A 56617-nucleotide genomic window follows, 5' to 3' on the forward strand; every position below is an offset into this window, starting at 1 on the left:
GCTGCGATTGGCATCTGCTTCCTGTTCAAGGCGGATGCGCTCAAGTGCATTCTCGCGGAAGACGGCAACGGCCTGCGCCATCTGACCAACCTCGTCCTTGCGACCAACGCCGTCTATCTCTTCGCGCGTCTCGCCACCGGCGAGAGAGACCATGCGTGTGGAAAGCCTTTCGATGGGCGCCGTGATGCCCCTCGATACGAAGAAGAGGGCTGCGCCGATGAAAGCCAGAAAGGCCAGGCAGATACCAAGCAACGAATTGGTGATGGTCCTGGTCGCGTCCGCGGACAAAAGCTGCACGCCTTTTACGGTTTCGGCAGCCTTGGCATTATTCCACACCCTGAGGTCTTCGCGATAATCGATCACCCGGGGACCGATCTTTCCTATCTCGACGCGCGCCGCATCGAGATTGCCCGACTTGATACGATCGATCGAGACATTGGCCAGATCGATTATTTCCTTGCCTCTTTGAATGAACTTGCCGACTTCCACGCTGATGGAAGGATCGAGCCGCCTGGCGTCTTCCATTCGCTTGATAAACAACTCGGTGTCGTTTCGGTACAAGGTCTCGATTGGGCTCGTATCGCCACCCATCACCGTGATGCGCAGGATCTCGTTGACGGCAAAACCCACACCGACAACCGCGGTAGACGCTCTGAACACGCTCGTAGAAGCGGCAGCGTTATGGTCGAAAAAGCCGACGTAAGCCCTATCTGCCTGCTTGTAACTATAGGCCAGGACACCAGCGCCAGCCATGCCGACAGCGGCAATCGGGAGAAGGATCGCCAGGATCTTGTAACGAATTTTAATATTATCAAGGAAGGTCATATTGTCTCGCAGAACTGAAAAATAACAAGAAAAAGCTCGGATACCCTCCTCGAAATCCAGCATGCCAGTTCTTGCCACAAGGCTTCGCACCGTCATGGAGCAAGTGTGGTTGAGACGATAAATTAGGGACCTTGGCCTTTAAAATTGATTAAATAGCAACGGAATCCGCATCCTCAAGGCGAGAAAAATTAACCGGATCCAGCATTCTAAAGCTCTAATGTAACTTTAAATTGCAAATTAAGACGCCTCCGCCAGTGCCTCCGCCATCTGCAGATCGACCGACACCAGCTGCGAGACGCCCTGCTCCGCCATGGTGACGCCGAAGAGGCGATCCATTCGGGCCATGGTGATCGGGTTGTGGGTGATGATGACGAAACGGGTTTCGGTGGACGCCGCCATTTCATCCATCAGGTTGCAATAGCGCTCGACATTATGGTCATCAAGCGGCGCATCCACCTCGTCCAGCACGCAGATGGGTGCAGGATTTGTGAGGAAGACGGCGAAGATCAGCGCCATTGCGGTCAAGGCCTGCTCGCCGCCGGACAAGAGCGTCATGGTCTGCGGCTTCTTGCCCGGTGGGCGGGCCAGAATCTCCAGTCCCGCTTCGAGCGGATCGTCGGACTCGATCAGTTGCAGTTCCGCCGTGCCACCGCCAAAGAGATGGGTGAAGAGCCGCTGGAACTGGGTGTTGACCACATCGAATGCAGCGACCAGACGCTCACGACCCTCGCGGTTGAGATTTTGAATACCAGCACGCAGCTTCCTGACGGCATCGATAATGTCGTCCCGCTCCTTGATGAGGGCGGCAAGCTTGGCGGAGAGTTCCGCCTGCTCCTCATCAGCGCGCAGATTGACCGCGCCCAGACGTTCACGCTCGATCTTCAACCGGTCGAGATCGCGCTCAACATCGCGCACTTCCGGCAGCGGCGCTCCCGGTGCCAGTCCCGTGAGACGCAGCGCCATATGGGGTTCGACGTTCAAAGCCTCGCGAATGCGGTGCTCGCTTTCCTGGCGTTTCTCGCGGGCGGACACCAGTCGCTCTTCAGCGCGGCCACGCTTTTCGCGCGCTTCCGCCAGTTCGGAGAGCGCCGTCGCGGCAGCCCGGTCCGCATCCCGCTGGAGATTTTCGGCCTCGACCAGACGGTCTGCCGCGGCACGGCGCGCCTCCTCCATCTTCTGCAATTCGCTCAGCAGGTTGCGACGCTTCTCGTCGAATTCCTCAGGCGCGATATCGAGTTCCGCCAGCTCTTCGCGCGCTTCCTCCTCGCGCTCGCGTAGCGTGGCGATGTGGTCCGCAGCACTTGCGGCGCGAGCGGCCCAGGTGGCGCGCTCCTGTGCAATGGCGTTGATGCGGCGCTGGCGGGCATCCGCCTCCCGGCTCAAGCCTTCATGGCGTGCGCGCGCTTCTGCCAGAAGGCTGCGATCGGTTGCGACCTCAAGCTGGCTGTCGCGCAAGCGTTCATCGAGGCTGGAGAGATCTGCGCTGTCTTCGAGCTCGATACGGGCATTCTCTTCCTGAACCGCGATCTCCTCGATCTGGCCGCCGATCTGGTTGAGAGCCTCGGAGACGACATCGCGGCGGCGAAGGAGATCGCCGGAGGCACGCTCCGCCATGGAGAGCGCATCACGCGCCTCGGTCAACCGCCGGGCAGCAAGGCGGCTGCGCTCGCGCGCTTCATTCAGGCCAGCCTCCGCCATGCGGATCGCATCCGTCGAAACAGAAAGCCGCTCCTGCGCCTCTTCCAGCGCGAACCGGGCTTCATCGATTTCGCTTTCTATCTCCGCAAGGCGGTTCTTCTGTGCCAGCCGAAGGGCCGCACTTCCCGGTGCGTCGGCGCTTGCAACATGACCGTCCCAGCGAAACAGCGCGCCGTCTTTCGTGACCAGGCGCTGGCCAGGCTTCAAGAGCGGCATCAGTCGCTGACCCTCTTCGACGCTCGCAACGATGCCGATCTGGCGAAGACTACGCTTCAAGGCGTCGGGGCCGGCGACGTGCGATATTAACGAGGAGAGGCCCTGTGGCAGGGTTGGATCGTCTGCGCCTTCGCCATTTGCTGTCCAATAGGCGGGGGCGGTTCGATCCAGAGGGCTTTCCAGATCGTCACCAAGGGCTGCACCGAGAGCTGCTTCGAAACCACGATCCACTTTGAGTTCGTCCGCCACCGGCGTGAAGGAGCCTGAAGCAGCACCGGCGGCCAGCATTTTGGCGATGGTGCGTGCTTCGGTCTCCAGCGCGTTCAGACGATTGCGGGCCATATCGACGGGTCCGCGTGCCAAAGCCTCGGCTGAACGGGACTCAGCCACCGCCGTCTCTGCGTCCTCGGCTGCAATCAGCGCGTCTTCCGCCGCCATTTCCGCCGCTTCCACGCTTTCGCGTTTTTCAGCGGGATCAGGCAGTTCAGCCAGCTTGTCATCGATCGTTTCGATTTCGGAAGCAGCCTCGGAAGACTGGCGTTCCAGACGCATCTTGCGGTCGGCAAGGTCACGAATGGAGCGTTCCAGCTGAGCGCGAGACGCCGCAGCCTCGGCGCGCTCGGCCGTCAACGCAGCAAAGACCCGTTCGCTTTCGGAAAGCTTGGCCGCAGCCTCCTCGAAAGCCTCGCGCGTTTCTTCGGCGTAGCGCCCCGAATCGGCCAGGATGTCGAGAAGCTCGGTTTCTTCTTCATCAAGGCGAGAGAGAATGTCGGCATTGTCTGAAACGAGCCGCTCTTCGCGCTGAATATCCTCGCCAAGTTGCGAAAGGCGGCGTGCCAGTTCATCGCGGCGACGAAGCAGACGGTTGGCCTCGTCATCCAGCTGGGTGCGGGCGATCTGCAATCTTTGCAAAGCAGCAGCGACCTTCGCTTCATTCTCACGCAATTCGGGAAGCTTGAAGCTGGCGACGCCCTGCTCTTTTGCCGCTTCCATCTGTCGCTGCGCCTTTTCGGCAACCAGATTGGTGGCGATGTTCAATGCGTTGTCGGCTTCGCGCTCTGCCTCGCTGGCATCCACCCAGCGGATATGCAGAAGGGTTGCTTCTCTAGCGCGGATATCGGCAGAGAGCATCTTGAAGCGGTTGGCCTGACGGGCCTGGCGCTTCAGGCTCTCAATCTGGCTTTCCAGCTGTGCGGTCACATCCTCAAGCCGTTCGAGATTGGTTTCGGCGGCACGCAGGCGCAGTTCCGCCTCGTGGCGGCGCGAATGCAGGCCGGAAATGCCCGCCGCCTCTTCCAGCAATTGCCGGCGTGCCTGTGGCTTGGCATTGATCAACTCGCCGATGCGTCCCTGCCCCACCATAGAGGGTGAGCGTGCGCCGGTGGAGGCATCGGCAAACAGAAGCTGTACATCCTTGGCGCGGGCTTCCTTGCCGTTGATCCGATAGACCGAGCCGTTCTCGCGCTCGATGCGGCGCGTGACCTGGATTTCGTCGGCGTCGTTAAAGGCCGCGGGCGCGGTGCGATCAGAATTATCGAGATAAAGGCCGACTTCTGCGGTGTTGCGCGCAGGGCGATTGCCGGAGCCGGAGAAGATCACGTCATCCATGCCGGATGCACGCATGTTCTTGTAGGAGTTTTCGCCCATCACCCAGCGAAGCGCTTCGACCAGATTGGACTTGCCGCAGCCGTTCGGTCCTACAACACCGGTCAGGCCGGGCTCAATGATGAATTCCGAAGGTTCCACGAAGGACTTGAAACCGAGCAGGCGCAGCTTGTTGAACTTCATGCCGCTGCCTCGGCCTGTCGGTGGCAAGACATCAAAACGGGCGCGCGGAAATCTCCGGCGCCCGTCAGAATGCGGTGGCGTCGATTAGAGAAGTTTGTCGATAAGGGCCGACATGGTTTCAACCGACATGTCTCCAGAGTACTTCTTGCCGTTGATGATGAAGGTCGGCGTGGAGTTTACGCCGAATTCCGTCGCGCCGCGCTGCATCGTTGCGTTCACATCATCCAGAAGTTTCTGGTTCGTCAAGCAGGCCTCGAAGCTCTCCTGTGAAAAACCGGCCATTTTCGACATTTGCAGCAGTGCTGCGCGGGCATCCTGCGCGGTCGCCCAGCTCTGCTGCTGCTTGAACAGCATGGAGACGAAGGGGAAATACTGCTGTTCAGGCGCGCAACGGGCCAGCATGAAGGCGGCGGCGGCGCGCGGATCGAACGGGAACTCGCGGATGATGAAGTAAACCTTGCCGGTGTCGATGTACTTCTTCTTGATCTCGTCAAACACCGTGTTGTGGAAATGCGCGCAGTGCGGGCAGGTCATCGACATATATTCGACGATCTTCACAGGCGCATTCGGATCACCCAGAGCGCGATCCGGCAATGGACCGGGCTTCAGCACCGCGGCCATGTCGACATCACCGGAGGACTCCGGGACATCCTGGGCAAAGGCGCTGCCTGCAAGCATCGGCCATGCGGCCACGACGGAGGCCATGGCAACGGTGCCGAGAAGAGCGCGGCGGGTGAGGTTCAGTTCTGGGAAATGCATGGAAGCACCTGTTTGTGAAAGACGCAAATGTCTATGATTCCGATATAGCCACACATCGTTTCCAACAAGCGGCGCGTTCACCTGTTCTTGTCAAAGAATTGTGACCAGTCAAGGACTGTTCTTTGCAGTTTCCTGCTTCACAGTGTCCGACCCTTGGTCCGCTTTTGCATAACAGCCGTCCCAAGCCGCTCTACCGCTTTGCGCAGCGCTTCGCTTTCTATCCCCTGCATCATGTCGTCGAGCCGCTTTGCCGCCTCACCTCGCAATGGTTGCGGCTTTCGCCGGCGGGTGGACGCCGTCGACACCGGCTTTTGCACGATGCGGATTTGACGGACTGCAGGAAAACCGAAGAAGCCATTGATCCGGGCAATCAACTCACCCTGCGCATGTGTCAGAAAAAGCGCGCGTGCGCCTTCACAGGCAATCGTCAGAACACCCGCCTGATAACCGCCGCGATCCGGCCCCTCGTCGCGACGCGGCCAGGTGATCTTTTCCGGACGGGTGCAATCGGCAAAATCATCGCCGGCGATCTCGTCCCAGGAACCGAGAAGTGCCGTGCTGATTCCGGCTCTCTTTGCTAAAACGGGATCGATGATGCCGTTTGCAACTTCGGCAATCTGAAGGACACCTTTACGGGGCTGTCGCATGGTCACACAACTCTGAACTCGCGGCTTGATCGGGCGAAGCGTATGGACCAAGTATAGGACGTTTCCATGTCAATTGGAAACGCCATCAGCCAAATCGGAACAGACTGCACATATGCTTCATAAAATCGAAGGGCCGGCTTACGCTGAGCTATTGCTGGCGTGGTATGATCGCCATCACCGCGACCTGCCGTGGCGCACCTCCCCGTCCATGGCGGCAAAAGGCCTGCGGGCCAATCCCTATCATGTCTGGCTGTCCGAAGTGATGCTGCAGCAGACGACGGTGCAGGCGGTGAAGCCTTACTTCACCAAGTTTCTGGCGGCATGGCCGACGGTCAACGATCTGGCGGCGGCGCCCACCGAGGACGTCATGGCTGCATGGGCGGGACTTGGCTATTATGCTCGAGCACGAAACTTGAAGAAATGCGCTGAAGCAGTCGCTGAGCAGCATGGCGGTATTTTCCCCGATACGGAGGACGGATTGAGAGCGCTTCCGGGTATCGGCGATTATACCGCAGCGGCGGTGGCTGCCATCGCCTTCAACCGACAGGCCGCGGTTATGGATGGCAATGTGGAGCGGGTGATCTCGCGCCTGTTCCTGATCGATTCGCCCCTGCCCGGCTCGAAGCCTTTGATGAAAGCCCGCGTCGCGGAGATTACGCCAAACGACCGACCGGGCGATTTTGCCCAGGCGATGATGGATCTTGGCGCCACGATCTGTACGCCCAAGCGCCCCGCCTGTGCACTCTGTCCGTTCAACGACCATTGTCTGGCACTGGCGCAGGATGAACCTGAGCGGCTTCCGGTCAAAGCCAAGAAGAAGGACAAGCCGGTGCGGGTGGGCGCAGCCTTCGTTGCGGTCAACGACGAGGGTGAAATCTTGCTGCGGCGGCGCATCGATAGCGGCCTGCTCGGCGGCATGACGGAGGTGCCGACGACGGCCTGGACCGCGCGTCTGGATGGGGGAACGGAAAAAGCGCATGCGCCTTTTGACGCGGACTGGGAGCCGGCCGGCACCATTGTGCATGTCTTCACCCACTTTGAACTCAGACTATCGATCTACCGGGCAAAAGTCGGAAACGACGTCAAAGCCGATGACGGATGGTGGGAGCCGGTCACAAATCTTGATGCCCAAGCACTGCCGACGGTGATGAAAAAGGCCATCTCTCAGGCTATTCCATTGGCGTTCGCGGCAAAGGCCGAAAAAACGCAGCAGTCTTCGAGAAGCAGGAAAGTTCCATGAGCAAGATCAATCATATTGTTTTCGATATCGGCAAGGTTCTCATTCATTACGATCCGCATATCCCCTATAGCCGGCTGATCCCTGACGATGCCGAACGCGCCTGGTTCTTCGAGAATGTCTGCACCCATGACTGGAATCTGGAGCAGGATCGCGGTCGCAAATGGGCGGATGCCGAAGCCCTGCTGCTGGAAAACCATCCCGACCGGGAGGAGCATATCCGCGCCTTCCGCAAACATTGGCACGAGATGGTCTCCCACTCCTATGACGATTCCGTCGCCATCCTCAAAGGTCTGATCGATAGCGGCCATGACGTAACGATGCTGACAAACTTTGCCTCCGACACCTTCCGCGAGGCGCAGAAGATGTATCCGTTCCTGACGCTTTCCCGTGGCGTGACGGTCTCAGGCGATGTCGGTCTGATCAAGCCGGATGTTGCGATCTACAAGCTGCATGCCGAGACCTTCGGTCTCGATCCTGAGACCAGCATCTTCATCGACGATTCGGTTGCCAATGTGGACGGCGCGAAGGAAGCCGGCTGGCAGGCTGTGCATTTCACCGATGCGGAAAAGCTGAAGGCCGATCTCGAAGGCTACGGCATCAAGGTTTGAGAATTCCTGGCGCAGGCGGGAATGGCGGTCCCCATCCTGCGCCAGTCCAGCCGCGAACGGCCAGATCTGAAGAATCGTCAAACAGGGAAGCATCCGTCTTCTTGGCTTTGCGCATCTGTTTGATGCGCCAGCGGCTCGCCCTCGTCCCTTGGCGAGATTGATTAAGGCGGCTTACTTGCTCCAGGCTTGCCAGGCAATTGAAATATTTTGGGAAAATTCTTTATCCAAAAGAACTCACAACAAGGCCCGGCGTCCAGTGGACGCCGGGCCTTGCTTCTTCTTCATCCGGGACTGAAGGTACTAAACCAGATGAAGCCTGTGGCGAAAGCAACATAAGGCGGTGGATCGCAGATTAGCCGGCTTTAGCCAATTCCGTACGGATAACGCTTCTTAGATCATCGATCGGCTTCAGAGCATCGCCATCCTGATAGTGCCAGAAGGTCCAGCCATTGCACGCATCGAGACCCTGCACCTTGGCACCCAGGCGATGGATAGAACCTGCGTCGCCGCCGGACGACACGGTGCCGTCAGCACGAATGATCGCGGTATAACGGCGCTTGGCATCCGTCAGGACCTGACCGGGGCGCACGAGGCCGCTTTCGAGGAGAACATTGAAGGCGACCCGCGGCTCGGCCTTCTTACCGGTCATCACCGTCAGTTCCGCCTTGCCGAGCGGCTCGACCGCAGCGATTCGCGCGGATGCCGCATCGATGTAGTCCTGCTCGCGCTCGATGCCGACGAAATGGCGACCGAGACGCTTTGCCACCGCACCGGTCGTGCCGGAGCCGAAGAACGGATCGAGCACGACATCACCGGGCTTGGTCGAAGCCATGATGATACGCGCCAGCAGAGCTTCTGGCTTTTGGGTCGGATGAATCTTCTTGCCGTCATCGCCCTTCAATCGCTCGGAGCCGCTGCAGATCGGAAACAGCCAGTCGGAGCGCATCTGCACGTCGTCATTCGACGCTTTCAGCGCTTCGTAATTGAAGGTGTAGCTTTTCGCCTTGGCGTCGCGGCTCGCCCAGATCATCGTTTCATGGGCGTTCTGGAAACGGCGGCCCTTGAAGTTCGGCATCGGGTTGGTCTTGCGCCAGACGATGTCGTTCAGGATCCAGAAGTTCATGTCCTGAAGGATGGAGCCGACGCGGAAAATGTTGTGATAGGAGCCGATGACCCAGATCGTGCCATTCGGCTTCAAGACGCGGCGGCAGGCCAGCAACCAAGCGCGGGTGAAGGCATCATAGGCCTCGAAAGAGGCGAACTGGTCCCACTCGTCATCCACTGCATCCACCAGCGACTGGTCCGGACGATGCAGCGTGCCGCCAAGCTGAAGGTTATAGGGCGGATCGGCAAAGATGGCATCGACCGACTGGCTCGGCAGCGCTTCGAGAGCGGCGACGCAGTCACCCTTGATGATGCTGTCCTTCCAGGCATCGCTCTCGCCTGCAAGATCAAAACCGGCGCGCCGAAAATCGGCCAGTGGAAACACTGATGCCATGGGTACTCGCTCCATACGCTTACTCAACTGAACTGGCCTTATGGTTACCGAAGATGGTTATCAAAGGCTGAACGAGTGAAAGAAAGTTCCGGGTTAAGTGCATAAAAATGCGAGAAAATAGATTATCGAGGTCCAGGCGCGAGATCGGCAAGCGGAAGCGGCCGCAACTAGGGAATGATGAGGCCCCCACAATAGTGAAGCGCATAGGCTTCCTCACCACCCACCATGATCACCTCACGCCCGTGGAAATGGCGGGCGTCCCCCTCGCTCCTGTCGATGTAGGTCCCGTATTCACCCGCCCATTCGAAACCACCAAGGAACCGACCGGCTCGATACATCCTGGACAGAGCGGCCTTGATCGTGGATCCGGCTCGCTCTCCATCGATCAAATCCGGACGGATGATGAAGCTGTAATAGTTCATCGCCCAATAGGGTGTGCGCCTGAGCCAGAGAACCTCCTGCCCAATAAAGTTTGTGCCGCTGAAATAGCTGTCGCGGTACTCCCACTCAGCATCAGACCAGATGAGGTCTTGGGAGCCTCGCCTGCTCGGCTCTCCCTTCGCTCCACCTCCGACGTAACAGGCCGCTTTTGCACGCACGATGACATTATTGAGGTTGTACACGGCAGCCTCCCTTAAAAGAACATATAGTGAACAACACGCATTTTTGGTCAAGACGAAAACCCATCTTCACGTTGCAGAAACGGCTAATGGAACCGGATTTTATTTTTAACGTTTTGATTTAGGAATTTTCCACGCTGGCGGTATTATGGTGCCAGTGACGGGTGCAGGGGTTAAGTTACAAAATGCGCATAGCTTTGATGATCGCCGCGACGCTTTATGCCAGCGCCGCCTTCTCGCAGCAGCCTGCTCCGCAGGCTCCAAAGCCACAGGTGAATGTGCGCACGGACGCCGTCATGTTCAAAGGCGGCCCCTCGCTTGGCGATAGCGACAAGGTCCGATGGGACTTCTACAAGGCGGACAGCGCGGGCGGCCGCAGCGACGACAATGTCGGCGGTGCCTATGATGCCACCTTCGAGGAGAAAATTCCGCCGGGCAAATATGTCGCGGTCGCCGCACTCGGCAATATCACCCGTGAGATCGCTTTCGAGGTCAAGGACGGCGCCGTCACCGAGCTTGCGGTCGATTTCGAAGCAGCCCAACTCACCCTCGTGCCGAAGCGCAGCCCCGATAGCAAAGAGGCCGAGCCGCTTGCGCGCGTAACGGTAACGCAGGACGCGTTCAGCGACAGTGTCTATGGATCGAAAGAACTCTTCGTGCCGGCCGGCGAGTTGAAGCTCGAGGGCCGCATCGGTCCGGCGGTCGCAGAGGAAACGATCACTGTCAAAGCCGGCGACACCGTGAGCCACGATGTCATCATCCCAAGCGGCGTGGTCGTGACGAATGCCGTCTACAAAGAAGGTGGTCGCCAGGTCGAGACCGATAGCATTCGCTTCGAGGCGCTGGCCAACACGCAAACACTGGACGGCACGCGCACGACGATCACCGGCACTTACGGCCCCGGCAAGATCATGCAGATGCCGGCTGGAAACTTCATCATGAGAGCGAAGCTCGGCAAGGTCACCGTCGAGAAGCCCTTCAGCGTGACGGCGGGTCAGCGCACCGATCTCAGCATCGATCTTGATGCAGGCGTGCTGGTTGTCTCAGCGCCTCAGGCGGAGCGGATCGACATTGTCGAAACCACCAAGGACTTGCAGGGCACGCAGAAGGAAATTTCCGGTCGCTACGGCACGACGCACCAGGAGACGCTTCACCCCGGCACCTATGCGGTGAAAGTAACCTACGACAAGAAGGCCAATCGCGATCCGAAGGAAGTCAGCGCCACGGTGACGGCATCGGAGCGCACCGAGATCAACATCACCGATTGATTTTTGAAAGCCGCGCTCGAGCTTAGCCGACAATGGCGAAAGCGTCGCGCGTGGATCCCGTTGGTGTGCGCACGGCCGTCCGGCCAATCCACTGCACGTGGCCGTGGAGAATGCGGATGGCCTCTTCGGCCCGCTCGCCGCGAAGTGCGTCTATGATCGCACGATGATCAGTGTCGGTGCGGCGCTCCCAGCCCGCACGCCAGGCGGAGAACAGGAAGCGGGCGCTGGCTGCATGCAGTCCGTCGATCGCTTCCATCAATCGAGGCATGTTGCAGGGTGCGGTGATCAGCCGGTGAAAGCGTCGGTTTGCCTCTTCCCATCGGCGAACGTCTTGCGCATCGTCACCTTCATGCGTCGCGGCTTCCGCCTCATCGAGGATAGCTTGGGTCAGGTTGGGGATGGCGTTACGGAGCGCCAGCACTTCAAGCGCCGCACGCATTTCCGCGACCTCTCGCACATCTGCAAGGCCGAAATCGGCCACGCGAACGCCTCGGCGCGGAATGCTGACGGCAAGGCCTTGCGCTTCCAGCCGGCGAAAGGCTTCCCGCACCGGCACATGCGAGGCACCGAATTCCTCGGCAATATGATCCTGCCGCAGCCTTTCGCCAGGCGCAAATTCACCGCGCACAATACGCTCGGCGAGCGTGCGGCTGATCTTGGCGGCAATCGTATCATCCGGTTTGGCTTTTGGAAACTTGACCATGACCTGACATAGGGCGAGGTTGGAGAATTGTCGAGCGATGCGATAAGCCGCAAGCTCCCCTGCATTCCAACCGGTTGAGCTTGTACCTCAATTGGTCTAAAAGCCGCCAACCCCATCCCATTCCTTCATCGACATCAAGGGAGCGCACATGAGCGGCTTCGACCTTATCATTTTCGACTGCGACGGCGTTCTGGTCGATTCGGAAATCATCGCCGCACAGGTCGAATCCCGCCTGTTGACGGAGGCCGGCTACCCGATATCCGTTGAGGAAATGGGTGAGCGCTTCTCCGGCATGACCTGGAAGAACATCCTGCTTGAGGTTGAGCGCGAGGCGAGCATTCCGATTTCGGCCACGCTCCTCGACAAATCCGAAAAGCTTCTGGATGCCCGCCTGGCGCGCGACGTCAAAGTCATCGAAGGCGTTAAGTTTGCGCTGTCGCGGCTGACGACACAGCGCTGCATCTGCTCGAATTCGTCCAGCGCCAGGCTCGACATGATGCTGACCAAGGTCGGCCTCAAGCCCTATTTCGAAAGCCATGTCTATTCCGCGAAAGATCTCGGCGCAGACCGCGTCAAACCGAAGCCGGACATCTTCCTTCACGGCGCCAAGCAATTCGCCGTCTCGCCCGACAGGGTGGTGGTGATCGAAGATTCCGTCCATGGGATTACCGGCGCGCGCGCCGCAGGTATGCGCGTCATCGGCTTTACCGGCGCATCGCATAGCTATCCCAGCCATGCGGACAAGCTGACCGACGCGGGCGCCGAAACCGTCATTTCCCGAATGCAGGATCTGCCGGCAACGATCGCGGCACTGTCCGAGTGGGCAATCTGAACCCATCAAAAAAGCCGGACCGCACAAGGCGATCCGGCTTCGATAAAAATTTTCCGGCAGTCGGGTCTGATCTCAGCCCCTGCGACCGCTCTTCTTGCCACTGGCCTTTGCACCACCTTCATCAAACGAAATGAAGACATTGGTCTGCTTCGACGCGCCGCCCGGGCCATTCGGAATGGCAACGTTGGGGTTGTTGAAGATGAACTGGGTGCCTGCCGTACCTGCCGGAACATCGACGCCGAGGCTCGTGACCTGCGAGAAGATTTCGCCATCGCCGTCCTTGACCGTCACGCGGATTGGGAGATTAACCCGACCTGGCTTGGAGAGAGGTCCTGGAACCACACGGCCTTGCGCGAAGACGTTTACGGTCAGCGTGGAATCATTCATGCTGCATGAGCGCGTGGTGTCCGACAAGGACGCCTGATAGACGAGCTTGCTCGGATCACCCTTGGTTCCGGCATAGACCTGATGGACGGCATTGGTATCGAGCACAGTAATGGGTGGGCAGTTCGCCTGCACGACGGGGGCGGTTGCGGCCTGCGCAGCCGGCGGATTGACCGCCAGCGAGTCCGACGGATTGGAAGAATTGCAACCCGCAAGCATGGCAAGCAGCGATGCTGCGACGGATAAACGCAAAATAGTCCCTGTCACTGTGTTCCACCCTCTAAAACAATTCCGCAACAGGCCGGAGATGCTATTTATTGGCCTTCCTTGCCTGTCGGCGATGGTCTATAGCAGCGGCGCCGGAAAAAATCGATGGTTGCATTCGGATTTGCGCCATTTTTGCAAAATGGACGAAATTCCCGCACGAAGCGGTTCCTACGGCTTGACTGGTGACGACGACGAAGGACGATTTCCGTGAAATATGTTTCGACCAGGGGCAGCGCCCCTTCACTTGGTTTCTCCGATGCGCTGCTGGCTGGCCTGGCGCGCGATGGCGGCCTCTATGTACCAAGCGAATGGCCGACGATGAAAAAGAAGGAAATTCGCGCCCTTCGAGGCAAGACCTACCAAGAGGTCGCTTTCGAAGTTCTCTATCGCTTCACCGGCGGCGAAATTCCGGAGAAGGATTTCCGCTCGATGATCGATGAGGCCTATGCGACCTTCCGTCATCCGGCGGTCGCCCCGCTCGTTCAGACTGGACCGAACAGCTTCATCCTCGAGCTTTTCCACGGCACGACGCTCGCGTTCAAGGACGTCGCGATGCAGCTCCTCGCCCGCCTGATGGATTACACGCTCGCCGAACGCGGGCAACGTGCGACGATCGTCGGCGCGACATCTGGTGATACGGGCGGCGCGGCCATCGATGCCTTTGCCGGACGCGACCGGACCGACATCTTCATCCTGTTCCCGCATGGCAAGGTGTCGCCGGTTCAGCAGCGGCAGATGACCAGCTCCACGGCTTCGAACGTGCATGCGCTTGCGATCAACGGCAACTTTGACGACTGCCAGAACCTCGTCAAGGACATGTTCAACGACACGAAATTCCGCGACAGCGTCAAGCTTTCCGGCGTCAACTCGATCAACTGGGCGCGCATCATGGCGCAGGTGGTCTATTACTTTACCGCTGCGATTTCGCTGGGTGCGCCGGACCGCAAAGTCTCCTTCACCGTGCCGACCGGCAACTTCGGTGATATTTTCGCTGGCTATGTGGCCAAGCAGATGGGCCTGCCGATAGACAGGCTGGTGATTGCCACCAATGACAACGATATCCTTGCCCGCACGCTGAAGACGGGTCGTTACGAGATGCGCGGCGTTCAGGCCACCACCTCGCCCTCCATGGATATCCAGATTTCGTCGAACTTCGAACGCTTGCTGTTCGAAGCCTATGATCGCGAACCAAACGAGATCAAACGCTCGATGGATGGTTTGAAGCAATCCGGCGCCTTCCAGATCTCCGAAGCAGCCATGAAGATGATCAAGCGCGACTTCCGCGCAGGTCGCGCGACCGAAAAGCAGGTGGCGGCGACCATTCGCGACACGCTGAGTGAGACTGGCTATCTGCTCGATCCGCACACGGCAACGGCGGTCTACGTGGCGAAAAAGTACGAAAAAACAAACAGTCCGATGGTCGTTCTTTCGACCGCGCATCCGGCGAAATTCCCCGACGCCGTAAAATCCGCTTGCGCAATCGATCCTGCCCTACCAGTATGGCTTGCTGATCTTATGAACCGGGAGGAGCGTTTCGACGTCCTGGAAGCAGAGCTTGACGCCGTGGAAACTTTCATCGGCAAGCATGCTCGCGCCAAGGACTGACCAACGCGGAAAGACGTGGAAATGAATGTGAACGTAACCCGGCTTTCGTCCGGGTTGACAGTCGTCACCGAAAGAATGCCTCACCTCGAAAGCGTTGCTCTCGGCGTGTGGATAAAATCAGGTTCGCGCAACGAGACGGATGACGAGCACGGCATCGCGCATCTGCTCGAGCATATGGCCTTCAAGGGTACGGCGCGCCGTACCGCCCGGCAGATCGCCGAGGAGATCGAGAATGTTGGCGGCGAAGTCAACGCCGCGACATCCACCGAGACAACATCCTATTATGCCCGCGTGCTGAAGGATCACGTTCCGCTGGCGGTCGACATCCTTGCCGATATCCTGACCGAGTCCGCTTTCGACGAGGCGGAACTGGAACGCGAAAAGAATGTCATCCTGCAGGAAATCGGTGCTGCCACCGATACACCCGATGACGTCGTTTTCGACAATTTTTCCGGCGTCGCCTATCGCGACCAGATGATCGGTCGTCCGATCCTCGGCACACCGGAGACGGTGCAGTCCTTCACCACCGCCCAGATCCGTCATTATCTCGGTCGCAATTATACGACGGACCGGATCTTCGTCGTCGCGGCCGGTGCTGTCGATCACGAAGCCTTCGTCAAGCAGGTCGAGCAGCGCTTTTCGAGCCTGCCGCAAAAGCCGGAAGCCACGCCGATCATTGAGAAAGCGCTCTACACCGGTGGCGAAATCCGCGAGACGCGCGATCTGATGGACGCGCAAATCCTGCTGGGCTTCGAGGGCAAGGCCTATCACGCCCGTGACTTCTACTGCTCGCAGATTCTCGCAAACATCCTCGGCGGCGGCATGTCGTCTCGCCTCTTCCAGGAAGTGCGTGAATATCGCGGTCTCTGCTATTCGGTCTATGCCTTCCATTGGGGTTTTTCCGATACCGGCATTTTCGGTATTCATGCAGCAACCGGCAGCAGCGATCTGGCGGAACTGGTTCCGGTCATCACCGAAGAACTGCGCAAGTCCTCCGAGGTCATCCATCAGGAAGAAATCGACCGCGCTCGCGCCCAGATCCGCGCGCAGCTGCTGATGGGCCAGGAAAGCCCGGCAGCGCGTGCCGGTCAGATCGCTCGCCAGATGATGCTCTACGGTCGTCCGATCCCCAATGACGAGATGATGACGCGTCTTGGAGACATCACCCGTGAGCGCTTGACCGATCTTGCAGGGCGTCTGTTTTTCGATAAAGTTCCGACCCTGTCGGCAATCGGGCCCCTGGAAAATCTCGCGCCGCTGTCTGACATCACGGCGGGGCTTTCCGCGGCGCCATCCATGAAGATAACGGCAAACGGCTGACGGCAGAGACTGATCCGCAGCATGGTGTTGGATGACTAGATGCTGCGTTTTCTCTCCCGCAACAGCGATACGCCGGAACTTCGCAACGCGCATTATCTACTGAGACTGCCGCGATATTCCGATTACCGGCAGTGGCACAGGCTGCGCTCGGACAGCCGCAGCTTCCTTCAGCCATGGGAGCCGACCTGGCGCAGCGACGAGCTGACCGAAAGTTCGTTTCGGGTGCGCGTGACCCGCAACAATCAGGAATTTTCCTCCGGCACGGCCGTGTCGCTTCTTCTCTTCCTGGCGGATGGAACGCTGATTGGAGGCATCACCATCGGGTACATCCGCAGAGGTGCGGCGCAGAGCTGTATGATCGGATATTGGATGGGTGAAGCCCATGCGCGTCACGGCCATATGTCTGCCGCATTAAAACTGGTAATACCCTATATCTTCAATGGACTTCAGTTGCACCGTATTGAGGCAGCCTGTATTCCAGACAACTTCAAAAGCATCCGGCTGCTCGAAAATGCCGGCTTTCAGCGGGAAGGCCTCTTGCGCGAATATCTGAAAATAAACGGCGAGTGGCGGGACCACGTCATGTTTTCGCTGATTGCCGATAAACACGGTTCCGGCAGGACTGAGCGAGATTGATGACATATATGAGCCTCGTGTCGCGCCTGTTGAAACATCTACCGGCGAAAGCATGCGCCACGGCGCTGTTATTCTTCTGCGCCATTTTCTCCAGCCAAGCGCTCGCCTTCGAACCGGTCAAGATTTCCCGTGACGACAATGCGCTCGATCTGACCGCCACCACCGATATCTACGCCAACCAGGGCGAGGCCTTCCAGGTTTCGACTGCACCCGGGCCGGACGGTATTCGCCGGCGCATCGAAGTGCGGGCAAGCTCTCCCGCCCACCAGGGCGATTGGGCGGTGTTTGCGCTTGCCAACGTCTCGGAAGAACAGCTTGAGCGCGTTATCGTCGCGCCGCACTTTCGTCTCGTCAATTCCAAGCTCTTTTGGCCCGATCTCGGCTCGCAGCGCATCATCGCCATTACCCCGAGCGAAGGCTTCGCGCTGGATCGCCAACCAAGCCCCGATGCCGACGTCTTCCGCATCACGCTGAATCCGGGCGCGGTCATTACATTCGTCGCCGAGCTTTCCACGCCGCAACTGCCGCAGCTCTATCTGTGGGAGCCGGAAGCCTACAAGGACACGATCAACGCCTTTACGCTGTACCGCGGCATCGTGCTCGGGATTGCCGGTCTTCTCGCCGTTCTTCTCACCATCCTTTTTGTCGTTAAAGGCACCTCGGTTCTGCCGGCTTCGGCGGCTCTCGCCTGGGCGGTTCTTGCCTATATCTGCGTGGATTTCGGCTTCCTCGAAAAGCTGATCACCGTGACCTCAAGCGACGAGCGAATGTGGAGGGCGGGCGCCGAAGTGGCGCTCGCCTCCAGCTTCGTGGTCTTCCTGTTCACTTATTTGAATTTGAACCGATGGCACGCGCATCTTGGTTACGCGACATTCGCCTGGATCATCGGTCTTGGCGCTCTCTTTGGCGTGGCGATCTATGATCCGTCTATTGCATCCGGTATCGCGCGTGTCTCCTTCGCGCTGACGGCGACCGTCGGGATCGTGCTGATCATCTATCTCGGCTTCAACCGCTACGACCGCGCCATTCTACTTGTGCCGTCCTGGGCGTTGATCCTGGTCTGGCTCTTCGGCGGCTGGCTGACGGTCACCGGACAGCTGGACAATGACATTATTCAGCCGGCACTCGGCGGCGGTCTCGTACTGATCGTGCTCTTGATCGGCTTTACCGTTATTCAGCATGCCTTCGCCGGAAGTGCATACCAACAAGGCCTGTTCTCCGATCTCGAGCGGCAGTCGCTGGCGCTCACCGGTAGCGGCGATACGGTGTGGGACTGGGACGTGACGCGTGACCGCATCGTCACCACGCCGGACGTGTCGATCAAGCTCGGACTGCATCCCGGTACGATGCATGGTGCTGCGCGCAATTGGCTGCCTCGCCTGCACCCGGATGACCGCGACCGGTTCAAGGCAACGCTTGACGTGTTGCTGGATCATCGCAAAGGGCGGCTCAATCATGAGTTCCGCATTCGCGCCGAAGACGGCCACTTCCATTGGCTGCAGATTCGCGCGCGTCCCGTACTCGGCTCCAACGGCGAAATCATCCGCTGCGTTGGCACCATCACCGACATCACGGAACAGAAGAATTCCGTTGAGCGCCTGCTGCAGGACGCGCTGAACGACAATCTGACAGGCCTTCCCAACCGTCAGGTCTTCCTCGACCGTCTGCAATCCATGTTGAACCTGGCGCCAGATGGCGACACGGTTCGCCCCACGGTGATGGCGATCGATATCGACCGCTACAAGCTGGTGAACGATACGCTTGGGATTGCTGCAGGCGACAACATTCTGATCGCGTTGACACGTCGATTGCGCCGTCTTCTGAAACCGCAGGATACGCTGGCCCGTCTTGGCGGCGATGAATTCGGCCTGATCCTCGTCTCGGAGCGCGACCCACAGCGCGTGGCAGACTTTGCCGATGCGGTGAACAAGGCCATCATGGTGCCGATCAATTTCGCCAATCGCGAGATCATTCTGACGGCTTCGATCGGCCTCGTCTCCTGGATCGACCAGCAGGAAAGTGCTGCCGGTCTGTTGAGCGACGCGGAACTTGCCATGTATCGCGCCAAGCGCGCCGGCGGCAACCGCGTCGAGCCGTTCCGGCCTGCCTTCCGTACCTCCGGGACCGACCGTCTGCAGATGGAAAGCGATCTGCGCCGCGCACTTGAACGCAAGGAGCTCACGCTGGCCTATCAGCCGATCGTCAAGCTGGACAATGGCGATCTTGCCGGATTTGAAGCGCTGATGCGGTGGGAGCATCCCAAGCGCGGCAACATCCCGCCAAGCGAGTTCATTCCGATTGCCGAAGCCTCCGGCCTTATCGAGCCGCTTGGCATGTTTGCACTGGAGCGGGCGGCGAACGATCTGATGGATTGGCAACATGCCATCGACAAGCTGCCGATCTTCATCTCCGTCAACATCTCCAGCGCGCAGCTGCTGAACAACGAACTCTACAATGACGTTCGCAGCATGCTGCAGCGGACGCGCTGCAATCCGCAGCAGCTGAAGCTGGAGCTGACGGAATCGATCGTCATGGAAAATCCTGAGCAGGCGCGGCTTGTGCTGGCGAAGCTCAAGGAGACGGGCCTCAGTCTTGCGCTCGACGATTTCGGCACGGGTTACTCGTCGCTCGCCTATCTCACCCGCTTCCCCTTCGACACCATCAAGCTCGACAAGGCACTGATCGCCAATACCAGCGACAAGCGGAATGTGCTGCTCCGCTCGATCATCGCCATGGCGCGTGCACTTGAGATGCAGGTGGTGGCCGAAGGCATCGAAACGCCTGAGGATGCGGCAGAGCTTGCCCGCATGAATTGTCACTACGGGCAAAGCTTCCTTTTCGGGACGCCGGATACTCCGGAAGCCGCTCTTCGCCTTTTACGCGAGCGCTTTCAGGTCTTCAAACGCGCCTGATTACTCTGCAGCCTGCGGCTGAAAAGCTTGGTTGTTTGAAACTGGCGCCGGCGCGTTGAGGTCAGAGTTCGCCGGAATTTTACCATGAACGAGGTCATGGATGAATTGCAGCTTCTCGACAACGGCGGGAGTCAGCACGAAGGGGTAGAGATCGGCTTCACCCATGCTGCGTTGCATGGAGTTCAGCGCGACGCTGAGAGGCACCCAGGCATTGACGAGACGCTGTGCACTGCGGGCACGGTAGGGGTCGAACGCCACTTCGGTGGCCATGTCTTCATGGCCTTCCGGTTCGATGGCAATGCCGAAGGCATGGGCCGTTTCAAGCGTATCGACGATGTGAAGATAGTGGGCGAAGCATTCCGCAAAGTCTTCCCACGGATGAACCGAGGCGTAGGAGCTGATATAGATTTCCTGCCAGCCCGGCTTCGGTCCCTCTTCATAATTTCGTTTCAGCGCTTCGCCGTAATCTTCACGTTCATCCCCGAAAGCAGCGCGGAACGCTTCGAGACGGCCGGCATCGCGAACCAGCTTGTTCCAGATGAAGTGCCCGACCTCATGGCGGAAGTGACCAAGCATGGTGCGGTAGGGCTCGTTCATATTGGCACGAACCTGCTCACGCGTCACATCATCCGCTTCGGCCGCGCGGATGGCAATGAGGCCCTCGTCATGGCCCGTCATGGCGGGGATCACGGATCCATCCGCAGCGATCTCGTCAACCAGGAAGTCGAACACCAGCCCGCCCTGCGGATCGGCATCGCGGTTCGGGTGGGGCAGGTTAAAGCGCAACATCGAGTAGAAGAGATGCCGCTGCGCCTGACTAAGGCGTCGCCATTGTTCAATGCCGTCCTGGGTGGAGGTATCCGGGACAAGACGGTTATGGTTACAGGCGGGGCAGAAAGGCGTTTCGCTACCGGCTGGGACTGCCCAGTTGCAGATGTCGTTGACTTCATTGGCGCAGAAGCGGACCTGATGATCCGGTTTCGATACCAGCGTCCAGAGCGGGTCGCCGGCTGGATCCAACGCTTCCATTGAAAGCGTCTCCGGTACGAAAGCTAACCTATGGCCGCACCGAACACAGGAGCGGTTGTCGAAGTGAACGGGCTGTCCGCAGGCAGCACACGAGAAAAGTTGCATCCCTATCTCCTGGGCATCACGATTGATTGGGAAATTGACTGCGCAAGCGAAGAGCGCATGTGTCGGATTTCAACACATGCGCTCTGTGACCTTTGAGGTCATTCAGGTGCGGCCTCCTCACTGAGAGGAAACGCGTCTCCTGTTACATTCTGTCGACGGTGTCCTTGACGGCATCCTTGGCCTTGCCAGCAGCGGTCTGGACCTTGCCCTTGGTTTCCTGCGCAGCACCTTCGGCGCGCATGCGGTCATTGCCGGTAGCCGAGCCAACGCCCTGCTTTACCTTGCCAGCAACTTCATTTGCCTTACCAGCGATCTTATCGGATGTGCTACCCATGACTATTCTCCCTAGTTTATGCCAGGCTCGGTGCTGGCTACCGGGGAGAAAACGTCATGAATATAATTTTGTTCCTCGTCATCTTACGCTTTCAAAGCGAAGATCAGGCATGCCCTGCTTCGGCCGAAAGCATGCGGGGGTCGACCCCCATCAAAGCAAGCGCGCGCTCATACTTGTCATCCAAAGACCGGTCGAAGATAAGCTCTTCCGAGGCCGGGCAATTCAGCCAGCCATTATTGGCGATCTCGTTTTCAAGCTGACCCGGCGCCCAGCCGGCGTAACCCAGCAACATGGTGGCGCGCTGCGGCATTCGGCCGTTCGAAATTGCACGCACGATGTCGAGTGTGGCGGTCAACGAGATGTCGTCGCTGACGGGAATACTGGATTCGCTGGAGTAATCATCGGAATGAAGCACGAAGCCCCTGCCCGTCTCCACCGGTCCACCAAACTGGATGGGAAAGTCGCGCGTGCGGTTGGGCAGCATGATCGCGTCATTGCTGTCCATGATCTTCAGATGCAGGAGAACATCGGTGAAGGTGATCTGCTGGCCGCGGTTGATGATGAACCCCATGGCACCGGCCTGGGAATGCGCACATATATAAATGACAGAGCGCTCAAAGGCGCTGTTGGCGAGCCCCGGCATGGCGATCAGAAACTGACCATCCAGAAAGCCCCGTTCCTTCTTGTCCATGAGGGTCGAAAAAACCAAGAGCGCCTCCCCTTTCAGCGCCCCATAGCGACGCCGGTGTGGTTTCACCTTTTGGTAAGGATGAGGCATAGCGACCTATCAATCAACCGAAAATGATGAATGAGACAAAATCGTAACTGGTCGCTTCACCCGGGTTGCGCTAGACGAGAAGTATGACCCGTTCGATCTCCTCCCCCCTTCGCACCGTTCTGATCGCCTTCATCGCGGTTGTTTCAACGATCGTCATTGCAGAGGCTGCCAAGGCCGACACGACCGAATGGGCAACGAGCGAAGGCGGGCGCATGCGCGTCGTAAGCCTGCCGCCTGACGGCAGTGGAAAAATCGAGGCGGTGCTTCAGATCGATCTCAAGCCTGGCTGGATCACCTATTGGCGCGAGCCGGGGGAAGCGGGCATACCGCCGCAGTTGAAGCCCGACCCGGCAAGCGGCGTGACACTGTCTTCCATGTCGTTCCCCGTGCCGAAGCTGATCAAGAATGACGACATCACCGATATTGGCTACGACCAGCCGGTGAACTTTCCGATCACCTTGCAGTCCGGCGCAGGCCATGACACCGACGCGGCAAAGCTGACGGCTTTCATCGGCGTCTGCCTCAATATCTGCATCCCTTTCGAGGCAAGCTTCGACATCGACAGGAAGGCAGAGGCCACGCAAGACGAGGTCGCCTTCATCCAGTCGAGCAAGACAAATCTCCCAGAGGCGCCATCGGACGATTTCAAGGTGGTCAACTTCCACATCACGCCGGATAAGACCCTGCTCGGTGTGGAGTTGTACCTGCCCGAGGGAGCGCCGAAGGAGGCCGACATCTATGTCGCTGGGCCATCTGGCTATGCCTATTTCGAGCCGCAGAACCTGGTGCGCGACAAGCGCAAGCTTTCCTTCTACATGAACATCAAGGGTCTGCCGAAGAGCTATAATCCAAAGGGGCAAAGCTGGCACATTCTGGTCAAATCCGGCGCGCGCGCCATGGAAGCGCCGCTGAATTTCCCCGCTCAGTAAGGGATCTCAGCTATCCGAGAAAACGGCTTCACAGTTTTCTCGATCATGCTCTATAGTCGCGCCGTCATTGCCACAGGAGCGATATTATGACCATCAAGATCGGCGACAAGCTGCCCTCCGCGACCTTCAAGGAAAAGACCACGGATGGCCCTGTCGAAACCACGACCGACGAGCTTTTCAGCGGCAAGAAGGTTGTCGTCTTTGCCGTTCCAGGCGCATTCACACCAACCTGCTCTTTGAACCACCTGCCCGGCTATCTGGAAAATCGTGACGCCATCCTTGCACGTGGCGTGGACGATATTGCCGTCGTTGCTGTCAACGACTGGCACGTCATGGGCGCATGGGCGCAATCGAGCGGCGGTCAGGGCAAGATCCACTTCCTCGCAGACTGGGACGCGTCCTTCACCAAGGCGCTTGGCCTTGATGCAGACCTTTCCGGCGGCGGTCTCGGCGTGCGCTCCAAGCGCTATTCCATGCTAGTGGATGACGGCGTGGTCAAGTCTCTGAACATCGAAGAAAATCCCGGCCAGGCAACGGTGTCTTCCGCTGCCACGATGATCGAACAGCTCTGATCTTACCGTCATTACGTCATCGAAATTGGCCCGACATCGCGTCGGGCCTTTTGCATTTAAGGGGCATCGTGACGCTCGAAGAAACTGGTGAAGCGCGCCATTCTTCCGCCTCAATTGTTACACCATAACAGTAACGGTATAACATTTTTGTGAGCGCGCCATGCTGCGTTTGTTTTTCCCGTCCCCCCTGCTGCGCCAATCCGCAGCGCACCGAATTCTTCTGGTTTTTCTGCTCCTCCTGCCTCTTTGGGCTGCGATCTATTGGGCCGTGGTTCTGCCATGATCGACACGCCCGTTCTTCAGATCGAAAACCTCACCGTGGCCTACGAGCGCCATCCGGCGGTTCATCATATCTCCGGTGCGTTTCATGCCGGAAGCCTGACGGCCATCGCCGGACCAAACGGTGCAGGCAAATCCACACTGCTTAAATCCATCATTGGCGAGTTGCGGCCGTCGGAGGGGCGGATCATTCACTCCTTGAAGCGCACTGATTTTGGCTACCTTCCGCAAGCCGCCGATATCAACCGGCGCTTTCCAATTTCCGTTCTCGATACCGTATTGCTCGGAGCGTGGAGGGCGGCGGGCGCATTTGGGCGCGTCACGGCTGAGCAACTGAACGCAGGTCGCCACGCATTGTCGGCGGTCGGTCTTGAGGGCTTCGAGAGACGGCCGATTGGCTCGCTGTCGGCTGGACAGTTCCAGCGTGTACTTTTCGCACGGCTTCTGGTGCAGGATGCCAAGGTCATTCTGCTCGATGAGCCTTTCACCGCCATCGATGCCAGAACGACCCGGGATCTGCTCGACATCGTCGCACGCTGGCATGGCGAAGGACGCACCGTGATTGCCGTGCTGCACGATTTCGATCAGGTGCGGGCGCATTTTCCTCAGACGCTGCTGATCGCCCGCGACCTCGTTGGCTGGGGTGCGACTGCCGATGTCATGTCGCCTGCCAATCTCCTGCGTGCTCGCGCCATGGCCGAACGCTGGGACGAAGATAGCGGCGTCTGCGAGCCGGCCGCATGACAGCCTACGATCTCTTCATCGCGCCGTTTCAGGATTACGGCTTCATGCGCCGGGCACTCGTCGCCTGCCTTTGCCTCTCGGTTGGAGCAAGCCCCATCGGAGTCCTGCTTGCCCTGCGACGGATGAGCCTGATGGGGGATGCCCTGAGCCACGCTATTCTGCCAGGTGCGGCAATCGGCTATCTGGTGGCCGGCTCGCTGTCTCTGACCGCGATGGGGCTTGGGGGTCTCGTTGCAGGGCTTTCGGTTGCACTTCTTTCCGGTATCGTCAGCCGCATAACGCCGCTTCAGGAAGATGCGAGCTTTGCAAGTTTCTATCTGGCGTCGCTCGCCCTTGGCGTTCTGATCGTCTCCCTGCACGGCTCAAATGTCGATCTGCTGCATGTGCTCTTCGGCACGATCCTCGCGATCGATGCGCCAGCGCTCTATCAGATCGGTGCGATTACCTCGCTGACGCTGGTGGTGATGGCAATCATCTACCGACCGCTGGTGACCGAGTGCTTCGACCCCGGCTTCTTACGCGCCGTCGGCGGCCGCGGCCCGATCTATCACGTGGCATTCCTGCTCCTCGTCGTCATCAATCTGGTCGCCAGTTTCCAGGCGCTTGGAACACTGATGGCTGTCGGCCTGATGATGCTGCCAGCAGCGATCGCGCAACTTTGGGCACGCAGCCTGCCCGCCATGCTGGCGATTGCCAGCGGCAGTGCCGCTGCCTCCGGCTATCTGGGCCTCGTTGCTTCCTACCATTTCGAGACGGCGTCCGGACCGACCATCATCATCGCGGCCACCTGTCTCTACGGGCTCTCCATTCTGGTTGCGCCAGCGGGCCTTGGTTCCCGCATTTTCACCCGCCCTCATCTGAAGGGCTAATTTTAGGAGAATGCCAATGTCACCACGCCTCTTCCTTCTTTCTACCGCACTTCCCATCGCCATGGCCTTTTCCACCGCCGCTTTGGCGGGAGAGGTGAAAGCCGTCGCCTCCTTCACCGTGCTTGCCGATGTGGTGAAGCAGGTGGGCGGCAAGCATGTGACCGTTACCAGCCTGGTCAAGCCGGATGGCGACCCTCATGAATTCGAACCGTCGCCTGCGAATGCGAAAAGCCTGAATGCCGCAGATGTCGTCTTTGTCAGCGGGCTTGGTCTGGAAGGATGGATGGACCGGCTGATTTCCGCGTCGGGCTACAAGGGAACACCTGTCGATGTGTCCCAGGGCATCAAGACGCGCGAGATGGATGAGGACGGCAAGACGGTGACCGATCCGCATGTCTGGAACAGCCCGGTCAACGTCAAGGTATGGGTAAAGAATATCGAGACGACGCTTGCCGCGGCCGACCCCGCCGACAAGGATGATTTCAAGGCAAATGCTGCCGCCTATCTTCAGAAGCTCGATGAATTGGATCGTTACGCGCACCAGAAGTTCGATCCCATCCCACAGGATCGCCGTAAGATCCTCACAAGCCACGATGCCTTCGGTTATTTCGGCCGTGAGTATAACGTCACGTTTCTCTCGCCGCTCGGCGTTTCGACGGAAACGGAAGCCTCTGCCGGCGACGTGGCAAAGCTGATCGAGCAGATCAAGGCGGAGCACGTCAAAACCTATTTCTTCGAAAACTCGAATGACCCGAGACTGGTCAAGCAGGTGGCCAAGGCAACGGGCGCTGCCCCCGGCGGTGAACTCTATGTCGAGTCCCTCTCCAAGGCGAATGGCCCTGCACCAACATATGAGAAGATGTTCCGCTATAACGTCGACAAGATCGCCGACGCCATCAACAAGTCCAGTTGATTTGAAACTGAATGGCCCTCGTTACCCCAAGCCGGGTGACGAGGGCCATTCATCATCGATGCCGGAAACTCGGCTACGTGTGGTCAGACAGCCATGTCGAAAACGAGGATACCGGCCAGGCCGCCATCGGTCAGGCCAGCCAGGCGTTCGCCAACCTCGACGTGTTCCGGATGCACGAGATAGTCGTCGCGCGCTTCGGTGCTCTCAAAGGTGACGATGAAGCCATCCAGGAACCCACCATTCAAGCCTTCCGACGATACGTTCTGGCCGCACTTGATGTCGGAAATGCCGGGAATGACGTCCTTGAGCGCCACGATTGCCTCATAGATCGCCTGCTTGTCGGACGTGGTGGCTGCGGATTTAAACCGCAGGAATACGCAGTGAAGTATCGTCAAGTGTCTCTCCTCTTCGACTGTGCAGCTCGGTTCGAGACTACACCATCGCTTCATGACCGCCGTTTGAACGGTTCCATGCCTTTTCGCGCCAGTTCGTCGGCGCGCTCGTTTTCCGGATGTCCGGCATGACCCTTGACCCAGTGCAGCGTGACCTTGTGTCGCTCGCGCGCCGTCTCCAGCGCCTGCCAGAGTTCGACGTTTTTGACCGGTTTATTGTCGGCGGTCTTCCAGCCCTTTTTCTTCCAGCCGAAAATCCACTTGGTGATGCCATCCTTGACGTAAGCGCTATCGGTGTAAAGATCGACCTCGCACGGGGCCTTCAGCGCATTGAGCGCCTCGATGGCCGCCATCAGCTCCATGCGATTGTTGGTGGTGTCTGCCTCGCCGCCGTTCAGTTCCTTTTCCACCTCGCCATAGCGAAGTACGGCACCCCAGCCGCCCGGTCCGGGATTGCCCGAACAGGCGCCATCGGTGAAGATATCGACATGCTTCATTCTTCCACCAGACCATATTCGGCCACATGGCCGATGGAGCGGTGAAAGCGCAGCTTGCGCAGATATTCAAGCGGATCCTTTTTGACCACCAGAGCGCCAGCCGGCGTCGTCAACCAGTCATAGAGGCGCGTCAGGAAGAAGCGCAGTGCGGAGCCACGCGCCAGAATCGGCATGGCCTCCAGCTCGGCTTCACTCATCGGGCGTACTGATTGATAGCCTGCAAGCAGCGCCTTGCCCTTGGTGACGTTATAGGAGCCATCCTTCTCGAAGCACCAGGCGTTGAGGCAGATCGAGACGTCATAGGCGAGAAGATCGTTGCAGGCGAAATAGAAGTCGATAAGGCCGGAAAGCTCATCACCCAGGAAGAAGACATTGTCCTGAAAGAGATCGGCATGGATGACGCCGGATGGCAGATCCTTCGGCCAATGGGCGGCGAGGAAAGCGATTTCCGGATCGATCTCGTCCTTCAGACCGCTTTCGACTTCGTCGGCGCGGCCTTCGGACTTCTCCCACAACACCTTCCAGCCCTCGAGCGAAAGAGCGTTCGGCCGCTTGATGTCGAATCCTTCGCCTGCCACGTGCATGGCCGCCAGCGCCTTGCCGACTTCCCAGCAATGCTTAGCCTCAGGCTTTCTAAGCCACATGCCCTCCAAAAACGAAATCAGCGCTGCCGGCCGGCCGGACAACTCGCCCAGTAGCTCACCGTCTTTTCGCGGCAGGGGCAGCGGGCAGGACAGCCCCTTGTCGGCCAAATGCTGCATCAGTCCCAAAAAGAAGGGCAGATCAGACTTCTCCACGCGCTTCTCGTAAAGCGTCAGGATCAGCGGGTCTTTCGTCGTGTGCAGCAGGAAATTGGAGTTTTCGACACCCTCGGCAATGCCCTTATACGAGGTCAATTCGCCGACGTCATATTGGCTAAGAAACTGTCTCAGCTCATCTTCAGTGATGTCCGTGTAAACTGCCAATGGAATTCTCTTACAAGAGGATGAAAAAGGATCAGCCGTTCAGCGCGGCTTTCGCAGGAAGCGCGTCGCTCGCACTGCCGTTGACGAATGCCATGTCTTCGGTGGTGAGTTCAATATTGCGAAGCTCGCGATTCACCAGAAAATGCTCGGTCTCTTCTACCGTTACGGCGAGATCAAGCGTCGTGTCGAAGCGTTCCTTAAAGGCCTGGATGATCTCATCGACGATGACTTCCGGCGCGGATGCACCTGCCGATAGGCCCACGGTGCGCACGTCGCCGATTTCGCTCCAGTCGATTTCTGCAGCACGCTGCACCAGCACGGAGCGCTGAGCGCCGGCACGCAAGGCCACTTCCACGAGACGCTTCGAATTGGACGAGTTCGGGGCGCCGACGACGATGAAGAGGTCACAGCCGGGGGCTGCCTGCTTCACGGCATCCTGGCGGTTGGTGGTCGCATAGCAGATGCTGTCGGCCGCTGGCGCCTGCATGGCCGGGAACCGTTCCTGCAGCTTGGCGATGACGCCTGCCGTATCATCGACGGAGAGCGTCGTCTGCGTCACGAATCCGAGGTTTTCAGCATCGAGCGGCTGATAAAGCGCTGCATCTTCCACCGTTTCGATCAGCGATACGGTGCCCTCGGGCAATTGCCCCATGGTGCCGATGACTTCCGGATGGCCGGCGTGGCCGATGAGGATGACATGGCGACCAAGTCGCTGGTGGCGCATGGCCTGCTTGTGGACTTTGGAGACAAGCGGACATGTGGCATCGAGATAGAAAAGGTTGCGCGCCTGAGCGTCTTCCGGCACGGATTTCGGCACGCCATGGGCGGAGAACACCACAGGCTGCTGGCGATGTTCGGCAGGGATTTCGTTGAGTTCCTCGACGAAGATCGCGCCCTTGGCTTCCAGCCCCTCAACCACATAACGGTTATGGACGATCTCGTGGCGCACATAGACCGGAGCGCCATAGGCTTTCAGCGCCAGGACCACGATCTGGATCGCACGGTCGACACCGGCGCAGAAACCGCGCGGGCCACAGAGCCTGATGGTGAGAGGCGGCTTGGACACGACCATGTTCATTCCTGCTCCTTTCGCCTCCCGCATTTCATAGACACCGCAAGCGTTGCCCGATGATTGTCGCCCGCCAGCAGCAAGCCGTGCAAGCGAGGCTGCCCTACTCCTTCGGGCCTTTCATGCTCCGCACATAGGCAAAACCGGCCACGAAGACAAGGGCGGCTGCGAGACCGTACCATGTAATCGCATATTGCAGGTGATTATTGGGCAGGTCGATCAGCGTCACGCCGCCCTTGGGCCAACCGCCCGGATTGGGTGCGTCATTGGCATCAATGAAAAAAGGCACGAGCTTTTCAGCAGCAACGCCGGCACTCTTCGCCATGGCGTGAATATCTTTCCAGTAGAAGATATTCTTGGCAAGGTCGTTGTCGGGCAGCATCATGGATGGCTTGGCCGCAAGCTGCGCGCGCGCCAGCCCCTCGATCGTGACGCGACCAGCGATCTGCCCCTGCTCACGCTTGGCTGGATCCTTCATGTCGTAAGGTACGAAGCCACGATTGATGAAGATCGCCCGACCACCATCCAGCGTCAGCGGCGTATAGACATAATAACCCGTCTGCCCCTGATGCGTGGCGAAGAAGTGCCGCTCCTTGGCGTGATCGAAAACGCCAGAAAGCCGAACGGTGCGATATTCGATGTTACCACCCGACGAGGCGATCGCCTGGATTTCGCTCAGTTCAACAGGAGCGGAATGGACCCGGAGGTCAATTTCACTCAGCAGGGCTTCCTTCCAGTAGAGGCGCTTCACCTGCCATGTACCGAGAGACAGGAGAATAATCAGCAACAGAAGCACCAGCGGACCGGCAAACCATAAGCGCCGGTGAGATGGCTTGAGACCGGCGGGGTCACCCATGGTCGATTTTACCTTCACTGGCATTGTTGCGATATTGCAGTGCCACCATGATACCCTTGAACTTGCGCAGCAGAAGCAGTGAAACGATCACCGTCAAGGGAAGCCAGATCAAGGCATGAAGCCAGACGGGCGGCGCGAAAACGGAATCGAACCAGAGTGCAAGGCCGATGATCAGAAAACCGACGATCAGCATGACGAAGACGGCCGGACCGTCGCCAGCGTCTGCAAAAGCGTAATCCAGCCCGCAGGCGCTGCAACTTGGTTTCAGCTTGATAAATCCATCGAACAGTCTTCCGCGCCCACAGCGGGGGCAGCAGCCTTGCAGTCCGACCTTGATAGGATCGACGGGAGGGAACTCTCCAGTATCGTGCATCCTAGCTCCTCCATCCCTGGATACAAGAAGCGCGGCAACCTGCCGCGCTCATTTCGCCGCTAGATGAAGCGACACTTGCCCTTCGCCATCACGCGTAGGGCGGCACAATGCACCGCCCCTTACAAGCCTCGTCAGTGGCCAGTCTCCGCCAGTGGCGCGCCCCAGCCGCCCCAGATGTAGATGGCGAAGAAGAGGAAAAGCCAGACAACGTCAACGAAGTGCCAGTACCAGGCCGCTGCTTCGAAGCCGAAGTGATGCTTCGGCGTGAACCCGCCGGCGATGGCACGGAACAGGCAGACCAGCAGGAAGATCGTTCCAACGAAGACGTGGAAGCCGTGGAAGCCCGTGGACATGAAGAATGTCGCGCCGTAGATCGAATTCTTGAAATCGAACGGAGCGTGGACATATTCGTAAAACTGTACGGCAGAGAAAAGCACGCCAAGCGCAACGGTCAGAGCCAGGCCGGTAATCATGCCCTTGCGGTCATTGTGCAGCAGAGCATGGTGCGCCCAGGTAACACAAGTTCCCGACAACAGCAGGATGATGGTGTTGTAGAGCGGCAGATGCCACGGATCGATCACCTCGATGCCCTTCGGCGGCCACTGACCGCCCGTATAGGCAAGACGCGCTGCCTGGATGGCTTCATGCGGATAGAGGCTTGCATCGAAGTACGCCCAGAACCATGCCACGAAGAACATGACTTCCGAGGCGATAAACATGATCATGCCGTAGCGCAGATGCAGCGAGACGACCGGCGTATGGTGTCCCTCATCGCCTTCCTTGATCGTATCCGCCCACCACGCATACATGGTGTAAAGAACGATCACGAGGCCGATATAGAACATCCAGGGATTGGCAAGTTCGAAGCCGAACAGCTTGAAGGAACTGCCATTCAGGTAGCGCATGTAACAGATGCCGCCAAAGGTCAGCACGAAAGCGCCGATCGATGCCAGAAGCGGCCATGGGCTCGGGCTTATGATATGGTAGTCGTGGTTCTTCTGATGCGTATCGGCCATGTGATCAATCCCCGAAGGCTCTTCCCAATTTCGCGAACCCGTCTCGCTGACCTGATATCAGGCGACCGGTTCATTCCCTGGCGCGGTCTTGCAACCACGCCTCCCTCTCTCAAAGTCTCGTTTCGTCACGTTCCGTCTTTGCAGGCAAGGACGCAACCGGTTTTTCCGTTTTCGATGGGTAAAATGTATAGGACAAGGTCAGTGTATGAATGTTCTTCGTTTCCCGAGCCTTGACGATTTCCGGATCGATGAAGAAAACCACCGGCATTTCCAGCGTCTCACCCGGCTGAAGCGTCGTTTCGGTGAAGCAGAAACACTGCACCTTGTTGAAATAGGCGCCGGCTTCCATCGGCGTCACGTTGAAGACGGCTGTCCCCGTCGTTGCCACGGGAGAACGGTTGGTTGCCTTGAAGGTCACCTGGATCGTCTCGCCAATCCGAGGCTCGACCATCTTGTTCACCGATCGGAAGTCCCAGTTCAGACCGTTGGAGGTATTGGAATCGAACGTCACCTTCATCGTCTTGTCGAGGATGACATCGGAATATTGCTCGACGCGCTGGGTGGTGCCGTTATAGCCGGTAACCTGGCAGAACAGCCGATAGAGAGGCACAGAGGCATAGGCCATGCCGACCATGCCGCAGACGAAGACGAGACACAGCACAAGGATCGAGCCGTTGCTCGTCTTTCTGCTTCCCATCGTCTTTTGAGCTGTTGTCATTTCCCCCCTCCCGAGCGTCGTCCGGTCTAGTGACCACCGATCTTGATGATGGTGATGATGTAGAAGAGCACAACCAGGGCCGCGAGCGTGAGGCCTAACGCGATATTTCTCCCGCGCCTCGACCTCTTCTGCGCTTCGTTGAGCTTTACGGTCTCGATCATGCCGCACCCCCAAACATCGTGACAAAGGACGGCACGAGATGATCGGCCAGAAGCGCGGAGAAAATCGCAAACAGGTAGAATACCGAGTAAGCGAACATCTTCTTTGCCGGCATCATCTTCTCATCGCCATCCGGCATGCGCCGAACGGTGATGGAACAGTAGACGAAGATGACGCTCAGTACGGCAGCAAAAATTCCATAGCCCAATCCGGCGAGACCCGAGAAGTAGGGCGCCACGGCAACGGCCATGGTCAGGACGGAATAGGCAATCATCTGGTTCTTGGTCGAGCGTTCACCAGCGACATTCGGCATCATCGGGATGCCGACGGAGCCGTAGTCGCGCATCTTGAACAGCGCCAAGGCCCAGAAATGCGCGGGCGTCCACAGGAAGATGATCAGAAACAGGATGGTACTGTCGAGGGACACGTTACCCGTGACGCAAGCCCAGCCGAGCATGGGCGGGAAAGCGCCAGCAGCACCACCGATCACGATGTTCTGCGGCGTCGAGCGCTTGAGCCACATCGTATAGACGACGGCATAGAAGAAGATGGTGAAGGCCAGAAGACCGGCAGCAAACCAGTTGACCGCGAGACCCAGAATAGCAACCGAGAAGACCGAGAGCGTCAGTCCGAAGGCAAGTGCCTCACCCGGGGCAATCCGACCGGATGGAATGGGGCGCTTGGCCGTGCGGGACATGACCGCATCGATATCGGCATCGTACCACATATTCAACGCGCCAGACGCGCCTGCGCCGACCGCGATGCAGAGGATCGCAATCAAGCCGAGGATCGGATTGATTTGACCAGGGGCGAGAATAAGTCCGGCAAAGGCCGTGAAAACCACGAGCGACATGACCCGAGGTTTCAAGAGCTCGAAGTAATCGCGCGCGCCGGCTTCCGAAAGCGAGGCGGAGTCGATTGTCAGCGTGTCGCGATTGTCAATAACGGTCATTATTTCCTGCTTTCCCGAAAGGCGCCCCATTGCAATGCGGCGCCATTTCTCATTTCGCCCGGCGTAAAACTGACATCTATCATGTTACGCCGGACAAAACGCTCGGACAAAATGCCTCAGCGGATGCGCGGAAGCTGCTCCCACTGGTGGTAAGGCGGAGGAGACGACAGCTGCCATTCCAGCGTGGTGGCACCTGGACCCCAGGGATTGTCGCCAGCGATACGCTTCTTGGCGAAGGCTTCCCAGACGCCGAAGAGGAAGATCAGGACGGCAACCGCCGAGATGTAGGAGCCGTAGGACGAGACCAGGTTCCAGCCCGCATAGGCATCCGGATAGTCGATATAGCGACGCGGCATGCCGGCCAGACCCAAGAAGTGCTGCGGGAAGAAGATCAGGTTGACGCCGACGAACATGACCCAGAAGTGCAGATTGCCGATTTTCTGGTTGTACATGTAGCCCGTGATCTTCGGGAACCAGTAGTACCAGCCAGCGAAGATCGCGAAGACGGCACCGAGCGACAACACGTAGTGGAAGTGCGCCACGACGTAGTAGGTGTCATGCAGCGAACGGTCGAGACCGGCATTGGCGAGCTGAACGCCGGTAACACCACCCACCGTGAAGAGGAAGATGAAGCCGATTGCCCAAATCATCGGTGTCGTAAAGGTCAGCGAGCCGCCCCACATCGTTGCGATCCAGGAGAAGATCTTGATGCCGGTCGGCACCGCGATCACCATGGTTGCAAAGACGAAGTAGCGCTGCGCTTCAAGCGATAGGCCGACGGTATACATATGGTGTGCCCACACGATGAAGCCGACGGCACCGATTGCGACCATGGCGTAGGCCATGCCGAGGTAACCGAAGATCGGCTTCAGCGAGAAGGTCGATACGATGTGGCTGATGATGCCGAAGCCGGGCAGGATCAGAATGTACACTTCCGGGTGGCCGAAGAACCAGAACAGGTGCTGGTAGAGGATCGGATCACCGCCGCCGTCAGGAGAGAAGAAGGTGGTGCCGAAATTGCGGTCCGTCAGAAGCATGGTGATGCCACCTGCCAGAACCGGGAGCGACAGAAGCAGAAGGAAGGCGGTAACGAGCACGGACCAGGCAAACAGCGGCATCTTGTGCAGCGTCATGCCGGGCGCGCGCATGTTGAGGATCGTGGTGATGAAGTTGATCGCACCGAGGATCGAGGATGCACCGGCAACGTGGAGCGCGAAGATCGCAAGATCGACCGCCGGCCCCGGCATACCGCTCGTTGATAGCGGTGGATACATGGTCCAGCCGCCACCCACACCATAGGCACCTGCCGGACCTTCGACGAAGAGCGAAAGAAGGAGCAGAATGAAGGCGGGCACGAGCAGCCAGAAAGAGATGTTGTTCAAGCGCGGGAAAGCCATGTCCGGCGCGCCGATCATGATCGGCACCATCCAGTTGGCAAAACCACCGATCATGGCGGGCATGACCATGAAGAAGATCATGATGAGCGCATGCGCGGTGGTGAACACATTGTACATGTGCTTGCCGCCGTCGATGGCTGCGTCACCTTCGAAGCCATAGACCATGGTTGCCAGGCCGTGGAAAATCTGGATGCCCGGTTCCTGCAGCTCCATGCGCATGACGACCGAAAGGCCGCCGCCGATGATGCCAGCGATGATTGCGAAGATCAGATAGAGCGTGCCGATATCTTTGTGGTTGGTCGAGAAGAACCAGCGCTGCGCAAAGCTCGGCGTATGATCGTGATGCGCGTGATCGTCGCCATGCGCGCCATGGGCGGCACGATCATGAGAGTGATGGTCGTCGTGTGCGGAATGTCCAGCCATTGTCCTCACCCCTTGCCTTAGTTGGTTTCATTTGCAGCGACGCGAAGGGCGCTTGCGCCATCCACAGAAGCCATCAGCGCCCGGTTGGCACCGCTCAAGTCAGACGCAGCGGCAGCAGCCCAGGTTTTATATTGCTCTTCGGAAACCACCCGTATGGCAATCGGCATGAAGGCGTGATCCTTGCCGCAAAGCTCGGAACACTGACCGTAGTAAAGTCCTTCTTTCTCCGTCTTGAACCAGGTTTCGTTCAGACGGCCAGGAACGGCATCGATCTTGACGCCGAAGGCCGGCATCGCAAACGCATGAATGACATCCGTCGGCGCAGCGGTGACGAGAAGACGAACCGTCTTGTTCACCGGAACGACCATTTCATTATCAACGGCGAGAAGGCGCGGATAGATCGCGCGGTTTTCCTTGCCGGCAGCAGCGCGGTCGGCATCCTTCAACAAGTAGCTATCGAAGGCCAGAGGCTCGGAGCCTTCCGCCGCCTGGTATTCATAGTTCCACTGCCATTGGGTGGCGGTTGCCTTCAATGTCAGATCAGGATTTTCCGGCTGCGTCAGCTGCGCGTTGAGCAGGTTGAAGGACGGGAATGCCAGGAAAAGAAGAATGAGAACTGGAGCCAGGGTCCAGATGATTTCGATCGCCGTATTGTGGCTGGTCTTGGACGGTACCGGATTTTTGGATGCCCTGAACTTCGCAACAACGAGAATGAGCAGGACGAGAACGAAAAGCGTGACGGGAACGATAAACCACAGGGTATATTGTTCAAACCACCGAATTTCGTGCATGATTGGCGTTGCGGCCTCCTGCAATCCCATCTGCCAATCCTTCGGCTGGTCAGCGCGGGCGCCGACAGCCGAGAGCAGACAGATCATGCCCGCAAACGCTGCGTTAATCCTAGTAATCACGGTACCTCTCCCTCACGCACCCGGTCATGATCAATCCCAGGCACAGAATCCATGCTTATAGTATTAGACTCAAATCATAGTTTGCCCGCCGCCGCAATATCGCCCAGCTTTTGCAGAGTGGCATTTTTCTTCCCCCTAATTTTTCCCACTCACGCATATCGATAAACCGAAAACGGCACTCATCATTCCTGAGGCCCTGTTGGATTTAAGCCTCCGCAGGTCCTATTTTGGCCGTACTCACTTGGAAATGAGAGACCCGGCTCTTTCATTTCCAGCACCGGACGTCAAAATAGCCGCACTGATTCGAATTCCAGAGGTATCCATGCGTCTGCCCCCGATTGCGCGCGCCGCTCTTGTCGCCGCCGGTTTCTCTCTTCTCGCGTCCGGCGCGAGCGTCGCCCAGCAGCCGCCTGGTACGCCGAAGTCCACGCACGGCTCATGGTCGGTGATCTGCGACAAGCCCGCGGGCGCGTCCGAAGAGCAATGCGCATTGATGCAGAACGTCATTGCCGACGACCGCCCGGAAGTCGGCCTTTCCGTCGTCGTGCTGAAGACTGCCGACCGCAAATCCCGCATCCTTCGCATCCTCGCACCGCTTGGCGTGCTGCTGAAGGATGGAATGGAACTCTACATCGACAATAACAATATCGGCCGTGCCTATTTCACCCGCTGCTTTTCCGAGGGCTGCTATGTGGAAGTCGACATCGACGACGAGCTGATGAAGGTTCTGCGTGCGGGAAAGCACGCGGTTTTCGCATTGCGTGAATCGGTCGACCAGGATCGCGTCGGCATTCCGATCGAACTCAGCGGCTTTGCTGAAGGCTATGACGCGCTTCCTTGACGTATGCTGTGGCTGGCGGACAGAAGCGCTCGCCCGATCGACAATTCCCAAACAGACCCGTGAGGCGGCTTGCGCCGCCACATTCCAGCACCTAAATCTCACATGAATAGATGATGGATGCTGACGCCTGGAGTACGCGATGACCCAAGACCTTCTGACGCTTTTCGATTGCGATGAGGGGACCTTGCGGAGCCGCGTCGCGGACGCGCTTGCAGGCGCCGATGACGGCGAACTCTTCGTCGAACATGCTCAGGCGGAGTCGCTCACCTTCGACAATGGCCGCCTGAAAGGCGGCAGTTTCAATACCGATCAGGGTTTTGGCCTTCGCGCCGTTGTCGGCGAGACGGTCGGTTACGCCCATGCGGGCGAACTTTCGACCGCCGCGCTGCAACGCGCAGCCGATGCGGTCGGTGCGGTCACCAAGGGCTACTCCGGCTCCTATGCGGCAGCACCCCAGCGCACCAACAAGAAGCTCTATGGCGACGAAAACCCCATCGGCTCGCCCTCCTTCGAGGAAAAGGTCAAGCTTCTGACCGAGATCGACACCTATCTGCGCGACAAAGATCCAAAGGTTCGTCAGGTCACGGCATCGATTGCAGCAAGCTGGCAGATCGTCGATATCCTGCGCGCCGATGGGCACCGCGTCAGTGACGTTCGCCCCATGACGCGCATCAATATCTCCGTGGTCACCGGTGAAGGCGATCGCCAGGAGACCGGTTCCTACGGTATTGGCGGACGCGTCGGCTTCGGTGATTTCATTACAACCGAGAACTGGCAGCGGGGCGCCGACGAAGCGCTGCGTCAGGCGCTGGTCAATCTGACGGCAATCGACGCGCCTGCCGGCACGATGGATGTCGTGCTCGGCTCCGGCTGGCCCGGCGTCATGCTGCACGAAGCGGTCGGGCATGGTCTCGAGGGTGATTTCAACCGCAAGAAGACATCGGCCTTCGCAGGCCTGCTTGGTGAAATGGTCGCAGCACCCGGCGTCACGGTGGTCGATGATGGAACCATCGACAACCGTCGCGGCTCTCTGACGGTGGACGACGAGGGCACGCCGTCCGGCTATAATGTGCTGATCGAAAACGGCAAGCTTGTCGGCTATATGCAGGATCGTCAAAACGCCCGGCTGATGGGAATGACAGCGACGGGCAATGGACGTCGCCAGGGCTATTCCCACGTTCCCATGCCGCGCATGACCAACACCTACATGCTGGGTGGCGACAAGACTCCGGACGAGATCATCGCGTCGGTCAAGAAGGGCATCTACGCCGTCTCCTTCGGCGGTGGTCAGGTGGACATCACTTCGGGCAAATTCGTCTTTGGCTGCACGGAGGCGTATCTCATCGAGAACGGCAAGATCGGCGCACCTGTCAAGGGCGCCATGCTGATCGGCAACGGACCGGATGCGATGAAGCGTGTGACCATGATCGGCAACGACATGAAGCTAGACACCGGCATCGGCAATTGCGGCAAGGCTGGCCAGTGGGTGCCGGTTGGCGTCGGCCAGCCGCATCTACGCATGGACCAGATCACGGTCGGCGGTACCAAGGCCTGAGGTTCGCAGATGGGGACGTTCGTCAAGATCGTTCCCTATAATGCTGACTGGCCGCGCCTCTATTTCGAGACACGCGACCGTCTTGAGGCCTTATTGGGCGACATTGCTGAAGGGATCGAGCATGTCGGCAGCACGGCCGTTCCCGGCCTCGCCGCCAAGCCCTATATTGATATGGACGTTGTCCTGAAACATTCCACGCAGATGGAAGACGGCAGGGCGCGCATGCAAGCCGCTGGCCTCGAGCCGCGCGGGTCTCGCCATGGTGACGGAGTGTTTGCCTTTATGCTTCGGGATCCGTTGCCGGGTCTGCGCGTTTATCTTTGCCCGCCCAATAGCCTCACCCATCAGAACAGATTGCGTTTCCGTGATATCCTTCGCCAGAACCCCTCCATTGCCAATCACTATGCGACGCTTAAGATGGCTCTCGCCGAGAAATATAAGAACGACTGCGATGCCTATACCCGCGCCAAGTCCGACTTCATTCGCGAGACGCTGAATACCGACACGTCCCCCGCATCCGCGCCCTAAGCGCCCTCTCCCCCGATCAGGAAAAGATGACCTTCGTTTCCAATGCACTCGTTCCCGAACTGGCCGTCACGGACTGGCACAAGAGCCGGACATTTTATTGTGACCTGATCGGCTTTCATGTCGTCTATGAGCGACCGGAAGAAGGTTTCACCTATCTTGCGCTTGGCGACGCCCAGTTGATGATCGACCAGATCGGCGCCGGACGCATCTTCGAGCAAGAGAATGCGCCAATCCACTTTCCCTTCGGACGGGGCATGAACCTGCAACTCGCCGTTCCATCCCTTCAACCCATCCTCGACAGGCTGGAGCTTGCGCGCGTGCCTCTCTTTCTCCCGCTCGAAGAGAAATGGTACCGCAAAGGGGAGACTGAGGTCGGTAACCGGCAGTTCGTCGTCCCCGATCCGGATGGCTATCTCATTCGCCCATTCGAGAGCCTCGGCGAACGCGTCTTTCGGTTCGGGTAAGGGATGGACATGACACTACCTCGCATGCTCAAAGCAATCGTCTTCGATATGGACGGCGTTCTGATCGACACCGAGACGCTTTATCGCGATTCCTTCCTGGCCGCCTCACAGGATGGCGGGCACGATTTGCCGGTCGAACTATACCAGCGTGTCTGCGGAAGTCCTTGGGATGTCATCAGCGGCACGATCATTGCCGAACATGGCGCTGATTTTCCAATGGATGCGTTTCGCGACGCGTGGCTGCGTCATCTGGCCGTCAGCATGGCCGGCGGTGTCGAACTCAAGGCGGGTGTCGTGACGATGCTCGACCTGCTGGACGATCTTAAGCTTCCGCGCGCCATCGCCACCTCATCCCGGCACGAATCCGTCAATCGACATCTTGGACCCCATAATCTTCTCGCTCGCTTCGATCACATCGTGGCGCGCGAGGATTATACCGAGCCGAAGCCCTCCCCCATGCCCTATCTAACCGCAGCCCAACGTCTTGGCGTCGATCCTGCGGAATGCTTGGCGCTGGAAGATTCCTATCACGGCGTTCAATCCGCCTCCTCCGCCGGGATGATGACGGTGATGGTGCCGGATGTCGCGCCTGCGACCGAGCGTATGCGGGAGACGTGCATTGCGATCTGCTCCGGTCTATCGGAGGTCGCTGCCCTGCTTCGTGATGAAAGGACGCTCGGCTAGTCGATAGCAGCTGGATCGAAGCGCCATTTGCGTTCGATCGAACCGATGAGATCCAGCTGGTTGTGATGGGCAAGCAGAAGGACATGGCCGAGCAGGTCTGCGACCTCGTCGGAAAGGTCTTGCTTCATTTCCTCTGGCGTTTTGCCCCTCGCCCGACCGCGCGCCGTCAAGCGGTTCCACGCTTGCGTCACCTCGCCGACCTCTTCCTGCAGCTTCAGCATGAACCAGTCAGGATCACGCTCGATACTGTTTGACGCAGCATAGGACGCGGAAGCCTTTTCGAATTTTTGCATCAGGTCAGCCAGCATCCCGTTCCCTCTTCGTTCACGAGACACTGACCACGATTCGCCCGCCACTGTCGACGGCCATTCCGCTTACAGCATCGGCCCGAAATCGGACTCGATTTCGGAAAGCAAGATGCATCGGTTCAAAACGGTAAAGCGTCCTTTGTGCGTCCAACAGGACGCACGGCGCTTTAGGGGTACATGCGGACCTTCGTCCATGGGGCGTCGGTGGATTCACGCCGGAATTCCACCCGGTCGTGGAGGCGGAATTTCCGGTCGTGCCAGAACTCGATGGTCAGCGGGTTGATGCGGAAGCCAGACCAGTATGGCGGACGCGGGATTTCACCCAGCGCATATTTGGCGGTGTATTCCGCCACCGCCTTTTCAAGCGCAAATCGGCTTTCCAGAGGTCGGGACTGCTTGGAAGCCCAGGCACCGATGCGGCTGCCGCGCGGGCGCGAAGCATAATATTCATCCGCCTCTTCGTCCGACACCACCTCTACCAGCCCACGAACACGAACCTGTCGGCGCAGGCTTTTCCAGTGGAAGCACAAGCCGGCTTTCTGTTGTCCAAGAAGCTCGCGCCCCTTGCGGCTCTCAAAATTCGTGTAGATCACGAAGCCGCGCTCGTCTGCCGCCTTCAGCAGCACCATACGCACGCTCGGCATTCCGTCCCCATCCACAGAAGCAAGCGCCACCGCATTCGGATCGTTTATCTCGGACGCGGTTGCATCACGCAACCATTCAGCGAAAAGCGCAAATGGTTCATTTTCTTCCGTGAAGTCACTAGATGTTAACCCCGATTCCGACATATTGAATAAAATGCTCCAAAGCTGATTTGCGTACCAGAGATGAGTTCTGGGTAAGAGATGGTGATCGTCATAGCAAAGTCGAACAGTCGCACAAAGAGCTTCCTGTCATCGGTCGTCAATGTTTTTGCCGCCGGCTTTCTGGCCGTTGCACTGACTGGCTGTGTCAGCCTTGATCTTTTCGGCGGCGAAAAAGTCGACCGCTCGCTCTCAACGGCTTCCGTGCCGAACCAGCCGAACCAGCCGGCGCTCTCCGATGATGCCACCATTCGCAATGCCGTGACATCTGCCGATCTGGTGAAGGTTGCCGAATCCCCCGTTCCCTGGGCGAATGCAGCGACCGGCAGTGCAGGTGTCGTGACAGCCATCCGCGAAGACAGAACGACGGGCTTCGTCTGCCGCAACTTCAATACCACGCGCCATTCCTTCGAGGGCGTGGCGAGCTATACCGGGCAAGCCTGCCTTTCTGAGACAGGCGAATGGCTGATGACCCGCTTCGATCAGAAGTAAAGCATTTACCTTATTCTGCGAGATGAGACCCGCGACACGCTCAGTCATGCGTGTGTAAAGGTCTGGTTAGCAACTTCTTGCCACAGTCCCATCCAGTTCAAGACACTGATCGTGCAACATTTTCGAAGGTTGGCACGTTCAGGTCTCGAGTTTCCTCTGTTTCAGGTCGCTTCAACAGGCGGCTGCAGTTTCGGGCGTAACTGGTGGTTCGGATGCGTGATCCCTATTCTATTCTCGGCGTCAAGCGCGATGCCGATTCGGACGAGATAAAGGCCGCCTGGCGTTCCAAGGCGAAGACCGTTCATCCCGATCACAATCGCGATGACCCGGATGCCAACGCGCGCTTCACCGAGATCGGTCAGGCCTATGATCTGTTGAAGGACCCGAAGAAGCGCGGTCTCTATGACCAGGCGCGCCGGGCCTCGGACGGCAAGCAGCGAGAACAAACCATCATGCAGAAGCGGGAAGCCGCACGTGAGGCCGCCCGCCAGGCTGCCGAACGTGCAAAGGCCGCCGAGAAGCTGATGGAAGAATTGGCTCGGGCGCAGGCGTGCAACGAGAAAGCGACCGCCGAAAGCGAAGAAGGTCCTTCGGCCACCACCACGAGCGGAAGCACCAAGCCGGAAACGCCCGAGGATATGCTGGAGCGTATTTTCGGCGCGGAAGCCAAGGTGAAGGGCGGCGCGGACTCGGGCAAGGGCGGTGTGGCTGGATCTGCCGAAGACGCATCCGCTCAGGAGACGGCGGAAGCCGGAAACTCTGTTGCGCTCGGCTTTTTCAATGCACTTATCCGGCGCTTCAAACCGGCTCCACCGGTCGTGGAGAAAGCCCCCGACATGACAGCGGAAGCGATCGTAACCGTGAGCGATATTATCGCTCAGAAGCAGGTGACGCTTCGCATGCCAGACGAGCGCGATGTGCGCTTTCAACTGCCGGTCGGAGCTACGGATGGACATGTGGTTCGGCTGAAGGGTCAGGGCCTCAAGCTGCCGGACGCACCACGTGGCGATCTCGTCGTCACCGTTTTGACCGCACGCGACGACGCGTTCACCGTGAAGGGCTACGATATCCACACGAGCCTACCGATTGCACTGGCCGATGCAGTGCTCGGTTGCGAGGCCAAGGTTCAATCGCCTCGCGGAGAACAGCAGCTCTCGGTACCGGCCTGGTCTGGTTCGGATAAGGCTATTCATGTGCCTGGAAAAGGCTTGCAAAAGGACGATGGCACCTTCGGCGATCTTGTCGTCGAGCTGCGGATCGTGCTGCTTGAAACACCGGATGCTAAAGTAACAGACCTGATGCGCCACATGCGCGAAGGCCTTTACCTGTGACCACTCCGTGAAAGCGGTGAACAACGCACCCTTTGTTACGATCCCTTACATGAGATGATCTGAGGCCTTCTTGAACAGTGGTTCTGCCTATGCCATAGGCAGGATCATTTTGGAATATGAGGGAGCATTACATGGCTCAGACATCCGGCCTGATGGCTGGCAAGCGCGGTCTCATCATGGGCGTCGCAAACAATCGTTCGATTGCCTGGGGCATTGCCAAGGCCTGTGCCGATGCGGGTGCCGAACTTGCCTTCACCTGGCAGGGTGACGCATTGAAGAAGCGCGTTGAGCCTCTCGCCCAGGAACTTGGCGCCTTCATGGCTGGCCATTGCGATGTGACCGATCTTGAGACGTTGGATACCGTTTTCTCGAATCTCGAAGCGCATTGGGGCAAGATCGACTTCGTCGTGCACGCCATCGCCTTTTCCGACAAGGACGAATTGACGGGTCGCTATCTCGACACGAGCCGCGACAACTTCAACCGCACCATGGACATCTCCGTCTATTCTTTGGCGGCCGTTGCAAAGCGCGCCGAGCCGATCATGAATGACGGTGGCTCGATGGTGACGCTGACCTATTACGGCGCCGAGAAAGTCATGCCGAACTACAACGTCATGGGCGTTGCCAAGGCAGCGCTCGAGGCCAGCGTGCGCTATCTGGCGGTCGATCTCGGCAACCGCGGTATTCGCGTCAACGCAGTCTCCGCCGGCCCGATCAAGACGCTTGCCGCCGCCGGTATCGGCGATTTCCGCTATATCTTGAAGTGGAACGAGTATAACGCACCGCTGAAGCGCACCGTTTCCATCGAGGAAGTCGGCAAGTCCGCGCTGTACCTGCTGTCTGATCTCTCCACCGGCGTGACCGGCGAAGTGCATCATGTGGATTCGGGCTATCACGCGATCGGCATGAAGGCTGTAGACGCGCCCGATATCTCCGTCGTAAAAGACTAACATTGTTCAGCAATAACGACTGGCGCCGCCTCATTTTTGACGTGCGGCGCCGTCACGTCTTTAAAGGACAGAATTAAAAAAGCAGGGGTGTGCAGTGCTGGTCTATGTTATCCGCCACGGACAGACAGACTGGAACGCGATCAGAAGGCTTCAGGGCCAAAAGGACATTCCGCTCAACGACTTCGGCCGCTCCCAGGCCGTCGGCAACGGCAAAACTCTCTCCGCCATCCTAGGCCCGACAGCCCCAGACTTCGATTACGTGGCAAGTCCCTTGGGCCGCACGCGTGAAACGATGGAGCTTCTGCGCGGTGCCATTGGCCTCGATCCCACAGCCTACCGCACCGACGAACGCCTCGTTGAAGTGTCATTCGGTGATTGGGAAGGCTACACGCTGCCCGAGCTCAAGCTTTCCTTTCCCGACCGCGTCAGGGCCCGGAAAGCCGCAAAGTGGGACTTTATTCCGCCGGGCCAGAACGCCGAAAGCTACGAAATCCTGTCCTGGCGCATCGGCGCCTGGCTTTCGTCCGTCGAGCGCAAGACCATCTGTGTTTGCCATGGCGGCGTGATCCGCAGCATGTTCCGGCTGGTCTCCGGCATGGACAAGGACGAAGCGGCCGAGATTCCCATTCCGCAAGACAAGATCTTAAAGGTCGAGACCGACAAGAATCTGGCCGAATGGGTCGATGTCAGGGAGACCGTCTAAAGCGCATTGCGATCTTTCAGATTCGCTCCTTACGCTTTAGGTCCTTCTTCTGTCGCATTCGTTATCGCAAAGCGCTGCACAGTTTTGCTTGGGCCATTCCATCTTGCCAAGGAGCCGAAGCTCCTTGCCGCGCTCACGTCAGGCGCCGATTGGGCAAGCCTCTCCACATCCGGAGCGCGAGTGGAATACAGGACGGGTTTCGAATTGACCGACGCGCCAAAATTGATGTCGGATCTGCGTGCCCAATGCTTGCGATAGCTGGAAATGCCGAAGTAAACCGTGCTTGGTTTAATAGCCTAGCCAAAGCAACGGTCTGAACGCGACACAAGCTTACTGCACGACCTCGAGATCGTCCACGACGCGCTTGCCGTCGACTTCGGTGTAGAACACCAGAACCTTCACGCCGGGCTGCAGGCCTTCGAAATTGAACTCTTCCGGCACCTTGTAATTCTTGCCGTCGGCAAGTGTGATGTTCAGGCCCTTCACGTCAACCTTGCTGATGGTCGACTCGACGTCGACGCTCTGGGCAAAGCTGTTCAGAGGGGCAAACAGATTTGCAGTGGCTAAAAGTGCGGCAATCATCAAGCGCATGGTTCTAGCCTCCTTCAGGCTCTTTACGAGTTTTGCATGCGACAAGATTTCTCTCCCGAATGTGGCGGAATTTGCCCGTAACAATGTCAATTTCGGTATAATTGGTGAATGGATTTTAACCAATATCAAGCGCTTAGACTTTTTTTGTATCTGGCGCCGTGAAAACCGGCGCGCGCGGTCTGCTATACTATTTGTTTTAGATTATCTTTTAGAGTTTTCCGCAAGAATTGTTTTCCAGGCATGGACTGAGGACTCTCCGACGTGGCATCAGCATCGACATTTTCGCGTAGTGTCCGCGAGAAGAGCACACGGAAAAAGATGCTGTTCGGAGCTTCAGCGGGAGTATCGCTTGCGCTGATCTACTTTATCGACCCGGCATCCTTCTGGATTGCGTTGCCTCTGACGATCATTCTGCTTCTGGTTGCCGAGCGAAACCACAATCTGACAATGATCCACATTCGCGAGAGCAAGCTTCTCGAACTCTCCCAACGCTTCAAGCTCGCGATGGATTCGTCCAATATTGGCCTTTGGGAACTGAATGGTGACGACGCATGCTACCTTGATGGGCGGGCCGCGGGACTGCATGGGTATCCAACGACGGAGAACGAATTTTCTCTATCACGATGGCTGGAAGCGGTCGTTCCGGAAGACCGAATAAAGATCACGGACTTTCTGACCCACTGCACTCAGGGAGAGGAGACCCACTCCGAAGTCTACCGCGTCCAATTGCGCTCTGGCGAACTACGCTATCTGCGAGCGGCAGGCTCAAACTACAGCACTGCGGATGGCGCGCGGCACACGAGCGGGATCATCTGGGATGTGACCTCGGATATGCAGGTGGCGGAGACACTAAAAAACTCCGTCTATAGCAGTCACGTGAAGAATGCCGAACTCGAGCTTGCGCTTCAGGAACTGTCTTCCCGTGAGCACGATCTCATGGAACTGTCGCGGCGGCTCGACTTCGCACTTCAATCCTATAATTGCGGCATATGGGAAGCCAATCTCTCGACCGACCATTCCTATTGGGACCGCCGTATGCACCAGCTCTATGGGCTGGACTATACAACCGGCTATACGGATCGAGCGACGTGGCTGAACTGTCTTCATCCAGATGACCGGGAGAAGGCATCTGCGGACGCCGACCGATGCGCGGCCAACAACGAACCCTTCTCCAGCATTCAGCGCGTGCTGCTTCAAGACGAAGAGGTGCGCTACGTTCGCTCCGTGGGCAGCATCCATATTGACCGGGATGGACTTCGCAAGGTCATCGGCATTGCTTTCGACATCACCGCAGATGTGCGCCTAGCCGACGAGCTGAAGGCCGCAAAGGAAGAGGCTGAGGCACGCAATGCGGAGCTGATCGAGGCGAAGTCACACATCGAGCACAACGCGCTGCACGATCCACTGACCGGGCTCCCAAACCGGCGAAAGCTGGATCTGGAGTTGGACTATCTGACGTCCTCACCTGTCGCGGCTGGCAGGGCACGTTTTGCCATCCTCCACCTCGATCTCGACCGCTTCAAACAGATCAATGACACGCTGGGGCATGCAGCAGGCGACGCAACACTTGCCAGGGCAGCCGAACTCCTTCGCCTCAATGTCGGCGATGCCGGCGTCATCGCCCGTATTGGCGGTGACGAGTTCGTCATCCTCATCTCTCAGGTGACGGACAAGTACATCGTCACATCCATAGCCTCGAACATCATCGCGGCTTTTCAGCATCCCTTCGATTTTCAAGGGTTCACATGTCGATGCGGCGTCTCGATCGGCATCGCCTTTGGCGACGCCCAAGACAATGATGCGCGCAAGATCCTCATCAACGCCGACCTCGCACTCTACCGCGCCAAAGCCATGGGCCGGAACCGCTACGAGTTCTTCACGCAAAATCTTCAAGCCGAGATCGTCAATCACAAGCGCACTGCCGACGAAATCCTGGCGGGGCTGGAAAAGGGTGAATTCGAAACCTGGTACCAACCGCAACTCTGCGCCAGAACCGGCGAGATCGCCGGCATGGAAGCGCTGGTCCGCTGGCGTCACCCCACACGCGGCCTGCTGACGCCGGACAAGTTCCTGGGTATTGCAGAAGAGCTGGACGTCGTTCAGGCGCTCGACCGCCTGACGTTGCAGAGCGCCCTTCAAGACAGACGGCTATGGAGCCTGAAGGGGTTGGAAATCCCGCGTGTCTCGGTCAACGTTTCAATCCGTCGGCTGCACGACGCGCAGTTGCTCGAAAGTCTCCACCAACTTTACATCATGCCCGGCGAAGTCGTCTTCGAACTGGTCGAATCCATCTTTCTCGACGATAGCGACGAGCAGGTGGTTCAAAATCTCGACCAGGTCAAAGAGCTCGGCATCGACATCGAGATCGATGATTTCGGCACAGGACATACCTCGCTCATCAGCCTGCTGCGCCTCAAGCCGAAGCGCCTCAAGATCGACCGTCAGCTGGTCATGCCAATCCTCGGTTCGCCACAGGAACGGGCGCTGGTCCGTTCCATTATCGACATCGCCCGCTCGCTTGGTGTCGAGACCGTGGCTGAAGGCGTGGAAACGATGGAACATGCCGCTATGCTGAAAGACATGGGTTGCGATATCCTGCAAGGCTATGCCTTCGCGGCGCCCCTACCGGCTCAAGAATTTTCAGCCTATGCCATGCAACAGGAACTGCGTCGCGTGTCCTGATGCAGGCGGCCCTATTCCGATCAAAGAAAGGCTTTTGCCTTCCAGGTATTTTCCACTAAGGAGATGACCGCGCATTTTTGTAAATTTCGCGTCTCTCTATAGGAAACGCTGCCTGGTCTGGTTTTATTGTCATGTCGCATAACACGTTCGGTCACCTTTTCCGCGTTTCAACCTGGGGCGAAAGCCATGGTCCGGCGCTGGGCTGTGTGGTGGATGGCTGCCCTCCCGGCATTCGCTTCACGCTCGCGGAAGTGCAAGCCTGGATGGACAAGCGCAAGCCTGGCCAGAGCCGCTTCGTCACGCAAAGACGCGAAGATGACATCGTCAAGGTCCTTTCCGGCGTGATGCTGGATGAGGACGGCGAGACCATGACCACCACCGGCACGCCGGTTTCCATGCTGATCGAAAACACCGACCAGCGTTCCAAGGATTACGGCGAGATCGCCAAGCGCTACCGTCCAGGCCACGCAGATTTCACCTATGATCTCAAATACGGCATTCGCGACTATCGCGGCGGCGGGCGCTCCTCTGCACGCGAAACCGCGGCACGGGTGGCAGCCGGCGCCCTTGCCCGCAAGGTGGTGCCGGGGATGACCGTTCGCGCAGCACTCGTGCAGATCGGCAAGCACAAGATCAACCGCGACAATTGGGATTGGGCACAGGTCAACGAGAACCCGTTCTTCTGCCCGGATCCTGACATGGTGCCTATCTGGGAAGATTATCTCGATACGATCCGAAAAGCGGGTTCTTCCATCGGTGCCGTGGTAGAAGTGGTCGCCGAGGGCGTTCCTGCAGGCATCGGTGCGCCGATCTACGCCAAGCTCGATCAGGATATCGCCTCCAATCTGATGTCGATCAATGCCGTCAAGGGTGTCGAGATCGGCGAAGGTTTTGCGTCTGCGGAACTCAGCGGCGAGGAAAACGCCGACGAGATGCGCATGGGCAATGACGGCCAGCCGTTCTTCCTGTCGAACCACGCGGGCGGCATTCTCGGCGGCATTGCGACAGGTCAGCCGATCGTTGCACGCTTTGCCATCAAGCCCACCTCTTCGATTCTCACCGAACGCCAGTCCATAGATGCCGATGGCAATAATGTCGATGTTCGCACCAAGGGCCGTCACGACCCCTGCGTCGGCATTCGCGCCGTTCCGATCGGCGAAGCGATGGTCGCCTGCACTGTGGCCGACCATTACCTGCGCGACCGCGGCCAGACCGGCAGACTGAAATAAACAGGAGAAACAGCATGGCATACGATCAGAAACGCGTCGTTGAAGCGATCCGCGCCTTCGAGGCAGGCGAGATCGTTGTGGTCATGGATGATGACGGGCGCGAGAACGAAGGCGATCTCATCGTTGCCGCGGTGCATTGCACCGGTGAAAAGATGGCCTTCATCGTACGCCACACCTCCGGCATCGTCTGCGCCCCCATGCCGCGCGAGGAAGCCAAGAGGCTGAACCTCAACGCCATGGTTTCCGAAAACGACAGCGCCCATACGACCGCCTTCACGGTCTCCGTCGATTTCAAGCACGGAACCGCGACGGGCATCTCGGCAGATGATCGCACCCTGACGGTGCGCAATCTTGCCAACCCCAATGTCGGCCCGGCGGACTTCACCCGTCCCGGTCACATCTTCCCGCTGGTGTCACGCGAAGGCGGAGTGCTGATGCGCTCGGGTCACACGGAAGCAGCTGTCGATCTCTGCAAGCTTGCCGGACTGCCGCCGATCGGCGTCATCTGCGAGCTCGTCAATGACGATGGCAGCGTCATGCGCGGTCCGCAGGTTTCGAGCTTTGCCGAAACCCACGGTCTCAAGCAGGTCTCGGTTGCCGACCTGATCGCCTATCGCCAGCGCAAGGAAACGCTGGTGGAGATGGAAAGTCAGGTCACCATCGACACGCCTTTCGGTCCGGCCAAGGCGCAGACCTATTCCCTGCCTTGGGATCCGATGCAGCATATGGCGGTGATCTTTGGCGATATTCGCGATGGCGTCGATATTCCGGTCCGCCTGCATCCGGAGAATGTGGCGGATGATATTTTCGGCAGCAAGCAGCCGGTGCGCCATTACATGCAGAAGATTGCCGAAGAAGGCCGCGGCGTTATCGTTTATCTTCGCGAGGGCTCGGTCGGCGTTGGCAAGGTCGAGGGCCGGCGCAAGTCGCGTGACGCGGACGAATCGCACGAACAGGCGCGTTCTCGCGAAGAAGAATGGCTGGAAATCGGTCTTGGCGCGCAGATCCTGAAAGACCTAGGGATCAGCTCCATCAAGCTCTTGACCACGCGCGAACGGCACTACGTGGGCCTGGAAGGTTTCGGCATCAAGATTGCTTCGACGGAGCTTTGCTAATTTGCAAAACTGGCAGGCGCGGGATCGTCCGGGCCTGCCAGCCAGCCATCGAGATACCGCACACTCTCCACCCCGGTGAACTTTGCCAGCCGATTCAATTCGGCATCCAGCTTTTCCAACCGACCGGATGACGGTCGCACGCCCTTTTCCAGCCACAGCCTTCTGACGTCGAGCGAACCGTTCTTGCGCTCGGCCTTCATGTCGATGCGTCCGATCATGCGATCGCCTTCGAGAAGCGGGAAGACATAGTAGCCATATTGGCGCTTCGGCTCCGGCACGAAGACTTCGATACGATAGAAGAAACCGAAAAGGCGTTCGGTGCGGGCGCGGTTGCGCAACAGCGGATCGAAGGGGCTGAGAACCCGGACCCGCTGCGGCGGCTCGAGTGACGCCTCCGCCTCCATCTCCTGTGCGAAACTCGAAAAGGCGTAGGATGCGCGCTCCTTGGCGCCATTGGCAGAGGTCAGCGAGACTTCGACCAGTTCGTCCCGGTGAGACATCACCCAGTCCTTCGCCTCATTCGGCGTTACCAGATCGAAGAAGGCGGAAATCTCTCCCGATGTCGCAAAGCCCAGCCGGGACAGCGCCTCACGGCAGGCCCAATCGATGAATCCTTCGTGGCTGACGTCCCGATCGTAATGCTCCTTCAGAATGACACGTTCTGAGAGATCGTAGACCTTCTGAAAGTTCACACGGCGGGCAATCGAAAGCCTGCCAGTGTGCCACATATATTCAAGCGCCGTCTTGGACGGATGCCAGTTCCACCAGCCACCGGATTGATGATCCTCTGCCTTCATGTCGCGCGACATGACTGCACCGTTTTCGGCAATGTGCCGGTAGGTTTCCTCGAAGGCGGAATCGAACCCCTCCCCGTGCCATTTGCGCCAGCGCTCCTGCATGATCGGCTCGCGGCGACGGAATCGGTGTTTCCAATAGGGATAAAAGGCTGTCGGAACGATCGACGCGTCATGCGTCCAGTGCTCGAAAAGCGTTCGGTCTTTTTCCAGGAGCGCGGTCAGATGCTCCCGCTTGTAGGTCTGGTTTCTGGAAAAGATGATCTGGTGATGGGCTCGCTCTACCGTGGCGATGCTATCCACCTGCACGAAGCCCAGCGTCGTAATGAGTTCGAGCAATCCATCCTTCGACAGTGTCCTGTTGGGCGGTGCCGAAAGACCCTGTCTCGCCAGGAAAATACGCCGTGCTGCTTCGTTGGAAACCAGAATCGCCATGCCCTGAACTCTAGGAGTCTCCTGCCTCGAAATCAATGTTCTTTTTTTGTTCTTGATTTCGCCAAGGCGTCTTTGTGTTTATAGAAGCGCAACGGACGATAAGGGAAACGGCGTGGACATCCAGTTCCAGAATGCAAGTGTGACCTTCGAGGGGCGAACAGCGCTTGCGCCGCTCGATCTTTCGCTATCGGAGCGACGCATCGGCGTGATCGGCCTGAATGGCTCGGGCAAGACCACCTTCGCCCGATTGATCAACGGCCTTACCAAGCCCAGCACCGGCGGGGTCATCGTCAATGGGCTTGATACGATCAAGGATGCCGATGCTGTCTTGAAACAGGTGGGCTTTGTCTTCCAGAACCCCCAAAACCAGATCATCCTGCCGATCATTCGCGACGACATCGCGTTTGGACTGAAGAACCGCGGCGTCGGCAAAATCGCTGTCGATGCGGCTGTGGCGGCAACCTTGCAGCGTTTCGGCATCGCCCATCTTTCAGATCGCCGTGCCCATGAACTATCGGGGGGCGAGTTGCAGCTTGCAGCGCTTGCGGCGCTATCCATCACCGGCCCAAACATCCTGATCCTGGACGAGCCGACGAACCAGCTTGATCTGAAGAACCGCGCGGTGGTGGAGCGGACCATCCTCGACTTGGAGCAGGATGTGCTCGTTATTACCCATGACCTTCCCCTGCTTGAAACGTTCGACCGCGTTCTTCTTTTTCATCAGGCTACGCTTGTTCTGGATGGCGAGCCGGAAGAGGTGATTGCCCGGTACCGGGAGATTGCGCGCTCATGAGAAGCCTTTACGCCGAGGGAACGGGCTGGCTCTACAGGCTTTCGCCCCGCGTGAAGCTGTTGACGCTGGCAGCCTTCAGCGCTGGCCTGTTTCTCACGCGTGATCCGTTGATCCTTTGCATTGCGGTCATTCTGGCAGGCTTCATTCTCTGGCAGGCGCATCTGGGGTTGCGCGAAACGCTCTCCCGCCTTCGCCCGGTCTTTCTGACGATCGCGATCATCGCCACGTTTAGCTTCCTGTTGATCCCTGCGATCGATGCCGCCGTCACGCTTTTGAGGTTGAGCGCTCTGACATTGCTGGCGATCGCCATAACCGCAAGTGTGAGCATCTCGCAATTCATGGACGAGATCACATTCGCACTTCGCCCGTTTGAGAAGCTCGGCCTGGCAAAGGCAGCCGATGTGGGCCTTGCGGTTGGCCTTGTGGTTCGCTTCGTCCCCGAAATCGTCAGCCGATATCACACGTTGAGCGATGCACACCGCGCACGCGGCAGCCGTGTGAAGCTCAAAAGCATACTCGTCCCACTCATCATAATGACGTTGAAGGATGCCGACGCGATTGCGGATGCCATTGACGCGCGCGGCTTCAGAGGTCAAACCTCACTCAGACAAAAGGGAGACGCCCAATGACCACCCGTGACCTGGTTTTGATATCGCTGTTTTCAGCCATCATCATTGCGCTTGGCCTGTTGCCGCCCATTACACTCGGCATCATTCCGGTTCCAATCACGGCTCAGTCGCTGGGCGTCATGCTGGCCGGCGTCGTCCTTGGCGCAAAGCGAGGCACGCTTGCCGTGCTGCTGACAATCCTGATTGCGGCGATGGGCCTTCCGGTTCTGTCCGGCGGCAGAGGTGGCCTTTCGATCTTCACCACCCCGACCACCGGCTATCTGATTGGCTGGATCGCCGCCGCTTTCGTCACCGGCACCCTTTCCGAGCGCTTCGTCAAAGCGGGCCAGCCCGCACTAACGCAAGGCATTGGCTTCTTCCTCGCCAGTGTCGCTGGTGGCGTCGTCGTTCTTTACGCCTTCGGCATCACTTATCTCGCTTTCGCAACCGGTATCGGTTTCAGCAAGGCATTCATCGGCTCCATGGCCTTCATACCGGGTGACCTGATCAAGGCCGTCTTGGCAGCCCTTGCCGGGCGCGCGGTCATGGCTGGCTATCCGTTGCTGCCGCAGCGGACATAATCCAAACCTTCACGCGTTTCAGGAGTAAGCGACCCATGGCCACACGGCTTTACGAGCATCCGATCTTCCTGGAACACATTACACCGGAGGGGCATCCCGAGCGGCCGGACCGGCTGCGCTCGCTGAACATCGCGCTTGAACATCCGAATTTCGAGCGACTGGTTCGTAAGCAAGCCCCGCAGGCCAACGAAGATGCGGTGCTTCTCGCCCATCCCGAAAGCCATCTTCTCTCCGTGATGCGCCAGATTCCGGAAGAGGAAGGCGAGATCAATCGTATCGAGGCGGATACCTATGCCTCACCGAAAAGCCTGCAAGCGGCGCTGACCGGGATTGGTGCCGCGATGGCCGCCGTGGATGACGTGTTCAAGGGGGAAGCCGACAATGTCTTCGTTGCGAGCCGCCCACCCGGTCACCACGCGGAAACCGAAAAGGCGATGGGTTTCTGTCTTTTCAACAACGCGGCGATTGCGGCCCGTCACGCGCAGAAAGTCCATGGTGCGGAGCGCGTGGCCATCGTGGATTGGGACGTTCACCACGGCAACGGCACGCAGGATATTTTCTGGAACGACACGTCGGTGCTTTTCTGTTCCACCCACCAGATGCCGCTTTATCCCTGGAGCGGCGACAAAAACGAAACCGGCGTGAAGAACAACGTGGTCAATGCGCCGCTCTCGCCCAACACGGGAAGCGACCATTTCCGTGAGGCGTTCAAATCCAGGGTTCTGCCTGCCATTGCCGATTTCTCGCCTGACCTCATTATCATCTCGGCCGGTTTCGATGCCCATCACCGCGATCCACTCGCCCAGATCAATCTGGTGGGTGAGGATTTCGATTGGGCAACGGGGCGAATTCTGGAGATGGCGGATAAATATGCCGGCAACCGGGTCGTCAGTCTGCTGGAAGGTGGCTATGATCTGGAAGGGCTGGCGGAATCGGCGGCCATGCATATCTTGAGAATGATGAAGGGTTAAAGATGACGGAAAATGCCAACACAGCCGATGTCAGCGGTTATTCTTTCGAAAAGGCCGTCGCCGAGCTGGAAAGCATTGTTGCCCGCCTGGAACGCGGCGATGTCGCCCTGGACGAATCCATTGCCATTTACGAGCGCGGCGAAGCCCTGAAGAAGCACTGCGAAGCACTTCTGACAACCGCCGAAAAGCGTATCGAGAAGATCCGTCTGGATCGTGCGGGCAAACCCCAGGGCGTCGAGCCGCTGGACGGCGAATGATGCCCACGGTTTGAGGCCCTCGCTGAAAACCTTCGCCATACGCTTTTAAGGCCGACTGACGGCTGTTGACGATAGCGGGTAAACCCGCACCACCACACGCAGCATTTATCAGACAACACTCACACACGGCACCAAATCGTGTTAGTCTGCGGATCGATCACCGTGGAGGAGCAATCCATGTCGTTTTTCCCAGGCAATGATCCCGCCGCCGGCGACGCCTTCGCGTGTGATGCCATCGAGAACCTGATCGTTCCCCGCGCAAGCGACATTGGCGGCTTTTCCGTGCGGCGCGCCTTGCCGACGCGCGACCGCCGTTTGGTCGGCCCTTTCATTTTCTTCGACAGGATGGGACCGGCGATCCTGAAGGCTGGAGAAGCACTCGACGTCAAGCCGCATCCGCATATCGGGCTCTCCACCGTCACCTATCTCTTTGATGGCGAAATCAAGCATCGCGATAGTCTGGGGACGGAGGTCGTCGTTCAACCAGGCGATATCAACCTGATGACGGCCGGTCGCGGCATTGTCCACTCTGAGCGCACACCGGAAAACCTGCGCGGGCATCCCCTGTGCATGTCGGGTTTGCAGACGTGGCTTGCGCTGCCGGACGACAAGGAGGAGATCGCTCCAGACTTCTCTCACACCGAACGCGAGGACATGCCGCTGATCGACATTGCTGGTGCAACCGGACGTGTCGTCATTGGGGATTTTGCGGGCCTTCGCTCGCCGGTAAAAACCTTCACCGACACGCTCTACGCCGATCTTTCGCTCACGCCTGGCGCAAAATTCCCCTTCCCTGCCGATCACGAGGAACGGGCGATCTATATTCTCTCCGGTTCTCTTGAGGTTGCCGGCGATGTGTTTGCCGCGGATCAGTTGCTGGCTTTTCGCGCCGGCGACGACATCACGCTGAAGGGTGGCGTCGATGGTTGTCACCTCATGCTCTTCGGAGGTGCCGCGTTGAATTCACGGCGTTATATCTGGTGGAATTTCGTTTCGTCATCAAAAGAACGCATAGAGCAGGCCAAGGAAGAGTGGAGAACAGGGCGTTTCGACATCGTCCCGGGGGATGAAGATGAGTTTGTGCCTTTGCCCAAAGGTTGAAATTCGTTAGAGCAGCGTGCGCCCTTCCTGATCCATAAGGACACTCTAACCTTTTGGATCTACGCATCGCGCTTTCCGGAAAATCGATTTCGATTTTTGGGCCGATGATGTAGAACGGGAACACGCTTGCCGAAGACTGCGCCCTCCCCATTTATAGGGTGCGTTTTAAAGAAAACACGAAGGCCGAACGATTGACTGGAATGCCAGACACACCATTGCTTGACCGGGTGAAACTCCCATCCGATCTGAAAGCAGTCGAGGATCGCGACCTGCCGCAACTGGCAAGGGAACTGCGCGACGAGATGATCGATGCGGTCTCAAAGACCGGTGGGCATCTCGGTGCTGGCCTCGGTGTCGTGGAACTGACGATCGCCATTCACAAGGTGTTCAACACCCCGGACGACCGCTTGATCTTCGACGTCGGCCATCAGTGTTATCCGCACAAGATCCTGACCGGCCGTCGCGATCGCATCCGCACGCTGCGCCAGGAAGGCGGCCTTTCCGGCTTCACCCGTCGTGCCGAAAGCGAGTATGACGATTTTGGCGCTGGCCATTCCTCCACCTCGATTTCTGCCGGCCTTGGCATGGCGGTTGCGGCAGAACTTGACGGCAGCGACCGCAAGGTGATTGCGATTATCGGCGATGGCTCCATGTCAGCCGGCATGGCTTTCGAAGCCCTCAACAATGCCGGCGCG

At 58.4% G+C, this 56617-nt stretch carries 59 protein-coding genes (1 of these 59 cut by a window edge); 32 read left to right on the forward strand and 27 right to left on the reverse strand.

Features of this window, described 5'->3' with window-relative positions:
* The 4 genes from EYC79_RS23965 to EYC79_RS09460 form a co-directional block, all read right to left on the reverse strand.
* Positions 1–825: HAMP domain-containing protein (locus tag EYC79_RS23965; protein ID WP_335625462.1), on the reverse strand; the 825-nt coding region annotated here is incomplete at its 3' end.
* Positions 826–1062: 237 nt separating this feature from the next.
* On the reverse strand, positions 1063–4527 hold the full coding sequence (gene smc / locus EYC79_RS09450) for a chromosome segregation protein SMC (protein ID WP_130977801.1): 3465 nt from the start codon (positions 4525–4527) through the stop codon (positions 1063–1065).
* An 84-nt stretch (positions 4528–4611) separates the two neighbouring features.
* On the reverse strand, positions 4612–5286 hold the full coding sequence (locus EYC79_RS09455) for a DsbA family protein (protein WP_130977802.1): 675 nt from the start codon (positions 5284–5286) through the stop codon (positions 4612–4614).
* 137 nt (positions 5287–5423) lie between these two features.
* Positions 5424–5933 (reverse strand): DUF721 domain-containing protein, encoded by a 510-nt coding sequence (locus tag EYC79_RS09460; RefSeq protein WP_062425865.1) that lies wholly within the window; start codon positions 5931–5933, stop codon positions 5424–5426.
* A gap of 112 nt (positions 5934–6045) precedes the next feature.
* On the opposite strand from EYC79_RS09460, the gene mutY reads away from it, so the two are divergent.
* Both mutY and EYC79_RS09470 read left to right on the forward strand, forming a co-directional pair.
* A complete protein-coding gene (mutY, locus tag EYC79_RS09465) occupies positions 6046–7173 on the forward strand; it encodes an A/G-specific adenine glycosylase (protein WP_130977803.1) in 1128 nt (375 codons plus the stop codon).
* Positions 7170–7781 (forward strand): HAD family hydrolase, encoded by a 612-nt coding sequence (locus tag EYC79_RS09470; protein ID WP_130977804.1) that lies wholly within the window; start codon positions 7170–7172, stop codon positions 7779–7781. The genes mutY and EYC79_RS09470 overlap by 4 nt, the downstream gene beginning before the upstream one ends.
* 352 nt (positions 7782–8133) lie before the next feature.
* On the opposite strand, the gene EYC79_RS09475 is transcribed toward EYC79_RS09470, so the two are convergent.
* Positions 8134–9279, reverse strand: a complete 1146-nt coding sequence (locus tag EYC79_RS09475) for a site-specific DNA-methyltransferase (protein WP_111847586.1) — start codon at positions 9277–9279, stop codon at positions 8134–8136.
* A gap of 167 nt (positions 9280–9446) precedes the next feature.
* A complete protein-coding gene (locus EYC79_RS09480) occupies positions 9447–9902 on the reverse strand; it encodes a DUF5680 domain-containing protein (RefSeq protein ID WP_130977805.1) in 456 nt (151 codons plus the stop codon).
* A gap of 182 nt (positions 9903–10084) precedes the next feature.
* Between EYC79_RS09480 and EYC79_RS09485 the strand changes: the two genes are divergently transcribed.
* Positions 10085–11167: a hypothetical protein gene (locus EYC79_RS09485; protein WP_245495238.1), complete on the forward strand. Its 1083-nt coding sequence runs from the start codon at positions 10085–10087 to the stop codon at positions 11165–11167.
* A gap of 22 nt (positions 11168–11189) precedes the next feature.
* On the opposite strand, the gene EYC79_RS09490 is transcribed toward EYC79_RS09485, so the two are convergent.
* Positions 11190–11870 carry a GntR family transcriptional regulator gene (locus tag EYC79_RS09490; protein WP_130977806.1) on the reverse strand — a complete coding sequence of 227 codons (681 nt, stop codon included), beginning with the start codon at positions 11868–11870 and terminating at the stop codon, positions 11190–11192.
* Positions 11871–12018: 148 nt separating this feature from the next.
* On the opposite strand from EYC79_RS09490, the gene EYC79_RS09495 reads away from it, so the two are divergent.
* A complete protein-coding gene (locus tag EYC79_RS09495) occupies positions 12019–12702 on the forward strand; it encodes an HAD family hydrolase (protein ID WP_062438368.1) in 684 nt (227 codons plus the stop codon).
* Positions 12703–12774: 72 nt separating this feature from the next.
* Here the strand turns inward: EYC79_RS09495 and EYC79_RS09500 are convergent, their stop codons facing one another.
* A complete protein-coding gene (locus tag EYC79_RS09500; protein ID WP_112518823.1) occupies positions 12775–13305 on the reverse strand; it encodes a PilZ domain-containing protein in 531 nt (176 codons plus the stop codon).
* A gap of 255 nt (positions 13306–13560) precedes the next feature.
* Between EYC79_RS09500 and thrC the strand changes: the two genes are divergently transcribed.
* Genes thrC through EYC79_RS09520 form a run of 4 tightly spaced genes read left to right on the forward strand, consistent with a single transcriptional unit; the run spans position 13561 to position 19826 of the window.
* On the forward strand, positions 13561–14958 hold the full coding sequence (thrC, locus tag EYC79_RS09505) for a threonine synthase (RefSeq protein ID WP_130977807.1): 1398 nt from the start codon (positions 13561–13563) through the stop codon (positions 14956–14958).
* A gap of 21 nt (positions 14959–14979) precedes the next feature.
* Positions 14980–16278, forward strand: coding sequence for a M16 family metallopeptidase (locus tag EYC79_RS09510; RefSeq protein WP_130977808.1), 1299 nt, complete (start codon positions 14980–14982; stop codon positions 16276–16278).
* A 39-nt stretch (positions 16279–16317) separates the two neighbouring features.
* Positions 16318–16914 (forward strand): GNAT family N-acetyltransferase, encoded by a 597-nt coding sequence (locus EYC79_RS09515; protein WP_062438376.1) that lies wholly within the window; start codon positions 16318–16320, stop codon positions 16912–16914.
* Positions 16914–19826 carry a sensor domain-containing phosphodiesterase gene (locus EYC79_RS09520; RefSeq protein ID WP_062599464.1) on the forward strand — a complete coding sequence of 971 codons (2913 nt, stop codon included), beginning with the start codon at positions 16914–16916 and terminating at the stop codon, positions 19824–19826. The genes EYC79_RS09515 and EYC79_RS09520 overlap by 1 nt, the downstream gene beginning before the upstream one ends.
* On the opposite strand, the gene EYC79_RS09525 is transcribed toward EYC79_RS09520, so the two are convergent.
* The 3 genes from EYC79_RS09525 to EYC79_RS09535 form a co-directional block, all read right to left on the reverse strand.
* The gene (locus EYC79_RS09525) at positions 19827–20960 is read right to left on the reverse strand and encodes a zinc-binding metallopeptidase family protein (protein ID WP_130977809.1); all 1134 of its coding nucleotides are present in this window, start codon (positions 20958–20960) and stop codon (positions 19827–19829) included.
* A gap of 142 nt (positions 20961–21102) precedes the next feature.
* The gene (locus EYC79_RS09530; RefSeq protein WP_062425876.1) at positions 21103–21294 is read right to left on the reverse strand and encodes a CsbD family protein; all 192 of its coding nucleotides are present in this window, start codon (positions 21292–21294) and stop codon (positions 21103–21105) included.
* A gap of 103 nt (positions 21295–21397) precedes the next feature.
* Positions 21398–22003: a YqgE/AlgH family protein gene (locus EYC79_RS09535; protein ID WP_111847577.1), complete on the reverse strand. Its 606-nt coding sequence runs from the start codon at positions 22001–22003 to the stop codon at positions 21398–21400.
* A gap of 152 nt (positions 22004–22155) precedes the next feature.
* Between EYC79_RS09535 and EYC79_RS09540 the strand changes: the two genes are divergently transcribed.
* The 5 genes from EYC79_RS09540 to EYC79_RS09560 all read left to right on the forward strand — a co-directional run bounded on the left by EYC79_RS09540 (position 22156) and on the right by EYC79_RS09560 (position 26378).
* The gene (locus tag EYC79_RS09540; RefSeq protein ID WP_130977810.1) at positions 22156–23001 is read left to right on the forward strand and encodes a protein-disulfide reductase DsbD domain-containing protein; all 846 of its coding nucleotides are present in this window, start codon (positions 22156–22158) and stop codon (positions 22999–23001) included.
* 86 nt (positions 23002–23087) lie between these two features.
* Positions 23088–23573, forward strand: coding sequence for a peroxiredoxin (locus EYC79_RS09545; protein WP_062425879.1), 486 nt, complete (start codon positions 23088–23090; stop codon positions 23571–23573).
* 279 nt (positions 23574–23852) lie between these two features.
* Positions 23853–24596, forward strand: a complete 744-nt coding sequence (locus tag EYC79_RS09550; RefSeq protein WP_130977811.1) for a metal ABC transporter ATP-binding protein — start codon at positions 23853–23855, stop codon at positions 24594–24596.
* The gene (locus tag EYC79_RS09555; protein WP_130977812.1) at positions 24593–25465 is read left to right on the forward strand and encodes a metal ABC transporter permease; all 873 of its coding nucleotides are present in this window, start codon (positions 24593–24595) and stop codon (positions 25463–25465) included. The genes EYC79_RS09550 and EYC79_RS09555 overlap by 4 nt, the downstream gene beginning before the upstream one ends.
* Positions 25466–25481: 16 nt before the next feature.
* Entirely contained in the window at positions 25482–26378 is an 897-nt protein-coding gene (locus EYC79_RS09560) for a metal ABC transporter substrate-binding protein (RefSeq protein ID WP_111847574.1), read from the forward strand.
* An 83-nt stretch (positions 26379–26461) separates the two neighbouring features.
* Here the strand turns inward: EYC79_RS09560 and EYC79_RS09565 are convergent, their stop codons facing one another.
* The 12 genes from EYC79_RS09565 to coxB all read right to left on the reverse strand — a co-directional run bounded on the left by EYC79_RS09565 (position 26462) and on the right by coxB (position 36073).
* Positions 26462–26767, reverse strand: a complete 306-nt coding sequence (locus EYC79_RS09565) for a Dabb family protein (protein ID WP_245495243.1) — start codon at positions 26765–26767, stop codon at positions 26462–26464.
* Between the two features lie 56 nt (positions 26768–26823).
* On the reverse strand, positions 26824–27267 hold the full coding sequence (rnhA, locus tag EYC79_RS09570) for a ribonuclease HI (RefSeq protein WP_062425884.1): 444 nt from the start codon (positions 27265–27267) through the stop codon (positions 26824–26826).
* Entirely contained in the window at positions 27264–28232 is a 969-nt protein-coding gene (locus EYC79_RS09575; RefSeq protein WP_130977814.1) for a homoserine kinase, read from the reverse strand. Before EYC79_RS09575 ends, rnhA begins: the two co-directional genes overlap by 4 nt.
* A gap of 31 nt (positions 28233–28263) precedes the next feature.
* Positions 28264–29310: a 4-hydroxy-3-methylbut-2-enyl diphosphate reductase gene (gene ispH, locus EYC79_RS09580; protein WP_130977815.1), complete on the reverse strand. Its 1047-nt coding sequence runs from the start codon at positions 29308–29310 to the stop codon at positions 28264–28266.
* 94 nt (positions 29311–29404) lie between these two features.
* Positions 29405–30181, reverse strand: a complete 777-nt coding sequence (locus EYC79_RS09585; protein ID WP_165456999.1) for an SURF1 family protein — start codon at positions 30179–30181, stop codon at positions 29405–29407.
* Positions 30150–30530 (reverse strand): DUF983 domain-containing protein, encoded by a 381-nt coding sequence (locus tag EYC79_RS09590; protein ID WP_130977817.1) that lies wholly within the window; start codon positions 30528–30530, stop codon positions 30150–30152. Before EYC79_RS09590 ends, EYC79_RS09585 begins: the two co-directional genes overlap by 32 nt.
* 131 nt (positions 30531–30661) lie before the next feature.
* On the reverse strand, positions 30662–31546 hold the full coding sequence (locus EYC79_RS09595; protein ID WP_062425889.1) for a cytochrome c oxidase subunit 3: 885 nt from the start codon (positions 31544–31546) through the stop codon (positions 30662–30664).
* A 109-nt stretch (positions 31547–31655) separates the two neighbouring features.
* Complete coding sequence (locus EYC79_RS09600; protein WP_130977818.1) at positions 31656–32264, reverse strand: cytochrome c oxidase assembly protein; 609 nt, start codon at positions 32262–32264, stop codon at positions 31656–31658.
* Between the two features lie 26 nt (positions 32265–32290).
* Positions 32291–32425: a hypothetical protein gene (locus EYC79_RS23910; RefSeq protein WP_153311095.1), complete on the reverse strand. Its 135-nt coding sequence runs from the start codon at positions 32423–32425 to the stop codon at positions 32291–32293.
* Entirely contained in the window at positions 32422–33375 is a 954-nt protein-coding gene (locus EYC79_RS09610) for a heme o synthase (protein ID WP_130977819.1), read from the reverse strand. Before EYC79_RS09610 ends, EYC79_RS23910 begins: the two co-directional genes overlap by 4 nt.
* A 116-nt stretch (positions 33376–33491) precedes the next feature.
* Entirely contained in the window at positions 33492–35195 is a 1704-nt protein-coding gene (gene ctaD, locus EYC79_RS09615) for a cytochrome c oxidase subunit I (protein WP_062599451.1), read from the reverse strand.
* A gap of 17 nt (positions 35196–35212) precedes the next feature.
* Entirely contained in the window at positions 35213–36073 is an 861-nt protein-coding gene (gene coxB / locus EYC79_RS09620; RefSeq protein ID WP_062425893.1) for a cytochrome c oxidase subunit II, read from the reverse strand.
* A gap of 355 nt (positions 36074–36428) precedes the next feature.
* On the opposite strand from coxB, the gene EYC79_RS09625 reads away from it, so the two are divergent.
* From EYC79_RS09625 to EYC79_RS09645, 5 genes are all read left to right on the forward strand, one after another.
* The gene (locus EYC79_RS09625) at positions 36429–36947 is read left to right on the forward strand and encodes an invasion associated locus B family protein (protein ID WP_062425894.1); all 519 of its coding nucleotides are present in this window, start codon (positions 36429–36431) and stop codon (positions 36945–36947) included.
* A 139-nt stretch (positions 36948–37086) separates the two neighbouring features.
* A complete protein-coding gene (gene tldD / locus EYC79_RS09630) occupies positions 37087–38502 on the forward strand; it encodes a metalloprotease TldD (RefSeq protein ID WP_062599450.1) in 1416 nt (471 codons plus the stop codon).
* 9 nt (positions 38503–38511) lie between these two features.
* Positions 38512–39030 carry a GrpB family protein gene (locus tag EYC79_RS09635; protein WP_130977820.1) on the forward strand — a complete coding sequence of 173 codons (519 nt, stop codon included), beginning with the start codon at positions 38512–38514 and terminating at the stop codon, positions 39028–39030.
* Positions 39031–39056: 26 nt separating this feature from the next.
* Entirely contained in the window at positions 39057–39494 is a 438-nt protein-coding gene (locus EYC79_RS09640; protein ID WP_130977821.1) for a bleomycin resistance protein, read from the forward strand.
* Between the two features lie 9 nt (positions 39495–39503).
* Positions 39504–40178, forward strand: a complete 675-nt coding sequence (locus tag EYC79_RS09645) for an HAD family hydrolase (RefSeq protein ID WP_165457000.1) — start codon at positions 39504–39506, stop codon at positions 40176–40178.
* Here EYC79_RS09645 and EYC79_RS09650 read toward each other — a convergent pair.
* Positions 40175–40486 carry a MazG nucleotide pyrophosphohydrolase domain-containing protein gene (locus EYC79_RS09650; RefSeq protein ID WP_130977822.1) on the reverse strand — a complete coding sequence of 104 codons (312 nt, stop codon included), beginning with the start codon at positions 40484–40486 and terminating at the stop codon, positions 40175–40177. The genes EYC79_RS09645 and EYC79_RS09650 overlap by 4 nt on opposite strands.
* 167 nt (positions 40487–40653) lie before the next feature.
* A complete protein-coding gene (gene pdxH / locus EYC79_RS09655) occupies positions 40654–41274 on the reverse strand; it encodes a pyridoxamine 5'-phosphate oxidase (protein ID WP_130977823.1) in 621 nt (206 codons plus the stop codon).
* Between the two features lie 57 nt (positions 41275–41331).
* Between pdxH and EYC79_RS09660 the strand changes: the two genes are divergently transcribed.
* The 4 genes from EYC79_RS09660 to EYC79_RS09675 all read left to right on the forward strand — a co-directional run bounded on the left by EYC79_RS09660 (position 41332) and on the right by EYC79_RS09675 (position 44765).
* Entirely contained in the window at positions 41332–41781 is a 450-nt protein-coding gene (locus tag EYC79_RS09660) for an RT0821/Lpp0805 family surface protein (protein WP_113266133.1), read from the forward strand.
* Positions 41782–41993: 212 nt separating this feature from the next.
* Positions 41994–43112: a DnaJ C-terminal domain-containing protein gene (locus EYC79_RS09665; RefSeq protein ID WP_130977824.1), complete on the forward strand. Its 1119-nt coding sequence runs from the start codon at positions 41994–41996 to the stop codon at positions 43110–43112.
* A gap of 131 nt (positions 43113–43243) precedes the next feature.
* Entirely contained in the window at positions 43244–44062 is an 819-nt protein-coding gene (gene fabI / locus EYC79_RS09670; RefSeq protein ID WP_062425901.1) for an enoyl-ACP reductase FabI, read from the forward strand.
* 94 nt (positions 44063–44156) lie between these two features.
* Positions 44157–44765: a histidine phosphatase family protein gene (locus EYC79_RS09675; RefSeq protein ID WP_130977825.1), complete on the forward strand. Its 609-nt coding sequence runs from the start codon at positions 44157–44159 to the stop codon at positions 44763–44765.
* A gap of 330 nt (positions 44766–45095) precedes the next feature.
* Here EYC79_RS09675 and EYC79_RS09680 read toward each other — a convergent pair whose 3' ends face one another.
* A complete protein-coding gene (locus tag EYC79_RS09680; RefSeq protein ID WP_062425904.1) occupies positions 45096–45356 on the reverse strand; it encodes a DUF1344 domain-containing protein in 261 nt (86 codons plus the stop codon).
* Between the two features lie 318 nt (positions 45357–45674).
* Between EYC79_RS09680 and EYC79_RS09685 the strand changes: the two genes are divergently transcribed.
* From EYC79_RS09685 to ribB, 3 genes are all read left to right on the forward strand, one after another.
* On the forward strand, positions 45675–48038 hold the full coding sequence (locus EYC79_RS09685) for an EAL domain-containing protein (protein WP_062438433.1): 2364 nt from the start codon (positions 45675–45677) through the stop codon (positions 48036–48038).
* A 131-nt stretch (positions 48039–48169) separates the two neighbouring features.
* Positions 48170–49267, forward strand: a complete 1098-nt coding sequence (gene aroC, locus EYC79_RS09690) for a chorismate synthase (protein WP_113266136.1) — start codon at positions 48170–48172, stop codon at positions 49265–49267.
* Between the two features lie 14 nt (positions 49268–49281).
* Positions 49282–50382 (forward strand): 3,4-dihydroxy-2-butanone-4-phosphate synthase, encoded by a 1101-nt coding sequence (ribB, locus tag EYC79_RS09695; protein WP_130977826.1) that lies wholly within the window; start codon positions 49282–49284, stop codon positions 50380–50382.
* On the opposite strand, the gene EYC79_RS09700 is transcribed toward ribB, so the two are convergent.
* The gene (locus EYC79_RS09700; protein ID WP_130977827.1) at positions 50379–51611 is read right to left on the reverse strand and encodes a winged helix-turn-helix domain-containing protein; all 1233 of its coding nucleotides are present in this window, start codon (positions 51609–51611) and stop codon (positions 50379–50381) included. The genes ribB and EYC79_RS09700 overlap by 4 nt on opposite strands.
* A gap of 112 nt (positions 51612–51723) precedes the next feature.
* Here EYC79_RS09700 and EYC79_RS09705 point away from each other — a divergent pair, with 112 nt between their 5' ends.
* From EYC79_RS09705 to dxs, 7 genes are all read left to right on the forward strand, one after another.
* Entirely contained in the window at positions 51724–52404 is a 681-nt protein-coding gene (locus EYC79_RS09705; protein ID WP_130977828.1) for an energy-coupling factor ABC transporter ATP-binding protein, read from the forward strand.
* Positions 52401–53033, forward strand: a complete 633-nt coding sequence (locus EYC79_RS09710; protein WP_130977829.1) for an energy-coupling factor transporter transmembrane component T family protein — start codon at positions 52401–52403, stop codon at positions 53031–53033. Before EYC79_RS09705 ends, EYC79_RS09710 begins: the two co-directional genes overlap by 4 nt.
* Positions 53030–53593, forward strand: coding sequence for a biotin transporter BioY (locus tag EYC79_RS09715; protein ID WP_130977830.1), 564 nt, complete (start codon positions 53030–53032; stop codon positions 53591–53593). Before EYC79_RS09710 ends, EYC79_RS09715 begins: the two co-directional genes overlap by 4 nt.
* Positions 53594–53628: 35 nt before the next feature.
* The gene (locus tag EYC79_RS09720; protein ID WP_130977831.1) at positions 53629–54564 is read left to right on the forward strand and encodes a histone deacetylase family protein; all 936 of its coding nucleotides are present in this window, start codon (positions 53629–53631) and stop codon (positions 54562–54564) included.
* A 2-nt stretch (positions 54565–54566) separates the two neighbouring features.
* Positions 54567–54821, forward strand: a complete 255-nt coding sequence (locus tag EYC79_RS09725) for an exodeoxyribonuclease VII small subunit (RefSeq protein WP_037171757.1) — start codon at positions 54567–54569, stop codon at positions 54819–54821.
* A gap of 177 nt (positions 54822–54998) precedes the next feature.
* Positions 54999–55922: a pirin family protein gene (locus EYC79_RS09730; protein WP_130977832.1), complete on the forward strand. Its 924-nt coding sequence runs from the start codon at positions 54999–55001 to the stop codon at positions 55920–55922.
* Positions 55923–56113: 191 nt separating this feature from the next.
* Positions 56114–56617, forward strand: partial view of a 1-deoxy-D-xylulose-5-phosphate synthase gene (gene dxs, locus EYC79_RS09735; RefSeq protein ID WP_130977833.1) — the beginning only. The gene runs 1416 nt beyond the window's last position; 504 of the gene's 1920 nt are visible here — the first part of the coding sequence; it begins with the start codon at positions 56114–56116; the stop codon falls past the right edge of the window.

It is taken from the genome of Agrobacterium cavarae (assembly GCF_004310285.1).
Classification (GTDB): domain Bacteria; phylum Pseudomonadota; class Alphaproteobacteria; order Rhizobiales; family Rhizobiaceae; genus Agrobacterium; species Agrobacterium cavarae.

Bases quoted from the DNA above. Each gene is read 5' to 3' on its own strand.
- EYC79_RS09555 (WP_130977812.1), top strand. From the start codon at position 24,593: ATGACAGCCTACGATCTCTTCATCGCGCCGTTTCAGGATTACGGCTTC.
- EYC79_RS23910 (WP_153311095.1), bottom strand. From the start codon at position 32,425: ATGATCGAGACCGTAAAGCTCAACGAAGCGCAGAAGAGGTCGAGGCGC.
- EYC79_RS09545 (WP_062425879.1), top strand. From the start codon at position 23,088: ATGACCATCAAGATCGGCGACAAGCTGCCCTCCGCGACCTTCAAGGAA.
- ispH (WP_130977815.1), bottom strand. From the start codon at position 29,310: ATGAACATGGTCGTGTCCAAGCCGCCTCTCACCATCAGGCTCTGTGGC.
- EYC79_RS09660 (WP_113266133.1), top strand. From the start codon at position 41,332: ATGGTGATCGTCATAGCAAAGTCGAACAGTCGCACAAAGAGCTTCCTG.
- EYC79_RS09625 (WP_062425894.1), top strand. From the start codon at position 36,429: ATGCGTCTGCCCCCGATTGCGCGCGCCGCTCTTGTCGCCGCCGGTTTC.
- EYC79_RS09560 (WP_111847574.1), top strand. From the start codon at position 25,482: ATGTCACCACGCCTCTTCCTTCTTTCTACCGCACTTCCCATCGCCATG.
- EYC79_RS09500 (WP_112518823.1), bottom strand. From the start codon at position 13,305: ATGCTTGCGGGTTGCAATTCTTCCAATCCGTCGGACTCGCTGGCGGTC.
- EYC79_RS09515 (WP_062438376.1), top strand. From the start codon at position 16,318: ATGCTGCGTTTTCTCTCCCGCAACAGCGATACGCCGGAACTTCGCAAC.
- EYC79_RS09700 (WP_130977827.1), bottom strand. From the start codon at position 51,611: ATGGCGATTCTGGTTTCCAACGAAGCAGCACGGCGTATTTTCCTGGCG.
- EYC79_RS09640 (WP_130977821.1), top strand. From the start codon at position 39,057: ATGACCTTCGTTTCCAATGCACTCGTTCCCGAACTGGCCGTCACGGAC.
- EYC79_RS09715 (WP_130977830.1), top strand. From the start codon at position 53,030: ATGACCACCCGTGACCTGGTTTTGATATCGCTGTTTTCAGCCATCATC.
- EYC79_RS09645 (WP_165457000.1), top strand. From the start codon at position 39,504: ATGACACTACCTCGCATGCTCAAAGCAATCGTCTTCGATATGGACGGC.
- EYC79_RS09460 (WP_062425865.1), bottom strand. From the start codon at position 5,933: ATGCGACAGCCCCGTAAAGGTGTCCTTCAGATTGCCGAAGTTGCAAAC.
- EYC79_RS09470 (WP_130977804.1), top strand. From the start codon at position 7,170: ATGAGCAAGATCAATCATATTGTTTTCGATATCGGCAAGGTTCTCATT.
- EYC79_RS09455 (WP_130977802.1), bottom strand. From the start codon at position 5,286: ATGCATTTCCCAGAACTGAACCTCACCCGCCGCGCTCTTCTCGGCACC.
- EYC79_RS09725 (WP_037171757.1), top strand. From the start codon at position 54,567: ATGACGGAAAATGCCAACACAGCCGATGTCAGCGGTTATTCTTTCGAA.
- EYC79_RS09510 (WP_130977808.1), top strand. From the start codon at position 14,980: ATGAATGTGAACGTAACCCGGCTTTCGTCCGGGTTGACAGTCGTCACC.
- EYC79_RS09490 (WP_130977806.1), bottom strand. From the start codon at position 11,870: ATGGTCAAGTTTCCAAAAGCCAAACCGGATGATACGATTGCCGCCAAG.
- EYC79_RS09495 (WP_062438368.1), top strand. From the start codon at position 12,019: ATGAGCGGCTTCGACCTTATCATTTTCGACTGCGACGGCGTTCTGGTC.
- aroC (WP_113266136.1), top strand. From the start codon at position 48,170: ATGTCGCATAACACGTTCGGTCACCTTTTCCGCGTTTCAACCTGGGGC.
- EYC79_RS09720 (WP_130977831.1), top strand. From the start codon at position 53,629: ATGGCCACACGGCTTTACGAGCATCCGATCTTCCTGGAACACATTACA.
- EYC79_RS09475 (WP_111847586.1), bottom strand. From the start codon at position 9,279: ATGGCATCAGTGTTTCCACTGGCCGATTTTCGGCGCGCCGGTTTTGAT.
- EYC79_RS09600 (WP_130977818.1), bottom strand. From the start codon at position 32,264: ATGACAACAGCTCAAAAGACGATGGGAAGCAGAAAGACGAGCAACGGC.
- EYC79_RS09665 (WP_130977824.1), top strand. From the start codon at position 41,994: ATGCGTGATCCCTATTCTATTCTCGGCGTCAAGCGCGATGCCGATTCG.
- pdxH (WP_130977823.1), bottom strand. From the start codon at position 41,274: ATGTCGGAATCGGGGTTAACATCTAGTGACTTCACGGAAGAAAATGAA.
- EYC79_RS09685 (WP_062438433.1), top strand. From the start codon at position 45,675: ATGCTGTTCGGAGCTTCAGCGGGAGTATCGCTTGCGCTGATCTACTTT.
- EYC79_RS09540 (WP_130977810.1), top strand. From the start codon at position 22,156: ATGACCCGTTCGATCTCCTCCCCCCTTCGCACCGTTCTGATCGCCTTC.
- EYC79_RS09485 (WP_245495238.1), top strand. From the start codon at position 10,085: ATGCGCATAGCTTTGATGATCGCCGCGACGCTTTATGCCAGCGCCGCC.
- rnhA (WP_062425884.1), bottom strand. From the start codon at position 27,267: ATGAAGCATGTCGATATCTTCACCGATGGCGCCTGTTCGGGCAATCCC.
- EYC79_RS09730 (WP_130977832.1), top strand. From the start codon at position 54,999: ATGTCGTTTTTCCCAGGCAATGATCCCGCCGCCGGCGACGCCTTCGCG.
- EYC79_RS09680 (WP_062425904.1), bottom strand. From the start codon at position 45,356: ATGCGCTTGATGATTGCCGCACTTTTAGCCACTGCAAATCTGTTTGCC.
- EYC79_RS09520 (WP_062599464.1), top strand. From the start codon at position 16,914: ATGACATATATGAGCCTCGTGTCGCGCCTGTTGAAACATCTACCGGCG.
- EYC79_RS09710 (WP_130977829.1), top strand. From the start codon at position 52,401: ATGAGAAGCCTTTACGCCGAGGGAACGGGCTGGCTCTACAGGCTTTCG.
- coxB (WP_062425893.1), bottom strand. From the start codon at position 36,073: ATGATCTGTCTGCTCTCGGCTGTCGGCGCCCGCGCTGACCAGCCGAAG.
- mutY (WP_130977803.1), top strand. From the start codon at position 6,046: ATGCTTCATAAAATCGAAGGGCCGGCTTACGCTGAGCTATTGCTGGCG.
- EYC79_RS09585 (WP_165456999.1), bottom strand. From the start codon at position 30,181: ATGCCAGTGAAGGTAAAATCGACCATGGGTGACCCCGCCGGTCTCAAG.
- ctaD (WP_062599451.1), bottom strand. From the start codon at position 35,195: ATGGCTGGACATTCCGCACACGACGACCATCACTCTCATGATCGTGCC.
- EYC79_RS09590 (WP_130977817.1), bottom strand. From the start codon at position 30,530: ATGCACGATACTGGAGAGTTCCCTCCCGTCGATCCTATCAAGGTCGGA.
- EYC79_RS09595 (WP_062425889.1), bottom strand. From the start codon at position 31,546: ATGGCCGATACGCATCAGAAGAACCACGACTACCATATCATAAGCCCG.
- EYC79_RS09530 (WP_062425876.1), bottom strand. From the start codon at position 21,294: ATGGGTAGCACATCCGATAAGATCGCTGGTAAGGCAAATGAAGTTGCT.
- EYC79_RS09525 (WP_130977809.1), bottom strand. From the start codon at position 20,960: ATGCAACTTTTCTCGTGTGCTGCCTGCGGACAGCCCGTTCACTTCGAC.
- tldD (WP_062599450.1), top strand. From the start codon at position 37,087: ATGACCCAAGACCTTCTGACGCTTTTCGATTGCGATGAGGGGACCTTG.
- ribB (WP_130977826.1), top strand. From the start codon at position 49,282: ATGGCATACGATCAGAAACGCGTCGTTGAAGCGATCCGCGCCTTCGAG.
- EYC79_RS09610 (WP_130977819.1), bottom strand. From the start codon at position 33,375: ATGACCGTTATTGACAATCGCGACACGCTGACAATCGACTCCGCCTCG.
- fabI (WP_062425901.1), top strand. From the start codon at position 43,244: ATGGCTCAGACATCCGGCCTGATGGCTGGCAAGCGCGGTCTCATCATG.
- EYC79_RS09550 (WP_130977811.1), top strand. From the start codon at position 23,853: ATGATCGACACGCCCGTTCTTCAGATCGAAAACCTCACCGTGGCCTAC.
- smc (WP_130977801.1), bottom strand. From the start codon at position 4,527: ATGAAGTTCAACAAGCTGCGCCTGCTCGGTTTCAAGTCCTTCGTGGAA.
- EYC79_RS09650 (WP_130977822.1), bottom strand. From the start codon at position 40,486: ATGCTGGCTGACCTGATGCAAAAATTCGAAAAGGCTTCCGCGTCCTAT.
- EYC79_RS09635 (WP_130977820.1), top strand. From the start codon at position 38,512: ATGGGGACGTTCGTCAAGATCGTTCCCTATAATGCTGACTGGCCGCGC.